The organism is Staphylococcus sp. GDX8P80P (assembly GCF_017893095.1).
GTDB classification, from domain to species: Bacteria; Bacillota; Bacilli; order Staphylococcales; family Staphylococcaceae; genus Staphylococcus; species Staphylococcus borealis.
This window is the reverse complement of the sequence record NZ_JAESMI010000037.1, coordinates 1-40,418: the sequence shown is the minus strand read 5'-3', so window position 1 is coordinate 40,418 and position 40,418 is coordinate 1. Positions and strand designations below refer to the sequence as shown.

40 protein-coding genes and 1 pseudogene are annotated in these 40,418 nt (G+C 31.8%); 9 read left to right on the top strand and 32 right to left on the bottom strand.

The genetic code is table 11. The features are described 5' to 3' along the window. Window positions 1-77: 77 nt before the first annotated feature. From menI to KA858_RS04835, 3 genes are all read right to left on the bottom strand, one after another. Complete coding sequence (gene menI, locus KA858_RS04845; RefSeq protein WP_075108739.1) at window positions 78-548, bottom strand: 1,4-dihydroxy-2-naphthoyl-CoA hydrolase MenI; 471 nt, start codon at window positions 546-548, stop codon at window positions 78-80. 91 nt (window positions 549-639) lie between these two features. Next, complete coding sequence (acnA, locus tag KA858_RS04840; RefSeq protein ID WP_193839376.1) at window positions 640-3,345, bottom strand: aconitate hydratase AcnA; 2,706 nt, start codon at window positions 3,343-3,345, stop codon at window positions 640-642. 299 nt (window positions 3,346-3,644) lie between these two features. Next, complete coding sequence (locus KA858_RS04835; RefSeq protein WP_210135154.1) at window positions 3,645-5,282, bottom strand: BCCT family transporter; 1,638 nt, start codon at window positions 5,280-5,282, stop codon at window positions 3,645-3,647. A gap of 190 nt (window positions 5,283-5,472) precedes the next feature. Here KA858_RS04835 and mscL point away from each other — a divergent pair, with 190 nt between their 5' ends. Further along, on the top strand, window positions 5,473-5,826 hold the full coding sequence (gene mscL, locus KA858_RS04830) for a large conductance mechanosensitive channel protein MscL (RefSeq protein WP_033080045.1): 354 nt from the start codon (window positions 5,473-5,475) through the stop codon (window positions 5,824-5,826). Between the two features lie 61 nt (window positions 5,827-5,887). Here the strand turns inward: mscL and sbcC are convergent, their stop codons facing one another. From sbcC to sosA, 7 genes are all read right to left on the bottom strand, one after another. After that, window positions 5,888-8,923, bottom strand: a complete 3,036-nt coding sequence (gene sbcC / locus KA858_RS04825; RefSeq protein ID WP_210135153.1) for an exonuclease subunit SbcC — start codon at window positions 8,921-8,923, stop codon at window positions 5,888-5,890. A gap of 4 nt (window positions 8,924-8,927) precedes the next feature. Then, window positions 8,928-10,052, bottom strand: a complete 1,125-nt coding sequence (sbcD, locus tag KA858_RS04820) for an exonuclease subunit SbcD (protein ID WP_075108744.1) — start codon at window positions 10,050-10,052, stop codon at window positions 8,928-8,930. A 161-nt stretch (window positions 10,053-10,213) separates the two neighbouring features. Next, window positions 10,214-10,681: a CcdC family protein gene (locus KA858_RS04815; RefSeq protein WP_053029400.1), complete on the bottom strand. Its 468-nt coding sequence runs from the start codon at window positions 10,679-10,681 to the stop codon at window positions 10,214-10,216. 160 nt (window positions 10,682-10,841) lie between these two features. Next, on the bottom strand, window positions 10,842-11,084 hold the full coding sequence (locus KA858_RS04810) for a YneF family protein (protein WP_011275855.1): 243 nt from the start codon (window positions 11,082-11,084) through the stop codon (window positions 10,842-10,844). A 335-nt stretch (window positions 11,085-11,419) separates the two neighbouring features. Then, on the bottom strand, window positions 11,420-13,408 hold the full coding sequence (gene tkt / locus KA858_RS04805; RefSeq protein ID WP_210135152.1) for a transketolase: 1,989 nt from the start codon (window positions 13,406-13,408) through the stop codon (window positions 11,420-11,422). A gap of 102 nt (window positions 13,409-13,510) precedes the next feature. After that, on the bottom strand, window positions 13,511-13,744 hold the full coding sequence (locus tag KA858_RS04800; RefSeq protein WP_053029398.1) for a DUF896 domain-containing protein: 234 nt from the start codon (window positions 13,742-13,744) through the stop codon (window positions 13,511-13,513). Between the two features lie 123 nt (window positions 13,745-13,867). After that, complete coding sequence (gene sosA, locus KA858_RS12985; protein WP_281058911.1) at window positions 13,868-14,101, bottom strand: DNA damage-induced cell division inhibitor SosA; 234 nt, start codon at window positions 14,099-14,101, stop codon at window positions 13,868-13,870. A gap of 142 nt (window positions 14,102-14,243) precedes the next feature. Between sosA and lexA the strand changes: the two genes are divergently transcribed. Beyond that, on the top strand, window positions 14,244-14,867 hold the full coding sequence (gene lexA, locus KA858_RS04795; RefSeq protein WP_053029396.1) for a transcriptional repressor LexA: 624 nt from the start codon (window positions 14,244-14,246) through the stop codon (window positions 14,865-14,867). Between the two features lie 229 nt (window positions 14,868-15,096). Here lexA and KA858_RS04790 read toward each other — a convergent pair whose 3' ends face one another. From KA858_RS04790 to KA858_RS04770, 5 genes are all read right to left on the bottom strand, one after another. Beyond that, window positions 15,097-16,122: a CAP domain-containing protein gene (locus KA858_RS04790; protein WP_210135151.1), complete on the bottom strand. Its 1,026-nt coding sequence runs from the start codon at window positions 16,120-16,122 to the stop codon at window positions 15,097-15,099. A gap of 14 nt (window positions 16,123-16,136) precedes the next feature. Then, window positions 16,137-17,114 carry a GMP reductase gene (gene guaC, locus KA858_RS04785; RefSeq protein ID WP_210135150.1) on the bottom strand — a complete coding sequence of 326 codons (978 nt, stop codon included), beginning with the start codon at window positions 17,112-17,114 and terminating at the stop codon, window positions 16,137-16,139. Between the two features lie 146 nt (window positions 17,115-17,260). Next, complete coding sequence (gene rpsN, locus KA858_RS04780) at window positions 17,261-17,530, bottom strand: 30S ribosomal protein S14 (RefSeq protein WP_210135149.1); 270 nt, start codon at window positions 17,528-17,530, stop codon at window positions 17,261-17,263. 484 nt (window positions 17,531-18,014) lie between these two features. Further along, window positions 18,015-18,164 (bottom strand): 50S ribosomal protein L33, encoded by a 150-nt coding sequence (gene rpmG / locus KA858_RS04775; RefSeq protein ID WP_210135148.1) that lies wholly within the window; start codon window positions 18,162-18,164, stop codon window positions 18,015-18,017. A gap of 90 nt (window positions 18,165-18,254) precedes the next feature. Further along, window positions 18,255-19,769, bottom strand: a complete 1,515-nt coding sequence (locus KA858_RS04770) for a catalase (RefSeq protein ID WP_053029391.1) — start codon at window positions 19,767-19,769, stop codon at window positions 18,255-18,257. 214 nt (window positions 19,770-19,983) lie between these two features. Between KA858_RS04770 and KA858_RS04765 the strand changes: the two genes are divergently transcribed. Together KA858_RS04765 and KA858_RS04760 are read left to right on the top strand one after the other, a co-directional pair. Further along, entirely contained in the window at window positions 19,984-21,435 is a 1,452-nt protein-coding gene (locus KA858_RS04765; protein WP_070855570.1) for an amino acid permease, read from the top strand. A gap of 148 nt (window positions 21,436-21,583) precedes the next feature. Beyond that, window positions 21,584-21,898, top strand: a complete 315-nt coding sequence (locus KA858_RS04760) for a hypothetical protein (protein WP_053029389.1) — start codon at window positions 21,584-21,586, stop codon at window positions 21,896-21,898. A 91-nt stretch (window positions 21,899-21,989) separates the two neighbouring features. Here KA858_RS04760 and KA858_RS04755 read toward each other — a convergent pair whose 3' ends face one another. The 4 genes from KA858_RS04755 to KA858_RS04740 are packed head-to-tail and all read right to left on the bottom strand — an operon-like array spanning window position 21,990 to window position 26,110. Beyond that, window positions 21,990-22,793: a Cof-type HAD-IIB family hydrolase gene (locus KA858_RS04755; RefSeq protein ID WP_075108752.1), complete on the bottom strand. Its 804-nt coding sequence runs from the start codon at window positions 22,791-22,793 to the stop codon at window positions 21,990-21,992. A 53-nt stretch (window positions 22,794-22,846) separates the two neighbouring features. Next, on the bottom strand, window positions 22,847-23,764 hold the full coding sequence (gene thrB / locus KA858_RS04750; RefSeq protein ID WP_210135147.1) for a homoserine kinase: 918 nt from the start codon (window positions 23,762-23,764) through the stop codon (window positions 22,847-22,849). Window position 23,765: 1 nt separating this feature from the next. Further along, entirely contained in the window at window positions 23,766-24,827 is a 1,062-nt protein-coding gene (thrC, locus tag KA858_RS04745) for a threonine synthase (RefSeq protein ID WP_210135146.1), read from the bottom strand. Between the two features lie 5 nt (window positions 24,828-24,832). Then, window positions 24,833-26,110, bottom strand: coding sequence for a homoserine dehydrogenase (locus KA858_RS04740; RefSeq protein WP_053029385.1), 1,278 nt, complete (start codon window positions 26,108-26,110; stop codon window positions 24,833-24,835). Window positions 26,111-26,308: 198 nt separating this feature from the next. On the opposite strand from KA858_RS04740, the gene KA858_RS04735 reads away from it, so the two are divergent. Further along, window positions 26,309-27,691 carry an aspartate kinase gene (locus KA858_RS04735; protein ID WP_053029384.1) on the top strand — a complete coding sequence of 461 codons (1,383 nt, stop codon included), beginning with the start codon at window positions 26,309-26,311 and terminating at the stop codon, window positions 27,689-27,691. A 64-nt stretch (window positions 27,692-27,755) separates the two neighbouring features. Here KA858_RS04735 and KA858_RS04730 read toward each other — a convergent pair whose 3' ends face one another. After that, window positions 27,756-28,337, bottom strand: coding sequence for a hypothetical protein (locus KA858_RS04730; protein ID WP_075108756.1), 582 nt, complete (start codon window positions 28,335-28,337; stop codon window positions 27,756-27,758). Window positions 28,338-28,625: 288 nt separating this feature from the next. On the opposite strand from KA858_RS04730, the gene KA858_RS04725 reads away from it, so the two are divergent. Beyond that, a complete protein-coding gene (locus tag KA858_RS04725; protein ID WP_210135145.1) occupies window positions 28,626-29,483 on the top strand; it encodes a hypothetical protein in 858 nt (285 codons plus the stop codon). A 63-nt stretch (window positions 29,484-29,546) separates the two neighbouring features. Here KA858_RS04725 and nucI read toward each other — a convergent pair whose 3' ends face one another. After that, on the bottom strand, window positions 29,547-30,086 hold the full coding sequence (gene nucI / locus KA858_RS04720; protein WP_193839389.1) for a thermonuclease NucI: 540 nt from the start codon (window positions 30,084-30,086) through the stop codon (window positions 29,547-29,549). 167 nt (window positions 30,087-30,253) lie between these two features. Here nucI and KA858_RS04715 point away from each other — a divergent pair, with 167 nt between their 5' ends. Together KA858_RS04715 and KA858_RS04710 are read left to right on the top strand one after the other, a co-directional pair. Further along, window positions 30,254-30,445: a hypothetical protein gene (locus tag KA858_RS04715; RefSeq protein ID WP_053029380.1), complete on the top strand. Its 192-nt coding sequence runs from the start codon at window positions 30,254-30,256 to the stop codon at window positions 30,443-30,445. Between the two features lie 350 nt (window positions 30,446-30,795). Further along, on the top strand, window positions 30,796-30,975 hold the full coding sequence (locus KA858_RS04710) for a hypothetical protein (RefSeq protein ID WP_193839390.1): 180 nt from the start codon (window positions 30,796-30,798) through the stop codon (window positions 30,973-30,975). Between the two features lie 160 nt (window positions 30,976-31,135). Here the strand turns inward: KA858_RS04710 and KA858_RS04705 are convergent, their stop codons facing one another. From KA858_RS04705 to KA858_RS04680, 6 genes are all read right to left on the bottom strand, one after another. Then, window positions 31,136-31,738 (bottom strand): response regulator transcription factor, encoded by a 603-nt coding sequence (locus KA858_RS04705; protein ID WP_053029378.1) that lies wholly within the window; start codon window positions 31,736-31,738, stop codon window positions 31,136-31,138. Further along, entirely contained in the window at window positions 31,735-32,832 is a 1,098-nt protein-coding gene (locus KA858_RS04700; RefSeq protein WP_210135144.1) for a sensor histidine kinase, read from the bottom strand. The genes KA858_RS04705 and KA858_RS04700 overlap by 4 nt, the downstream gene beginning before the upstream one ends. Further along, window positions 32,833-33,570 carry an ABC transporter permease gene (locus KA858_RS04695; RefSeq protein WP_075108761.1) on the bottom strand — a complete coding sequence of 246 codons (738 nt, stop codon included), beginning with the start codon at window positions 33,568-33,570 and terminating at the stop codon, window positions 32,833-32,835. Window positions 33,571-33,573: 3 nt separating this feature from the next. Continuing rightward, on the bottom strand, window positions 33,574-34,440 hold the full coding sequence (locus KA858_RS04690) for an ABC transporter ATP-binding protein (protein ID WP_210135143.1): 867 nt from the start codon (window positions 34,438-34,440) through the stop codon (window positions 33,574-33,576). 271 nt (window positions 34,441-34,711) lie between these two features. Beyond that, a complete protein-coding gene (gene cls, locus KA858_RS04685; protein WP_210135142.1) occupies window positions 34,712-36,193 on the bottom strand; it encodes a cardiolipin synthase in 1,482 nt (493 codons plus the stop codon). 55 nt (window positions 36,194-36,248) lie between these two features. Further along, entirely contained in the window at window positions 36,249-36,443 is a 195-nt protein-coding gene (locus KA858_RS04680) for a hypothetical protein (RefSeq protein WP_210135141.1), read from the bottom strand. 209 nt (window positions 36,444-36,652) lie between these two features. Between KA858_RS04680 and KA858_RS04675 the strand changes: the two genes are divergently transcribed. Beyond that, complete coding sequence (locus KA858_RS04675; protein ID WP_210135140.1) at window positions 36,653-37,678, top strand: threonine aldolase family protein; 1,026 nt, start codon at window positions 36,653-36,655, stop codon at window positions 37,676-37,678. A 299-nt stretch (window positions 37,679-37,977) separates the two neighbouring features. Here KA858_RS04675 and KA858_RS04670 read toward each other — a convergent pair whose 3' ends face one another. From KA858_RS04670 to KA858_RS04660, 5 genes and pseudogenes are all read right to left on the bottom strand, one after another. Continuing rightward, window positions 37,978-38,256: a hypothetical protein gene (locus KA858_RS04670; RefSeq protein ID WP_210135139.1), complete on the bottom strand. Its 279-nt coding sequence runs from the start codon at window positions 38,254-38,256 to the stop codon at window positions 37,978-37,980. 375 nt (window positions 38,257-38,631) lie between these two features. Further along, complete coding sequence (locus KA858_RS04665; RefSeq protein WP_245342032.1) at window positions 38,632-38,811, bottom strand: hypothetical protein; 180 nt, start codon at window positions 38,809-38,811, stop codon at window positions 38,632-38,634. 431 nt (window positions 38,812-39,242) lie between these two features. Further along, window positions 39,243-39,336 (bottom strand): annotated as a pseudogene (locus KA858_RS12795) (hypothetical protein); the annotation flags it as partial. A gap of 73 nt (window positions 39,337-39,409) precedes the next feature. Further along, a complete protein-coding gene (locus tag KA858_RS12790; RefSeq protein WP_481906467.1) occupies window positions 39,410-39,523 on the bottom strand; it encodes a hypothetical protein in 114 nt (37 codons plus the stop codon). Between the two features lie 213 nt (window positions 39,524-39,736). Continuing rightward, on the bottom strand, window positions 39,737-40,418 hold a 682-nt coding region (locus KA858_RS04660), incomplete at its 5' end, for a minor capsid protein (RefSeq protein WP_245342030.1).

The following is a 40,418-nucleotide window of genomic DNA, read 5'->3' as shown; positions in this document are numbered from 1 at the left end:
TGTCAGTTCAGTCAGCTACTGCGAATTTGCAAAATAGCACCATCATATTATTTATGTCCTAGGCTCTTTTATTTTATTTACATTTCAAGATCGCTTGGTTGTGTCACTTCAAAATCTTTTTCTTCTTGATTCAATTTATCAACGTGACTATATGTTTTATGCCATTCTGGAAAATAGCGATCTAACCTTATTGGACGAAAATTACTTGATTTCATACAAATTAATTGTGTAGATCCCGTTGTCGCAAGTTCCCCATTTTCATTATAAACTTCATAACAATAAACTGATTTCAGCCTTGAATATTGTTCAACCCATGTTTTAATTGTTACTTTTTCAGGATAAAAAATTGATTTTTTATATTTAATTTGAAGGTCTACAACCGGAGAAATGATACCCTCTCTCTCCATGTCTGCATAACTAAAGCCCAGCTTACGAATATAATCTGTTCGTGCAACTTCAAACCATGTAGCGTAATTCCCATGGTAAATCACACCCATTTTATCTGTTTCTTGATATCTAGCTTCAATTTCAGTCATACTGTATATCATTCATTCGTACCTCTTTCCTATATCATTCACAATTCATATTAACATAAAAAAGCCATGCCAACATAAAGTCAGCATGGCTTCACATATTAATTTATTGTGCTAATTTGTTTCTTAAAACCATTTGTAAAATACCACCATGACGATAGTAATCTAATTCAACTAGAGAATCGAAACGGACGATTGCTTCAAAATCAACAACGTCGCCATTTTCTTTTTTAGCGTGAACTTTAACAATATCATGAGGACGAACAGTTTCATCGATGTCTACTGAAATTGCTTCTCTACCATCTAAACCAAGTGAATCAGCTGAATCACCATCTTTAAATTGTAATGGTAACACGCCCATCATAACTAAATTAGAACGGTGAATACGTTCATAACTTTGAGCGATAACTGTTTTAACGCCTAATAAGTTTGTACCTTTTGCAGCCCAGTCACGAGAAGAACCCATACCGTAATCATTTCCTGCTAAAACAGCTAAACCAGTACCGTCTTCCTTATATTTCATAGCAGCATCATAAATTGGCATTACTTCATCAGTTGGCCAATATGTTGTGAATCCACCTTCAGTACCTGGCGCTAATTGGTTTTTAATACGAATATTCGCAAATGTACCTCTTACCATTACTTCATGGTTACCACGACGAGAACCGTATGAGTTAAAGTTTCTAATAGGTACATCGTGATCTAATAAATATTTACCTGCTGGTGTATCTTTACCGATAGCACCTGCTGGAGAGATGTGGTCAGTCGTTACTGAGTCACCAAATTTACCCATCACTCTTAAGTCTTTAAGCGGTTCAATTGTACCCGGTTCTTTAGATAAACCTTGGAAGAATGATGGATTTTGGATATATGTTGAGTTTGGATCGAAATCATATAAAGGAGCATCTGTTACATCGATTTCATTCCACATTTCATTGTTGTTATATACATTTTTATATTCTTCTAGGAATAGCTCAGGTGTTACAACACTATCTACAGTATCCGCAACTTCTTGAATAGTAGGCCAAATATCATTTAAGTATACATCTTCACCATCTTTACCTTTACCGATAGGTTCATTTTGTAAATCAATATCAACTGTACCAGCTAATGCATAAGCTACTACTAATTGAGGAGAAGCTAAATAGTTTGCTTTAACTAATGGATGAATACGACCTTCAAAGTTACGGTTACCAGATAATACTGATGTTACTAATAAATCTTCTTCAGCCACTGCTTTTTCAATTTCTGGTAATAACGGTCCAGAGTTACCGATACATGTTGTACAACCGTAACCAACTAAGTTGAAACCTAAATCATCAAGGTATTCTTGTAAACCTGAGTCACGTAAGTAACCAGTTACAACTTTTGAACCCGGTGCTAATGAAGTCTTAACAAATTCAGGTACTTTAAGGCCTTTTTCAACAGCTTTTTTAGCAACTAATCCTGCACCTAACATAACATATGGGTTAGATGTATTAGTACATGATGTTATCGCTGCAATAGCTATATCACCTGTTTTCATTGTTGCAGTAGATCCATCTGCAAATTGAATATCTGCTTTTTTATCAAATTCGCTTTGATCTAATCCGTGTCCTTGGTTACCAGCTGGTGCAGTAACAGATTTTTCAAATTCTTTCTTCATATCACTTAAGAAAATTAAATCTTGTGGACGCTTTGGACCTGATAATGAAGCTTCAACAGTTGATAAATCTAAATCGATAACATCTGTGTATTCTGGATCCTCTTTATCTACAGTGAAGAACATATTATTTTGCTCTAAGTATGCTTTTACTAATTCAACATGTTCTTCTTTACGTCCAGTTAATCTCATATATTTAAGTGACTCTTCATCAACCGGGAAGAAACCACAAGTTGCACCATATTCAGGCGCCATGTTGGCAATTGTTGCACGGTCTGCTAAAGGTAGATCCGTTACACCTGGTCCAAAGAATTCAACAAATTTGCCTACTACACCTTTTTTACGTAGTTCTTGTGTTACACGTAAGGCTAAATCAGTAGCTGTTGAACCTTGAGGTAATGAATTAGTTAAACGTACACCAATTACTTCAGGAATTGGGAAGTATGATGGTTGGCCTAACATCCCCGCTTCAGCTTCGATACCACCAACACCCCAACCAAGTACACCAATACCATTAATCATCGTTGTATGAGAGTCAGTTCCTACTAGTGTGTCTGGAAATGCCGTTTGTTCTCCATCAACGTCACGAACGTGTACCACATTTGCAAGATATTCTAGGTTTACTTGGTGAACGATACCTGTAGCAGGGGGAACAGCATTATAGTTATCAAATGCTTTAGTTGCCCAATTTAAAAATTGATAACGTTCATAGTTACGTTCAAATTCTAATTTCATATTTCTTTCTAATGCATCTGGATTAGCATAGCTATCAACTTGAACAGAGTGGTCAATAACTAAGTCTACTGGTACTTCTGGGTTGATTTTATTAATATCCCCACCAACATCGTTCATTGCTTTACGTAATGATGCCAAGTCTACTACTGCAGGAACACCTGTGAAGTCTTGTAAAATAACACGAGATGGTTTAAAAGGTACTTCACCTTCGTTCCCTTCCTTACCAAAGTTACCCAAAGCTTTAATATGTTCATCTGTAATGACAAATTCATCTTCTTGTCTTAAGACAGATTCTAATAAAACACGAATTGAATAAGGTAATTTACTTACTTTCGTTAAGCCTTGGTCTTCTAAACTCTTTAAATCATAATACGTATATGACTGGCCATTCGCTTCAAATGTCTTTTTAGCTTGTTGCTTAATGTTTGAAGTCATTTGTATATCCCCCTTGAATATTAAAAATTCATATTTATATGCCTTTAAATAAATTGTATAATTATATGATTTTCAAAACAACTCTATATACTTATATTTCACGTGATTTAGCTTTCGCATTTTTAATCAGTGTATATAAGTTATTCTTATCATATAAGCAACCTACTATAAGTAAAAATTATTAATTGAGAATGATTTTCATTAATATACAAATTGTTGTAGCTGCTTCAATAAAAAAATTGCCTTCAAGCACTGGTTAAGTGCTTAAAGGCAATAAACTTAATTACGATTACCTAATATTATTTTTCAGCGTTTCTTCTTGATTCACGCTTTTCTAAAATATCAGATTCATAATCTTGTTGCTGAAATTTAACATAATCTTCAAGTCTATGTTTATTTGGTTGTAGTGTTAATCCTAAGAATTTACGTTCTTTATTTGCATCCTTATAGAAACTAATCATCATCATTATTACTACAAAGGAGAATGGGAAGGCACTTATGATTGCCGCACTTTGAATCGCATTTAATGCGTCAGCACCATTTCCTCCACCTGCTAATAATAAGATGAACGCGATTAATGATTGCGCAACACCCCAAGTTACTTTAACAGTACCAGAAGGTTCAAGTGAACCAAATGTTGTTTGCATACCTAGTACGAATGTTGCTGAATCGGCAGATGTAATAAAGAATGAAGCAATTAACACTAATGCTATAAGTGATAATGCCATTCCTAATGGAACGTGGTGGAATACACCAAATAGTTGAGTTTCAGGTGTCATATCAAATAACTCAGGATGTTTTTTACCTGTTTCGATACCTAATACACCAAATACACTGAACCATAAGAAACTTATGATAGCAGGTACAAGTAATACACCTGAAATAAATTCACGAATTGAGCGTCCTTTAGAAACACGTGCGATGAACACACCTACGAATGGACTCCAGCTTAACCACCAACCCCAATAGTAAAGTGTCCAAGAAGACATCCATTCACGTTTTTGGCCATTTAGCGCTGCAGTATCAAAACTGTTGAATAAGAATGTATTGAGTAAGCTACCAGTTGAACTAGTAAACATATTAAAGATGAGTACAGTCGGTCCAATTATTAAAGCAATAATCATTAAAAGTGTACCTAATCCAATATTTAAGTTACTTAAATATTGAATACCTTTACTTAAACCTGACCATGCACTAGCAATAAATAAAACTGTAACTACTACGATAATAATAGATTGAACCCATACATTATTTGGAATGCCAAATAGGTAATTAAGTCCACCATTAATTTGTAGTGCGCCCATACCAAGTGATACAGCTACACCTACAACAGTTGCGAAAACTGAAAGAACGTCAATAACTGTTCCGATAGGTCCTTCAACTTTATCACCTAAAATTGGACGTAATGTTCTTGAAATTAATCCTGGTTCATCTTTTCTAAATTGTGCATAGGCTAATGCTAATGCAACTACGCCATATACTGCCCAAGCATGGAATCCCCAGTGGAAGAATGTTGAACGTAATGCTTCCGTGTATGCTTCAGTAGTTTTAGGATCCGCATTAGGTGGTGAAGCAAAATCTGCCATAGGTTCAGCTGCGCCGTAGAACACTAAACCTATACCCATGCCGGCACTAAATAACATTGCAAACCAAGATACTGTATTAAATTCTGGTTTATCGTTTGGTTTACCTAGCTTAAGTTTACCGATTGGACTAAAGATTAAAAAGATACAAAAGAACACAATTACTGTAGTCAAAATCATGTAATACCAACCAAGCTTTTCAGTAATCCAACTACTGATATTACCTGTAATTGTACCGAATTGCTCCGGTAAAAACGCACCGATTAATACCACAATAGCTACTACTATAGCACTATAGATAAAAACCGATGAAAACTTCTTATTATGCTTTGTTTCTTCTGAAGAAGAATTCATAATTTACTTACTCCTTTCCTTTACTATATTTTAATTTACATATGATAATATTCTATGAAGTAATTTAAGACGCTATATTAAAGGATAACAAAGGCTTTATACAATAGCAAATTTCTTTTAAATTAAACATTTACTAAAATATTTATATGTTGTATAATATATTTTATTCTTATGTGGGGGTATTGAGTTTATGTTTAAAGAATTTAAAGAGTTTGCACTTAAAGGTAACGTGTTGGATTTAGCAATCGCTGTAGTTATGGGTGCAGCGTTCAACAAAATTGTTACATCTTTAGTTACATACATTATTATGCCATTAATTGGTAAAATTTTCGGCTCAGTTGATTTTGCTAAAGATTGGGAATTCTGGGGAATTAAATATGGCCTATTCATTCAATCGATTATTGATTTTATAATTGTAGCAATTGCACTATTTATATTTGTAAAAATAGCAAATACATTAGTGAAAAAAGAAGAGCCTGAAGAAGAAATCGAAGAAAATACTGTTTTATTAACAGAAATTCGCGATTTATTAAGAGCAAAATAATGATAATTAAATACAATATGGCAACGATAGTACTGATATTAAGTTGCCATATTGTATTTTTTTAATTCCATTTAAATCTGGTTTGACTTTGATATTTATTTGACGTTACTTCGAGAATTAATGGTATGCGTTGTTTCAGTTCGCTCACATGAGATATAATTCCAACCATTCTACCTGTCGTTTTTAGTTTAACGATAGTGTCTAGCGCCGTTTCTAATGTTTCTTGGTCTAGCGTACCAAACCCTTCATCAATAAACATTGATTCTAATGTAATACCGCCAGATTCCTGTTGGACCACTTCACTTAAACCTAATGCTAAAGCGAGTGATGCTTGGAATGTTTCACCACCAGATAACGAACTAATGTGTCTGGATTTATTTGAATGAAAATCAAACACTTCAATTTCTAAACCACTATAACCATGAGATATTGATTCTCTTCGTTTTAATTGATATCTTTCTCCACTCATACGCTCTAAACGTATATTTGCTTGATGGATGATACGTTCTAAATAGTAAATAAGTACATAATTTTCTAATGTTAATTTCTTACTATTTTTGCCTGATAATACCTCAGATAATTCAAATATTTCTTGTTGCTCTTTTAATTCTTTGTCTAAATAATTAATATGGTTCGTTATACTATTGAATTTTTCTTTATTACTTTGTACTTTATATTGAACTGTAGCACTCATTTCCATGTAATGATTATACTGTTTTTCAATTTCAGTCTTAGTAGCGTCTAACTGATCAACCGCTTCAGGTACTTGACCTTTCGTAATATTAGATAAACGCTCAATTTCTAATGTGAATTTTTGGTGATCTTGTTCATATTGCTTAATCTTCATTTCAATTTGTTCTTTGCTATTTATCTTAGCAAGTAAAGATGCAACATCTTCATATGAATTTAATCCTATACGTTCCATTTCTTGATTAATCTTGTCGCTATAATCATTTAGTTCTTGTTTAAGTTCCTCGATACCTTGCTGATTATTATTTAAATTGTTAGATTCAATTTCAATTTGTTGCTTTGTTTGGTTTAATTCTGACTCTAAAGTTTCTTTCTTCGTTACATATTCACTAACAATTTGATCATATTCCGTGTAGCATTGTTCAAAATTTGATATGTCTTCGTAGTTGGTATTATCTTTAAAATCCAATATTAATGTTTCGTAATATTGCTTCAATGATTGTAATTTTTCATGTTTAATCTGTAAACTATGATAGATCTCTTTTTGCTTTTCGAGTTCTTTTTTTAATTTCTCAAGTTCTTTTAATTGAAGCTGCAGATTTTCTTTTTCTTTACTTTTTACTGTTAAGTGGGCTTCTATTTCACCAATGTCGTTAATTTCATCATCGTTAAACTCTAATTCATTCATTTGTTTACTAATATGTTCAGAAGTCGTTTCAAGTTTTGTTAACTCATTCACTTTAGAATTCAACTCATTATTCACATTTTTTATTAAACTTTGATTTCTAGCGATTTCATTAAAGTTGATATGCTCATTAAGTGATTCAATCTCATTCCCACATATTGGACATGTGTCTCCAACGTGAAGCGCATTTTGAATCTCTTGAATAAATGTTTGTTTATCATTTAAATCAATATTTGTTTTATCTATTTTCTCTAATTCAACCTTCAAATCTAAGATCTGTTCTTTGACCTCACTAATTTTAATTTCAGTTTCGTTATATTTTTGATTTAATAATTGAAATTTATCTTTACTCTCTTTTAAAGCCATTTTTTTATCATATGTCATTTTTAATTCAAATATAACTTGGTTAAGTTTTTCAATATTTTCACTACTAACATCTATTTGAGCTATTTCATTATTTAAATTATTGATTAAGCCTCTATTTTCTTCTTGCGTTTGATTATTACTTTTAAGATGCGCATCATTTTGTTTAATTTCTTCAAATGCTTTCTGATATTTATTCAAATTCATATAAAATTGTTTTGTTTTTTCAACGTATGCTGCTTTATTAGTAACCATTTCAGACTGTTCATTTAAATTATTCTGTTCTTTTTGGAGTTTGTTCAAATTTGCATTAAGTTCTTCCAAATATTTTAAAATAGTATTTAACTTCTGTTGCGTATCTTTTAGCTTTTGTTCTTTAGCATTTTTTTGATCGTATAAATGACTTAAGGGTTTAACTTCCATTATTTTATGTAATTCACTTTTTAATTCTTCAATATACGCTTTATTTTTTTCAAGTTGAATTTTTTCATTTTTATTACGTTCTAGTTCTTTTAATGAATCAATTAAATTATGATTTGACTCTATCTTGCGTTTGATAGATTCAAGTGATTCGAAATGCTGTGATTTTAGATGTTCATATTCTTCACCTAAACGTTGACCTACTTGTTCAAATTGAGGTATTGCATTAACAATTTCTTTAGTTTGCATACTATTTAAATCTTTAAATTGAATTAATGTATCATCTTCAAATGTTTCAACATCATCCCAAAGCATCTGAATTTGATCATAACGTGTTTCAATGTGCTTTTTCTCATCTTTAACTTGATTCATTAATAAATTCTGCATCTCTTCAAAACGTATACTATTAAATAGCGTTCTTAAAATACTCTGTTTATCAGAACTATTTGAAACTAAAAATTTCTTAAATTCGCCCTGTGGTAATATAAATAATTGTCTAAATTGCTCCGCATTTATACCTAATAGTTCTTTGATATAACTATTACCTGAACTAATTTTACTCTCTCGCAATTCATATGACTGACTATCTTCATCAAATTCAAATACATCAAGTTTCCCTGCTGTTGGCGATGAATTTCCCTCTTTAACGAAACCAGCTTGTCTATATATTTTAAATTTCTTATCATTGATATTAAATTCATACTCTACACTCATTGGTGATTTACCATCAGCGAAATGACTTCGCAACTCACCCTCATTTCTTCCTTCTGTTGATGCCTTTCCAAATAATGCATAAACAATAGCATCAAACAACATCGTCTTTCCCGAACCAGTTTTCCCGCTAATTAAAAATAACTGTTCATTATTTATTTGTTGAAAATCAATCATTTCATGTATAAATGGTCCGAAGTTATTAAGTATTAATTTAGTTGGTCTCAATGATTTAATCCTCCTTATAAATAACTTGGTTTAATAATTGGTGTATCTTTTTCTCTTGATATTCTGTTAAATCTTCATCTGTAATCGTTTTAAAGAAATTTTTAATGATTGTAGGATCATCTGTTGTTTTAAAATTTGCATAAGTGGTATCATTTCGACTTTCAAATGTGATATTACTTAAAGATAATGTATTCGGAAATAGTTGTTTAAGGTGGATAATTGGATCGGTAACATGTGACATATTTTTTAATTTAAAATGGAAATAGTTGTCTTTACTCTTCACAGGAACATTTCCTTGTACGACATCCATATAGTCCCCTTCAATTTCTTCTAATTCTCGCAATGGCTTCAATTGAACAAACTTAGTTTCAATGTTGTTTTTTGATTTGATTGTTAATCTCTTATAACCTTTAGCTTGATTAACCTCTGAAAATGAATATTGTAATAGTGAGCCACTATAATCAATGACATTATCGGTGATGCTAAACGGATGATGCAAATGTCCTAAGAGCACTCTATCGAACATTTTAAAATTAGACTTTTCTACACTCTCAACTGTCCCAATTGTAAGAGGTCTCTCAGACTCTGACGTTTTACCACCTTTAATAGTTAAATGGCCAATTAATATATTGATTTGATTTTGATCTAAATGCGTTGATATATGCTCAATACATTTTTGAGTTGCTTGCTCATAGGTCTTTATCTCATCGTCATTAAAAAAGGCTTTAATTTCACTAATTGTGGCAAATGGGAGTGTGTAAAAGTTGATGTCATTAATCGTTATGGGTGTAGACATTGAATGAAGTTGCGTTCGAATATATAAATGTGAAAACTCAAACCAAGTAGAACCATAGTTTAATCTTTCTCTACCATCATGATTTCCATTCGTTATAATCGTCGGAATCTCCATGATTACATTGATTGTTTTAATCGTTTCTTCAAAAAGTTTAATTGTTTCCTTACTAGGATAAGACGTATCATAAATATCACCTGAAATGATTAAAACATCTGGTTTCTCGTCTTTCAAATTCTCAATAAACTGGTTTAGTATGTATCGTTGATCTTCTAAAAATTGCTTACCATTTAAAATCTTACCTAAATGCCAATCAGCAGTATGAATAATCTTCATTTTAACTCCTCCATCAAGAACATTTGTTCGTATTTATTATATCCTGAATTACTTCATAGTTCAAACTAAAAAAAGGTGGAACGATATCATTAAGAAGTCGTCTTCCACCTAACAAACAATGTGTCTTTATATTCTTTCAAACACGCTATGCTAACCCTAGCTTATTTTACAATTTTACTTTTCAATTTTTTATATTTATACAACATAGCTAATCTCCAAGGTACAATCATGCTAAAGGCTAATAAGAAGAACATACCGCCAATTTCACCTGGATCAATTTGACTACTAATAAATATTTTAATTACAGTTCGTATAATTAACAATGATATTAAAATAATTGGAAATGCTTTAGAACGCTTCATATAAATATCAGTACCATGTATCTCAAAATGACTTGTCCATATTAGGACTGTAGAGAATAAAACGCCGAGTATGATTGATTCTAAGATTTCCATCCCAGTTAATCTAAAGTACGGAATCACATACATCAATGCACCTGTAGCCATAAAAAATGGTGGTAAAATGATTTTCTTTTCATTAACAGGAAAGTTTTGTGCTTTCATGCGAATAAAAATTACCACGATTCCCATAAATAATGCAAATACAATTGAAAAAATTAAATATGCCAACGTTACACCCTCTTATATTCATAAACTCTTACTAGAGATTACTTAATTAAAAGTAATTTGATATTTTAAATCTTTTTAATTTTTTTAAATAACACTAAAGATGTTTTACTATAAAAATAAAGGATTGTAAACCTTAAAGGTCTTACAATCCGCTAGAAGATTATTTTTTTGAACTTTTCATGTTTTGATCCATGTTTTTATTCATCATTGTCATCATTTGATTGATTTTCTTTTGCGATGGTTTTTGACCCATTTGCATCATCATCATACGTAACATTTCTTCATTAATAGGTGGGTTTTTTTTCAGATAATCCATCATGTATTTACGTGCTAAAAAGAAACCACCAACTAGTCCACCGATAAGCGCTACAATGATTAATAAAATTGCTAACCACGTTGCCATTGTTTCACCCACTTTCTATATCCTACTGAATTTTACTAAATTACTATTCTATTTTCAAGAGCTAGTTAGTAAATCTATATCCAAATGTTATCATAACAAATACTTACTCAAATGTAAGTCTTATTTTTAAACTTACACATAAAAATTTAAAATCAATTATATATTTTTATAAATAAATGAAGCGGGACAAAATTCAATTTGAATTCATTGTCCCGCCCCTACAAAGCTATATGACTAAGAAAGCATGTTCAAACGCTGTCTTAGATTAGTTAACTTCTAGGCATTAACTAAATATTTCCACTATCTTTTTGTACCAAGCTTTCATTTTTCTATCATTAAAGTGTACGAATTTGATTTAATACATTTTCTTTTGTGAAACCATATTTTTCGACAACTAAATCACCAGGGGCACTTGCACCAAACTGATCAATACCAATCACTTTACCTTCTGTTCCAACATATTTATGCCATCCTAGTGGTGATGCCATTTCAATTGCCACACGTTTAGTGATTTCTTTAGGAATTACAGATGCTTTATATTCATCTGATTGCTGTTCAAAAGCAAACCAGTTTGGCATTGATACTACACGTACACCTTTACCTTGTTTATCTAAATCTTTAGCCGCTTCAATAGCTAAGCTAACTTCTGAACCAGTTGCTAGTAACAAGTATTCAGGCTTAGTTTCTGTTTCAAAAACAACATAAGCACCTTTACGAACACCTTGTTCAACTGTATCTTCATCAACGTCTAAATATGGTAGATTTTGACGTGTAAGTACTAATGAAGTAGGTGTTTGTTCTGATTCTAGCGCAACTTCCCATGCTACTCTTGTTTCGTTTCCATCCGCGGGACGTATAACATTCATATTTGGAATAGATCTTAATCCAGCTAATTGTTCAATTGGTTCATGAGTAGGACCATCTTCACCTACTGCAATTGAATCATGTGTAAAGATAAATGTTGAATTTAATCCCATAATAGCTGATAAGCGTAACGCAGGTTTTAAGTAGTCACTAAATACAAAGAATGTTGCACCATATGGATGTAAACCACCGTGTGCTGCCATACCATTTACAGCTGCACCCATTGCGAATTCACGCACGCCAAACCATATATTTTTACCTTCAGGTGTATTTCTATCATAATCAGTTGCTTCTTTTACATTTGATTTATTTGAACCAGCTAAGTCAGCTGAGCCACCAAAGAATGAAGGCACAGATTTACTTAACGCTTGGATGATTTCTCCTGAATCAGCACGAGTTGCAGCATTATGATCGCTATCAAAGCGTGGTAATTCATCTCTATAATTTGTTGGTAATTTACCGCTAATAGCCAATTTAAATTCATCAGCTAATTCTGGATATTTATTTGAATACGTTTCTAATAATGCTTTCCATGCGTCTTCATGTTCATTTGCACGTTTTAGCATTGTAGTTTGGAAAATTTCATATACTTCTTCTGGAACGTTGAAACGTTTTTCTGGATCTAAACCATATGCTTCAAATGTTAATTTTCTTTCATCTGAACCTAGTGGTGCACCGTGAACGCCATTCGTTCCGCTAACATTAGGCGCACCATAACCAATAATTGTCTTAACTTCAATCATCGTTGGTCCATGTTGTGATTTAGCTTTCGTAATCGCTTGATCAATAGCCTCAAGATCATTACCATCTTTAACTAAAATGTGATTCCAACCATAACTTTCGAAACGTTCTTTTACATCTTCTGAAAATGCTTTGTTTAATTCCCCGTCTAATGAGATATCATTTGAATCATATAATACGATTAATTTATCTAATTGGTTGTGACCTGCAAATGAAGCAGCTTCATGAGAAATACCTTCCATTAAGTCACCATCAGATGCTAGTACGTAAGTATAGTGATCAACAATATTGAAGTCATCTTTATTAAATTTACCAGCTAAATGATCTTCAGCTAATGCCATACCCACTGACATAGCAAAACCTTGTCCTAGAGGACCAGTAGTAACTTCAACACCATCAGTGTGTCTGAATTCAGGGTGTCCAGGTGTTTTAGAGCCCCATTGTCTAAATTGCTTTAATTCTTCTAATTCAAGACTACCTGAAACATGTAATAAGCTATATAATAGCGCAGAACCATGGCCTGCTGACAAAACAAAGCGGTCTCTATTAAAATAGTCTTTAGATTGAGGGTTAAAATTTAAATGGCGTGTCCATAACGTGTATGCCATTGGTGCAGCGCCCATTGGTAACCCAGGGTGACCTGAATTAGCTTCTTCTATTGCATCGATACTTAAAGCTCTAATAGTATCTATCGCTAGTTGATCTTTCTCGTTAAACATCTCTAATACTTCCCTTCTATTTAAATCATATTTGTTATATTATAACTTAAAAATAGTGTAATTGATAATCGTTTAGTCTCAAAGAACCTTACTTTAAATTTACTACTTTTTATTTTGTGCTTGAATTTTTTTTAATTTTTCAGGCGTAACATCATTACCTTCTGGATCAATTACTTTTGTACTTTCAATTTGTTGTTTAAATCCTTTTCTAAATGCTTCTAAATATTTTTTACGTAATTTTGATTGTTCTTTAGCTTCAGCTTCCGTCAAGCCCTGCTCTTTTTTCTTTTTAGCTAGTTCATTAATTCTATCTATATTTAAATTATCTTTAGGCATCTTTATCACTCTTTCTATATTTTCCTATTTCATTCTCTTTTACTTCATAGAATATAACAAAAAAGAGGCCTAGGCAAAAGCTATAGACATTTCAATAGCTTCGATAGACCTCAAAATTGATACTTATCTGACAAAGGCGAACACTTTGTAGTCATTTTGTTCCCCATTCGTGTTATTTACGTTCTTATTATCATCTTTAATTATTGCCTGTTTAGAAATTGTATGATCAGTGATTTCGTACCTTTGTTCCGTTTGAGCGTTATGATATAAATTCATGAAAAATACTATAAAAACAACACAAGATATTGATACAACAGCTATATTCGTAATTAATTTATTTTTATATTTATTAAACATTACTTCCACCTCTAGAACATTTGTTTGTATACACACTTTAACAGAACATCTGTTCCTAGTCAACACAAAAACGAACAAATGTTTGTTCATTAAATAAATAAATGCTATACTATAGTTAAATAAAACTAGGGAGTGCCTATATATGAGAGAATTAACTAAACGTCAAAGCGAAATATATGATTATATTAAACATGTAGTACAAACGAAAGGATATCCACCTAGTGTTCGAGAAATCGGTGAAGCTGTTGGATTAGCGTCAAGTTCTACTGTCCACGGCCATTTATCACGACTAGAAGAAAAAGGATATATTAAAAGAGACCCTACTAAACCAAGAGCGATTGAAATTGTTAGCGAACAAACGAATGATTCAGTTAACATGGAAGAAACAATTTACGTTCCTGTAATCGGTAAAGTTACTGCTGGCATTCCAATTACTGCAGTAGAAAATATTGAAGAATATTTTCCATTACCAGAGCATTTAACATCTACACACAATAGTGACATTTTCATTTTAAATGTTGTTGGTGAAAGTATGATTGAAGCTGGCATTTTAGACGGCGACAAAGTTATCGTTAGAAGTCAAACCATTGCTGAAAACGGAGACATTATTGTAGCTATGACTGAAGATGATGAGGCAACGGTTAAACGTTTCTATAAAGAGAAAACACGTTATAGATTACAACCTGAAAATAGTACAATGAGCCCAATTTATCTTGATAACGTAACCGTTATTGGTAAAGTGATTGGTTTATATAGAGAATTGTAGTTCTAAATTTTAAAATTTACGTTTACCTCTCTCTTATATATCGAAATAAATAAAGAACTAGCAAAGTTTACAATGTAGACTTTGCTAGTTCTTTTGCTTTTCATTTTCTTTTTTATTCAAAATTTCTTTAACTTTGTCTAGAATATCTAGTTTTTTCACATCTTTAGTTGTCATAATATCAACTTCCTTATCAACTAAAAGATACCCTAAATAAGTTGGTTTAAAACACTTACCCAGTATAATTTTCTGTCCAATATGGCTGACGCTCATCATTAAAATCAACGCCTACCCCTAGTGTTTTAAAATTTGAATTCAATATATTTTTTCTATGACCAAGTGAATTCATTAATCCTTCATGTGCAAATATACTATTTTGTTGACCGTAAGCTAAATTTTCACCTGCAGCGTTAAAGTCAATATTATCAGCTTTTAATCTATCAAATGGGGATGCCCCATCTAAATTGTTATGATCAAAATAATTCTGTTTTACCATATCTTCACTATGCTTTCTCGCAGTATTAGACACATCTTTAGCATAACTTAATGTATTCAGTCCATGTTGTTTTCGCTCTGCATTAACTAAATCATAATTTTGATATTCAAAACTCTGTTCTAACGTTGAGGATGGTGCACCATAGTGTTGAGTCAATCTTTTTTCCATAGCATCACTAACTTGAAGTAATGCGGTAACACCATTGTCATTATGTTTATCATAAAAAACAGTTGTATAAATATTATCCTCATGAAAAACATCATATTCATCACTACTGATATCAATTCGATATCTGCCTTTAACCATTTCTTTTAACGGCTTACCAAGTCGTTCTTTTACGACATCTTTAGGTGTGTTATATTTCACTTTAGATTTAGAAGTAATGACATTCTGATTACTATACAATGCATTGACCTTATTATCAATATAGCTAACCATAACAAAGTTTTCGTAATCATTGTTGTAATAGGTATACCATTTCGTTCCATATTCGTTAGATGTTACTCTTTTAGGTTGACCTAATTGACGCTCAACTTTGTCTTTGGACATATTCATTTGAATATTATTGATTGCAAAGTCTTGATCTTTAGGTGTCTTTAGTGCATTGTTTTTAACACTTGAGTCTTGGTTCATCACTTGTTGAACTTTACTTCTTACGTCATTTTGAATATTTATTAGTATTTGATTTTCTTTTAATGGTATTAATAAAGTTACAGATAACAATACCAATGAAAGTAAAAAGAATTTTTTGATAATGTACACCTGCCACTCAAATTTTAATCTTTGTCCCCATTAAAAATTGAATTTCGTACGATAACATAATCTACAGTTGTTAATGATTTTAAATCTTTTCCACCTGCGTATGAAATTGAACTTTGTAAATCTTGTTGCATTTCAGTCAAAGTATCTTTTAATGACCCTTTGTGTTCAACAAACATTTTTTTGCCTTCTACATTCTTATGTTCGCCTTTTTGGAATTCAGATGCACTACCAAAATATTCTTTATAACGTTTACCGTCTAATTCAACTGTTTCACCTGGTGACTCTTCATGAGCAGCAAATAAAGAGCCAATCATCACCATACTCGCACCAAAACGAATTGATTTGGCTATATCACCATGTGTTCTTAAACCACCATCAGCAATAATAGGTTTACGTGCTGCTTTACTACAAATGTTTAAGGCTGCTAATTGCCAGCCACCAGTACCAAAACCAGTCTTAATCTTAGTAATACAAACTCTACCTGGCCCAATTCCAACTTTAGTGGCGTCAGCGCCTGCATTTTCAAGTTCTCGAACACCTTCTGGCGTACCTACATTCCCAGCAATTACAAATGATGAAGGAATATGCTTTTTAATATGCTTAATCATTTTAATAACTGAATCTGAGTGTCCATGAGCGATATCAATCGTAATATACTCAGGCGTCAATTGTTTGTCAGCTAAATCTTCAATAAATTTAAATTCATTTGCTTTAACACCTACTGATATAGAAGCAAATAAACCTTCTTTTTGCATATTTTGAATAAATGGAATACGAGCTTCTTCATCAAAGCGATGCATTATATAAAAGTAATCATTTTTGGCAAACCAATGCGCTAATTCTTCACTCATTACAGTCTGCATATTTGCAGGAACTACAGGTAACTTGAATTTTTTAGGTCCGAATTGGACAGTTGTATCACATTCAGAACGACTTTCAACGATACATTTATTTGGAATTAATTGAATATCCTCATAATCAAAAATTTTCATACTTTTTAGCCCCTATACAATCATATTTATTAAGTAAAAACGAACGTTTAGTATATCAAAACTAAAAATCATTCATTTTCTCACCCTTATATACTTTACAATGTTTTAATTGTCTTGTAAATGGACTAAAGTACTAGATTTGAATTTTACCAGCTTGATTTTTTAACACCAGGAATTTGTCCTTTATGTGCATGTTCTCTAAATGCGATTCTAGACATTTCGAATTTTCTCATGACACCTCTTGGACGGCCTGTCACTTTACATCTACGAGTTAAACGTGTTGGAGAAGAATCACGTGGTAATTTACGTAATGCTTCATAATCTCCTTTTGCTTTTAATTCTTGACGTAATTCATAATATTGATTTACTAATTTTTCTCTTTTCATTTCTTTAGCAATTTTAGATTTTTTTACCATTTGAGTCACTCCTATTTTTATAAATCGTAATTATTACGTTTTATATAATAACATATGATTTTAAATTTACAAGACGAATAACTCAATTTAATAAATTAATTGCAAACATTCGTGATCATTAAAAACGAGAAAACGTTTATTTTGAATGATCATGACTATTATAAATGGACAGTATTCTTACGATCATTATCATATCAATTATTACGTCAAATTAAGAAAGCAGCCTAATGAGACCCCTCATAAAACTGCCATATTATAAGTATTTGACTAATCGTAGAAAAGAGGCTGAGACAAAATAAAATGTCTCAGCCTCTATTATCATTTTGGCAATAGTTGATGATTTGAAATACGCTTAAACCAAGCTATTTCAAACCTAGTCAACCTAGCCTGGGGAGGACAATGAAATAAATTTGAGAAAATATTGTTTCTGCCCTACTTCCCATTGTTAACTTTATCTTTATTGTCGTATTTAAAAGATAAGATATTATTTAGTTTCACGGTGTAGCGTGTATTTATTTAATCTTGAGCAATATTTTTTCATTTCAATACGCTCAGGATTGTTACGTTTGTTTTTAGTAGTAATATAATTACGATCGCCACATTCTGTGCAAGCTAATGTTACATTAACGCGCATAATTAACATCCTTTCTTGTTTAACTAGGAATACTTACGATTTAAAATTTTACCATAATACAATGTTCAACGCAATTGAATTTTTTCAGTACTATTTAAAATTTTCGTAAGTTTCGTCGTTAGTACCTTCTAAATCAACATCATTGATATCGATTTCTAAGGCTTTGGCAACACCTTTACCATATTCTGGATCAGCTTTATAGCAATGACGGATATGTCTATGTTTAACATCTTCACTCACACCATCCATTGCATTTGCTGTGTTTGTAAAGATTCTTTCTTTCGCATCATCTGATTGTAAACGGAATAATTTACCTGGTTGTTCAAAGTAATTGTCATCGTCTTGTCTTTGATTATATTCGTAGCCATCACCGTCTACAGGGAATGCTGGTTTTTTATATTCAGGTTGTGATTGATACACACCTTTATTATTTGGATAGTAATGTGGGCCTCCACCTTGGTTACCATCAAGGAATCTCATTTGGCCATCACGACTAAATGGACACATGTTTTCAACACCAACACCTTTAGGTTGGTTTACAGGTATTTGCCAGTGGTTAACACCTAATCTATAACGTTGTGCATCACCGTATGAGAATAGTCGACCTTGTAACATTTTATCTGGTGAGAAGTCTAAACCAGGAATAATGTTTGTTGGTGCGAACGCTGCTTGTTCTACATCCATGAAATAGTTTTCAGGGTTTCTGTTAAGTTCAAATTCACCGACTTCAATTAATGGATAATCACCTTTGTACCATACTTTAGTTAAATCAAATGGATTATCTGGGTGATTTTTAGCTTGTTCCTCTGTCATGACTTGGATATACATTTTCCATTTAGGATAATCGCCGTTTTCGATTGCATCATATAAGTCACGTTGAGAAGATTCTCTGTCTTGACCTACAATTTCAGCCGCTTCATCATCAGTATAATTTTCGATACCTTGTTGCGTTCTGAAATGATATTTAACCCATACACGTTCACCTTCATCATTGTACATAGAATATGTGTGCGAACCGAAACCATGCATATGGCGGAAGTCTTTTGGCATACCTCTATCAGACATTAAAATAGTAACTTGGTGTAACGCTTCAGGTAAACCAGTCCAGAAGTCCCAGTTATTTTGTGGACTTCTCATATTAGTACGTGGATCTCTTTTAACGGCACGGTTTAAACTCACAAATAATTTAGGATCTCTAAAGAAGAATACAGGTGTATTGTTACCTACTAAATCCCAGTTACCTTCTTCAGTGTAGAATTTTAGTGCAAATCCTCGGATATCCCTTTCTAAATCGGCAGCGCCACGTTCACCTGCTACTGTTGAGAAACGTGCAAACATTTCTGTTTGTTTCCCTACTTCTGAAAAGATTTTAGCATTTGTATATTTTGTAATATCATTTGTAACAGTAAAGGTACCAAATGCACCTGAACCTTTCGCGTGCATACGACGTTCAGGAATGACCTCACGATCAAAGTGAGACATTTGCTCTAAGAAATAAGCATCTTGCATTAATAGAGGACCTCGCGGACCAGCTGTCATACTGTTTTCTCTATCTGAAACTGGGTGCCCAAACAAACCAGTCAATCTTTTATCATCTTTCGCCATAGTTAATTCCCCTTTCAGTTATTTATAATAATTATAATTTAGAATCTACTATTAATAAACCCATAAGTCCTATAATTGAAACATTTTCAATAATCTGTAAAAAGTCAGAAAATTTAAAATTTTTAAGCTAAATTGTTCAAAAGTTATTGAATACTGTCTTCAAAAGGATTAAAATGGTTTGTATATTTTAAATTTTAGAATTAGGAGTCATCATATGGAAGATAACAATATGAAACGTGGTCTTAACTCAAGACACATATCTATGATTGCTATAGGTGGCGCAATTGGTACAGGGCTTTTTGTAGCAACAGGTAGTGTTGTTGCTCAAGCGGGTCCTGGGGGCGCTATTTTAGCTTATTTATTAATCGGAGTAATGCTTTACTTTTTAATGTCATCAATCGGTGAACTAGCAACTTTTTACCCTGTTTCAGGATCATTCAGTTCTTACGCAACGCGATTTGTAGACCCTTCTCTTGGCTTCACTATGGGATGGTTATATTACATTATGTGGTCATTAGTATCTAGTGTAGATGTAATGGTAGCTTCAAATGTGCTTTATTATTGGGACGTATTCAAATTCTTTAGTCCACTTACTTGGAGCTTAATTTTTATAACTATTGTATTTTTATTAAATATTTTTACGGTTAAAGCCTTTGGAGAAACTGAATTTTGGTTATCACTCATAAAAGTTGTAACTATTATTATATTTATCATTGTTGGCTTCTTGATGATTTTCGGTATTTTAGGTGGTCACACGTATGGTTTTGAAAATTATACAAAAGGTGACGCTCCATTCGTAGGCGGTCTATCTGGTTTCTTAGGCGTACTATTAGTAGCCGGCTTCTCAGTTGGTGGTACTGAAGTTGTAGCAGTAACTGCTGGTGAATCTGACAATCCACAAAAGACAATGCCTAAAGCTGTTAAACAAGTATTCTGGAGAATTTTATTATTCTACGTATTATCTATAGGTGTCATTGCGGCTATTATTCCATATACAGATCCATTATTATTAAATGAGAATGAATCCGTTTCACAAAGTCCTTTTACAATTGTATTTGATAGAATTGGTGTTGCATTTGCCGCTTCAGTTATCAATGCTGTTATTTTGACATCATTATTATCAGCGACAAATTCAGGTGTCTACACTACAAGTAGAATGTTATTCTCTTTAAGTGATGAGAAACAAGCACCTAAATTCTTAAGTAAATTAAATGATAAATCTAAACTACCATTACGTGCATTAGTAACAACATACATTTTAATTGTCGCAATTATCATTATTGCTAATTTCTATTCAAATGCTGTGTTTAGCTTATTAAATATAATAGGTTCATTGGTCATTATTGTATGGGCAGCTAGTTCGTGGGCTCAAGTTAGATTACGTAGGGCAATTAAACGCCAAGGTCAAGATATTAATGAACTATTACCTTACAAATCACCTTTATATCCACTAGGACCAATTTTAGTATTTGCAACTTTAATTTTCTTATATTTTGGTAATTCTATTGGAGATTTATTTGATGGTAATATAGGCAAATTCTTCGTTAATATTCTGCCAATCATTATCTTAGGGCTTATTTTCTTAGCTCATAAAATAATCAGAAAAACAAAATTTGTAAAATTAAATGATATGGATATTACACCACATCATTATCATAACGATTAATTAAATCATTGAGTGCGAGAAACTAAAAGTGGATTAACCGCTTTTTGTTTCTCGTATTTTTTATAGTTACAATATATTGATTATTTTCGAAAAATCAGTTATCTAGTATAATAATAGTAAAGATGATGACTTAGAGGTGAATAGCAAAATGGTTGGTCAAACAAACTTATTTGATGATGTCATTAAAAGTGAAGAACGTTTCGTTATCGTTGTACAATCTCTCGAGGAAAAAAATGGTCAATTGCTAAAACGTACTTTAAGAGAGTACCCTAGCCTTGAACATGACCAAATGGAGAATTTGTTTACGCATTTAAAGGATGTATTTAGTACAGAGCCATTTGGTGAAAATCAGTCTGCGTTTACTATTACAGTCTATACCAATTTAGATTATGCTGCGGACCAAGTTTATGCTTATGTTAAGCGCTATAAAGGTAAACATGAATGGACACATACTGCTAAATAAATATAAAAAGGCATGAGAATAAGCATGGCTTGTTCATCATAGTTTTAATGATGAACATACACCGCACTCATTTCTCATGCCTTATTTTGTACTATAAAAGTTCTTTCAATGCCTCTGGTATGCCATTAGAATCGTTATCTAACGTTATTTTATCCGCAATCGCTTTAAGTTCTTCATTGGCATTTCCCATTGCAATCGCACAACCAACGACTTCAAACATAGATTGATCATTCAAACTATCTCCAAAACAAATCACGTCAGATAATGATATATTCATTTTCTCACATAAAGCTTTTATCGCATTACCTTTAGAAACATCTTTAGCCATAAATTCTAAAAAGAATGGTTTACTTGTTGTCACGTCTATTTCCGAATTAAAACGTCCATGCAGGTCGTCACGTACTTTAGAGATATTCGAAGCATAATCAACACCCATTGCTTTAGGTACATCTTCTTTGATATATGCTTTAATATCTTCGACGCGCTTCATAGGTAGTCCCGTAAGTTCAGATTCAATATCTCTATATTCGTGATCACCATCATGAATGATGTATCCGTCTTGATAAGTCAATATTAAGAAATGGTGTTTACGACAAAAATCTGCAATAAGGTCAAAATTTTTCTTCGATACACTTTGACTCACTTCTACTTCTTCTGTAGACACTTTGATTGTTTTGCCACCATTGTAACTAATGATGTAACTATCATGTACATCTAATTGAAGTTCTTTAGCAATGGGCAACATACCTTCAGTAGGTCTTCCTGAAGCTAGCACTACTTTATACCCTTGGTTCTGAATATCTATTAAATAATCTTTTGTTTCTTGACTTACTTTATTTTCACTATTAATTAATGTATCGTCCATATCCATGACAACCATTTTATAATTATTCATATCTGAAGTGTACTCCTTTCGACATTTCACTCTTTTATATTTTACAATAAAATTTATGAAGGATACACAATTTCTTCTACAACACCTATTTCATTAATTGTAGCTAGTTCAGAATGACATGACGCAACTTGTTGTCTCAATGCTCTGACTAATTGCCCACTTTTCTCTTTACGACTCAATGTCAATATTGTAGGCCCTGCACCACTTATCACTGTCGCATAGGCATCGTATTGTTGAGCCAATGCTTTAACCTCTTTAAATTCAGGTATTAAATGCTGACGAAATGGCTCATGAAAGCCATCCTGAGACATCATTTTTCCAGCAAGTTCATACTTATGTTGAATTAATGCACATAGCATCGTGTTACTAATTGCACTACTTTGAACTGCACGCTTATGAGAAAATTGATCAGGTAATACATTACGAGAATCCTCAGTCTTTAATTCATATGTAGGTATAGTTAAAATGATATCAACGTTTGGTACATCAATATGTGCTACGTTCGTTTCATTAGTTTCGGGATTATAATAACCTGCTAACAAACCACCATATATTGTAGGTGCAACATTATCGGGGTGACCCTCAATTTCTGTTGCTAATTGAAGTAGTTCGTATTTAGATAGTTGTATATTGCCAAAATAGTTAGCAATATATAATGCACCTACTAACGCTGATGCAGAAGATCCTAAGCCTCGTGCTAAAGGAATATCACTTCTCATTGAAATACTTAAGCTAGGCAATTGAACATTATATTTTGATGCAACCTGTTGCGCTACTTTATAAACATAATTCTCCTTATTATTAGGAAGTGACGCTAATTCAGAATTCAGATACGTAAATTCCCAATTATCCCCTTCAATTCGTTCCACATAGAGATGCAAATATTTATCTATAGCCATACCTATGGAATCGAAACCAACGCCTAGATTAGCCGTAGACGCTGGTATCTTTAAGTGCAATTGTTCGCTCATTTTACAAAGCCCCTTTTATGTAATCAATAATACTTGATTTATCGTTAGGAAGCGGTTGAATCGGATTATCTAAAATCGAAATAGCAGTGTCAGGATCTTTTAATCCATTACCAGTTAAAATTGCCACTACTTTTTTACCTTTAGGTAGTCGACCTGCACGATGTAATTTAATTAATCCAGCAATTGAAGCATTACTAGCCGGCTCACTAAACACACCTTCTTTAGATGTCATTAATTGATAAGCTTCTAATATCTCTTCATCTGTAACACTATCAATTAATCCTTTAGACTCATCTAACGCATTAGTAGCTTTAGTCCAACTCGCTGGATTACCAATTCGAATGGCTGTAGCAATTGTTTCAGGGTTTTTAATCACTTTATTTTGTACTATTGGTGAAGCACCTTCTGCTTGGAAACCAAATAATCGCGGTAATTGACTACCTTTTTTCTCATGATATTCTTTAAACCCTTTCCAGTAAGCAGTAATGTTACCAGCATTACCAACTGGAATTGCAAGTATGTCAGGTGCTTGTTCTAATTGCTCAACAATTTCAAATGCACCTGTCTTTTGTCCTTCAATACGATAAGGATTTACAGAATTAACTAGTTCAATCTCTTCGTCATTTTTAGCAATTTCCTTAACTATTTCCAACGCTTCATCAAAGTTTCCTTCAATTGAAACGATTTCAGCACCGTACATTACAGCTTGCGACAATTTACCAAGTGCAATCTTTCCTTCTGGAATAACCACAATTGCTTTTAGTCCAGCTCTTGCTGCATACGCAGCTGCGGAAGCTGAAGTGTTACCAGTAGATGCACAAATGACGACTTTCTTCCCTTGTTCTTTCGCTTTAGTAACAGCCATAACCATTCCTCTATCTTTGAAAGAACCTGTTGGATTTGCACCTTCATATTTTACATATAAATCAATATCTAACATGTCCGATAAATTGTCACAATGAATCAATGGTGTATGACCTTCATTTAAAGTTAACTTTGGTGTGTCGCTATTAACTGGTAAATATGCTTTAAACTCATCTACTAAACCTTGCCATCTTTTCATAAACATTAAACCCCTTCAACTGGATAAATTTTCTCAATATTAAAATCAGCTTTACTTAAAACGTCTTCCGGTGATTGATCTAAACCAACAATAACTACACCATAAGATTGATCATCTCGCTGTTCAACCTGTAGTGATTTGTGAAATGGTAACGTTTCTTTCAATAATGATTCAAATTTTTCTTTTGATAAGTCACTTTTTAGAACGACATAATAATTTAACTTCTCTTGAATGGATACTACATCTTCCGTATCCATCAGTTCTCGTGTTGCATCCGTTTTCAGTTCAAAGTGTGGCGGTAATGTATGTGTATTTGATTCAAAGAATAATGCAACGTTTAATAAGTCACTTACAACGGCACTACCAGTAGCTAGGCTACCTGCGCCTTTCCCATAGAACATTGTGTCACCTACTGCATCTCCTACGACATAAATAGCATTATATTCATCTTCAACTGTAGCTAGTTGGTGGGATTTATGTATTAATGTTGGTTCAACTGATGCGTTCACTTTACTATTTTGATAAGTTCCCTTACCAATTAGTTTGATTTTATAGCCTAATTTATCAGCTACATTGATATCAGATAGCGTTGTTTGGCTGATACCTCGAACCTTAACATCATTTAATTTAATAACTTGGTTAAACGATAAATAAGACGTAATAACAACTTTGCGCGCTGCGTCAATGCCTTCTACATCATCAGTTGGGTCTGCTTCAGCAAATCCTAATCGTTGTGCTTCATCAAGTGCTTCTTCAAACGTTGTTTGTTCGCGCGTCATTTTAGAAAGAATGAAGTTAGAAGTACCATTGAGTATTCCCATAAACTTAGAAATATTATTCGCATTCAATCCATTATTAATTGCATTTACAATAGGAATACCGCCAGCAACACTCGCTTCAAACTTCAACGCAAGTCCTTTCTCTTCTGCTAAATCTTCTAATAATTTTAAATGTACTGCTAATAAATCTTTATTTGCAGTGATGACATGTTTCCCGCTCTTTAACGCATCTCTCAACCAATCTACAGTCGGCTCGATACCACCCATAACTTCAATGACAATATCAATGGAATCATCATTTAAAATTTCATTAACATCTTCAGTTAAATGATATCGGCTAATATTAATAGGTCTTTTCTTAGTTTTATCACGTACTAAAATATGTTTAATAACAATATCTTTGTTTAACGTATCAATGATTTGTTGTCGATTTTCTTCAATTATTTTAACTACGCCTGATCCAACTGTCCCTAGACCAAGTAAAGCAATATTTAATTCTTTCATATTTTTATCTTCCCCCATTTGTATAATTGAGAAATACAATTGTCTTGTTGAAATATACTTTGTTTTAGTATACTATTAAACCATATTAAATTGATAGGACTTTTTAGCATAAAATGTAAATACTTAGCTATATATTATCACGTGATATCAGAAAATTAAATAGAATTTTCTGATTTTTTAGAAAGGTTGATTAGGTATATGAAAGTGGCAAAATTCGGCGGTAGTTCAGTTTCAAATGCAACACAAATTAAAAAAGTCCTAGATATCGTAAATAGTGACCCAGAACGTAAAATTATCATTGTATCTGCACCAGGAAAGCGACACAAAGATGATGTTAAAACGACAGATCTTCTTGTTCGATTATACGAAAAAGTACTAAATAACCTTAATTATCAGGATAAAAAGAAAGAAATTATTCAACGATATGCTGATATCTTACAAGAATTGGATATGGATACGTCGTTATTAACTGTGATTGACGAGACATTAGAAGAAATTATTTCAACTTTAAAAGAAGAACCTTTAAGATTGTATGATGCACTTCTATCTTGTGGCGAAAATTTTAATGCACAATTAATTGCCTCATATAATGATTCACAAGGCTTTAAAACGACTTATCTTTCACCTAAAGATGCAGGTATTCTAGTAACAGATTTACCACAGCAAGCACAAATTTTAGAAGAAGCATATGAACAGATAAGTAAATTAAGAGATATTGAAGGCAAAATTATTATCCCTGGATTCTTTGGTGTATCAAAGAATAACTACGTTGTTACCTTCCCTAGAGGTGGTTCTGACATTACGGGTGCAATTATTGCTAGAGGAATTAGAGCATCTCTTTACGAGAACTTCACTGATGTATCAGGTATTTTCAAAGCGAATCCAAATATTATTCAAAACCCCGATCTTATTGAAGAGATTACCTATCGTGAAATGCGTGAATTGTCTTATGCGGGATTTAGCGTCTTCCATGATGAAGCCTTGCAACCACTTTATAAACATAGAATTCCAGTGGTTATTAAAAATACCAATCGCCCTCAAGATAAAGGAACATTTATTCGTCATGATAGAGATGTAAGTGATAAAAATGTCATTATTGGTATTAGTTGTGATAAAGGATTTACTGTAATTAACATTAAAAAATATTTAATGAACAGACAAGTTGGCTTCACTCGTAAGGTACTTGAAATATTAGAAGACTATAATATTTCATTCGACCATATGCCTTCAGGGATTGACAGCATCAGTATCATTCTCCGTACACATCAATTAAAAGGTAAAGAGAAAGATGTACTCAATGCGATTCGTAAACGTTGTGATGTCGATGAATTAAGTATCGAGCATGATCTAGCCATACTAATGATTGTTGGCGAAGGTATGAATAAAGCGATTGGCACAGCGAACACGATCACGCATGCTTTAGCAGAATCCAATATCAATTTAAAAATGATAAACCAAGGGTCATCAGAAATTTCAATGATGTTTGGTATTTCAATTGAAGATGCAGATAAAGCTGTTTTGTCTACATATGAATATTGTTATCATGGCGTTTGTTTAAAAAACTTAAATAAGCGAGCATAATTAAAAACATCTAGTATTTAAGTAATCATGTTCCTTTACATTTTACTTAAATATTAGATGTTTTTTATGAATGATTATTGGCTAAAGCTTCTTTTATACGTTGCTCACCCACAACTACTTTCAAAATTACAAATTGATAATAGCTTAAAGAGTCTAAAACCATTTTGTAGTTAGGTAATTGATGATAGTTTTGGTTATCTAATAAATCATACATTAATACAATTTCTGGCTTAATATAATCTACGCCCCACGTCAATGAATGAAAGTATATGCTATTCATAGGAATACGAATATTATTATCAAGTCTAAATATCCATTCTTCATTCACCACATCATAAATGAAGATATTTATTAACAATTGTTGGTTAAACGTAATATCTATGTGCGCTATTTCTGGCACACTTAGTTGATTACGATCCATTAACGCATTATTTTTATCATAATAATTTAATTGATATGTGGAAGGAATTACTTTTAGTACTTCGACGAGTTGCTTGCGCTCTACACAAATGTCGACTCTAGAAGGTAGAATAAAATTATCACTTAAAAATAACTGCATTGCGACTTCCCCGTGAAATTTGAATGAAGTACGACATTTATTTTTTAATATTTTAACTAGCTCTTCTACATGTTGTTGATGTTCCATATTACTACCTCCAAAGGAAACGCTTTCATATACTAATTATACATATACTGATTTGAGTTTTCAATTTACGAATTGTGAAGTATTATTAAAAATGATGTTAAAAAAATGATTGATATGACTAATAATTAGATTATTTTTATTAATTTAACAATTTAACTTAATTTATATTTTGTTGAACTACGCAAATATAATAGATATAATTTATATGTTATTTCATATCACTCACATCTTTAAGATTACAATAAATGAGTGATATAAAATGAAAAATTCGAACATAGGTGATGAATTATGACATTAACAATTATCTTGGTTGTTATCATCGTTATTCTTATTTTAGCGTTCATCTTAAATCAACGTTATATGCAAGATAGAGTTGATACAGAAGTTTACGCGAGAAATCAGATGGTAACAAAGAATGCGTCGCTTAGTAATGAAAATTTAGAACTCAAAAATCAAATGCTTAGTTCTAATAATGACGTAAGCTCACATGCTAAACGAAACGCAAAGCACGTTTTAACTGGCATACTTGATAAGTATAAAGACGAAGGAAAGTTAAAATTCTATGATATTATAACGACAAGTAATTTAGCTACTAAGCATCCTTTCTTTGAATATGCTAGAACGTTTGATTATATCGTCGTTTCAGATGTTGGTTTAATCAATATTGATGTCAAAAACTGGAAACAAAAGACATTTTATCACTTTGATGCACCAGTTGACGATGATATGCAAATCGACACAACTGATGTCAATCAAATTGTTGGTCATTATGTTAGCAAACAATATCATAGTCAGTTCGATTCACCACGAAGTGAGATTTATACTTTCATCGAAAAAATCCAAAGTAACCGTGTCATTTATGAATTTTATGATCATGATCCATATGAACAGGCAGCAATTAATTCTAAAATTCTAAAAGACGGTATTGAAAATCACTTTAACCATAAAGTACAAAGTATCGGTGTCGTTGACTTTAGTGATGGTAGTGTCAATATCATTGAAGGTTCAGATGAAAGAGCTCAATATGTGGATACTGTTTCGACTAAGTCATCTCTTGAAGCGGTAATCAAAAATGCAATTGATTTATCTAAGCATCCGCTTTCTGAAGAACAAGTGACTAAAATTGTAAATAGCTTTAATAATTAATGCATTAAACAAGCGATTGACATTCCATCTTTTTACAGATACACGTGTCAATCGCTTAAATTTTTAACTCCATAAATTCACTTTATCTTTTTTAGCTTGTTGTTCGCCTTGTTCGAATATATGACGATATTTGCCATTTGGTGAGAAATACTTTTCACGTGCTAATCCTTTTTTTACTAATTCTTCGTTGTACATCGTGTTATCATTCAACCACACATACGCCAGAGTTCGTCCATAACGATCCTCTTTTTCTTTATCATATTCTAAGTATACATCTTTTCCGTTTAGATGTTGTTTACTATAATTTGACGCTTCTTTACCATAAGGTTGAACTGGTGTGTTAGGTTTTACTGTTTCTGGTGTATCTACACCAATAAGCCTAACTTTAATTTCTTTGCCGTCTTCATTAGTTGCCACAAAGGTATCACCATCTACCACACGTTCTACATGTACTTTTTCTTTATCTTTCATATTAGTAGAATTTGATGAAGATTGCGTGCCACTATTTTTAAATGGACCTGTATGATTAATAAATTGAAAAGCTAAAACGCCTATTACTAAAACTGCTAATACTATGATGCTAAGGGATTTTTTCGAATTCACAGTTGTCACCTACACTTTTAATTTCAATAATAAATATCATATATAAATTAAAATTAATCGTCAATGGCTTCTTAATTTTATTGAACAAAGTTAGACTCAACCTTACACGCAATAAGTGAATTGTTGAGTCATACCATGCTATAATAAATGCGTTAGGAGTGACATAGATGTCTGAGAAAAATGAAAATTTAGTGACAGTTATAGCTGTTATCATAGCTATTATTGTCGGGGTGATTCTTCAAATCGTCTATAAATTACCTATTATTGTATCTGTCGTAGTAGCGATATTATTAGGCGTGTTAGTAGGATTTATTGCTTATATTATTCAATCGATCGTACGTAAAAGAAAAAACAAATAATAACAACAATGACAACACTATTATTTTTAAGGTGACGTATCATATTTGAAATGGCTAATTAAATTGAGAAAGTTGTTATATTCGTTTTTCTCAACTTTAGTTATCATTTCGAGCATGGTACAACAATGAATCGCATAAAACATTTTAGAAGTAAAGCTAATTGGGAGCGAGACTATGAATTAAAATTAAATTCTGTCTAACTCCCACATTTTTTTATATTTAAGGTTAATTTTTAAAATTAGTGGTATGTATAAGAAATACCTTAATTGTATAAAATTAATTATAAAAATGGATGGATTTTTAAGTAGCTACAAAAGCCTCATCATCAAATCAATTAGCGAGGTGTCATTATGGAAATTATAGACGTCATTATAGATCATCACGGTCTAATATATAAAGTTCAAACACAAAATGGCAATGTATTCGAGCATACCTTGTCAAAAGACACCCCTCCAGATAAAGTAGCGCAAGTGTTACGTTTATTAGCTACTCATGTCGACAATTTAGAAAAGCAAGAAAAGAATAAGTAATATATTTAAAATGTCGCGCTCAACTTCAACGTACGCGATTATTTGTAAACAAAATGCAGAACATAAAATCATCTGTTTTCGGTTACTGAAGTATAGTAACCTAAACACAGTTTTATGTTCTGCACTTTTATGCAGTCTATTTGATGAAATTAATCCAATACTATATCCAACCTTTATCGTTCGCTTTTTTCCAAGCATCAAAACGATTCTCCGCTTCGAGCTTATCAATAATGTTAGACATATAATTTCTTACTGTCCCATTTGAAAGATAAAGCTTATCCGCAATTTCTTTATTACTTAACCCTTCTCCAATCTCACGTAGTACTACTTGCTCTTTATGCGTTAGAGGATTGGCCTCTTTAAATAAAGATGTCATTAAAGATGTACTATATTCTTTTTCGCCATTTAAAACTTTGTGAATGGTGGTAACTAAATCGTCGACTGAGCGTTCTTTTAAGACATATGCGTCGACATCGTTCGCAACTGCTCTTTCGAAATAACCAGGCCTTTTGAAAGTCGTAACAATAATTACCTTTGTTTTAACTTTGTGTTCTCTTAATTGCGACAATACCTCTAAGCCTGTCATCCCTGGTATTTCAATATCGAGAATAGCGATGTCGGGCTGATTATGCGTAATGCATTCCAATGCATCAACACCATTATCAAAATCATTGATTACTTTTAAATCATCATGAAATTCAATTAATTGTATCATTGCTTTACGTAACATATTTTGATCTTCTGCAATCACGATTGAAATCATTGTATACCTTCTCTCGGAATCATTATATCGATGGTCGTACCCTGTTTAGAAGTGATATGAATAGTACCGTTTAATAACGCTACCCTATCATTAATACTTTTTAAATTCACTTTATTAGGTTGTTTCAAACCTATACCATTATCACTGATGGTGAATTGAATACCTATGTCATTACTTTCTATTTTCCCGTTAATTTCAGTGGCTTGTGCATGCTTAATCACATTGTTAACTGCTTCTCTAAGTATCATAGATAATATGGTTTGTTTAGTTGGATTAAGAGAACTCGCGCCTCTTTTATTTTCAAAATGAAAGTGAATATTCGTATCCTGTAATATTTGCGCTATTGATTGAATTTCCTCTTCAAAACTTTGTACTTTTAAATTTTCGATAATGTGCCTTACTTTCTCCAATGTTTCTTTCGACATTTCATTTATATTTAAAATTTCTTTCTTAGCGGCTTGAGGATCTTTATCAATCAGTTTCGCTGCTAACTCTGATTTCACACTTAAACTTGCAAATACATGACCTAATGTATCATGCAAATCTTGACCGATTCTGTTGCGTTCTTGCTCAGCAATTAAAATATTAATATATTTATTCTTTTCCTCAATTTGTTGGCGATATTGTCTTTCTTTCACAATTTTAAAATTACCAAACAATATCGCTAAAATGACAATATAATATATAATAATACTCACAACATATAAGTGATTGGAATGTAAAGTTGTGATGATGATACAAGCAATCATTGAACTTATTAATAAAACAAATTCGATTGATTTAACCCCTTTTTTAAATAAAAATGGTATTGCAAAAGCACTGAAGAAGAAAAATAAGCTCAATGACGGATTGTATGCATATACAAAATAGATTATCGCTAAAAAGTGAATAATGAATAAAATTAAGTTCATTCGGCGGCTCAATGTTTCATGAAATAGAATTAACCCTGCATATGCAATCGTAAAAATGATGACTATACAAAGATTAATGAAAAAGCTTTCATGTCTCCACGTTAAATATAAACCATAATAAGGAAATATTAAGTAAATTAAAGATGAAATTTCTCCCATTTTAGCGCCTAAACTACGTTTCATTTAATCCACCTCTTTCTTCTTATTAATTAATAATGCAATACCTAAAAAAATAATGCTATAAATACCTAAAATAAGGAACGATTGAAGATTAAAGCCATGACCTTTACCTAGTTCAAGTGCCAAATGACGTAAATGATACGTTGGTGTTAACTTAGTAATGGTTTGCATCCAATCTGGAAACGTACTTACTGGGAACCATAAACCGCCAATAATCGCTAAAACAATATTAAGTAAATTTGCTATACTACTCGCTTTCTGTGTTTCATTAAATTGCGTAATAATTAAACCTAAAGTTAGAAACATGCTAGCACCTAACCATAGTGTTACACCAGATAAGATCCATTCACTTGGTTTAAGTGATACACCTTTATAGAAATGGGCCACACTATATAAAAGTACAATTGAAATAAAAAATAAAGTCATTGTTTTAAGTATTTTAGCTAAATAATAATTTAGTGCAGTGATGGGTGTAGATATTATTTTTTTATACCATCCATTATTCCTTTCATCTATAATTTCTAATGGAAATTGCATTAAACAGAAGCCCATTAAACTAAATACAGTCATACTATACATATATTCTTTATAAAAAACTTTTTTTGCATCTTCTGGCATATCAATTAAAGATGTAAATAGTAAGTAGAACGCAAGCGGAAAAACAAATGCCATAAATGACGAAAATTTACGTCGCAACAATAATTTATATTCAAAATTGAGTAAAGTCATTGTCTTTAACATAAGCTATTGAACCACACTTTCTTCATTTGAAAACATATGGTCCAGTAAAGATTTCTTATAAATTGTAATTTGGTTTAAATCTATTTGGATTTTAATTAAGTTCATAATGACTGACTCAACATTTTCTGAATGTATTTTTAAATTATTATTCATAATATCTATATGGTATATTTCTGAAAGTTGATGATATTGGTCTTCTGTATATTTCATGACTTCAATAATAGAATTATTTTGACTAAACAAGATATTTTGCGGTGTATCATTAAGTTTAACCTTACCGTGCTCTATATACACAACTTTGTCAGCCATCCTTTCGACTTCTTCAATATAATGAGACGTATACAATATGGTCATTCCATCTTGTTTGAGATAACTAATCAAATTCCAAAAATGTTCCCTCGTTTCAATATCCATTGAAGTGGTTGGTTCATCTAATATTAAGAATTGAGGCTTTCCTATTAAAATGAGTACAAAATCTAATATTCTTCTTTGCCCTCCTGATAATTTATTAGCATATTGATTCATTTGGACATCCGTAAAATGCGTTAATCTTTGAAACGTTTCAAATGTCATGGGATTTGGGTATAATTGTGCATATAAATGATATAACTCTTTCACTTTAATGAGCTTAGGCAAATGTGTAGTTTGAAATAATATCCCCATATTCTTCGACGAAATTAGATTTGATGTATCCTCAATAGATCCACTATTCGCATGTTTATGACCAATTAGTATATCAATTAATGTTGACTTGCCTGCGCCATTTTTTCCGATTAAAGCTGTACATTTTCCTTCTTCGATATTTAAAGTAATGTTATCTAATATAGTCTTCAGGCCAAACGATTTATTCAATTGGTTGATATTTATCATTACGAACTCACATCCTTATCATTTATACATCTATCTTATTCTTTTATCGAAGCTGAAATTAGTTCATAATGTCATGACTTTACTATGACATTTGTCATAGTAAAATGATGACAAAATAGCAAAAAAGATTAAGCAACTCAGTGTCGCTTAATCTCATAAATAGGTTAATCCATTAGATTTAATAGAGAAACAAAATGCCTTCTCCATTTAACCGGCAATAACCGACAAGTAATCTTATTAGATTAGTTTGTGTATGTTCTTATTCTGAATACTATAAAATTGGTGATACTAATTTTGCTATATCTTCTTTTATTTTAATTGAAAGTGGACGTTTATTATATGCGTCTAATGTTAATAATTTAGATTTTTTAATATCTTCTTCATAAGCATTTCTAATTTGTTTGGCGATATTTTCATCATAGATAAATGCATTCACTTCAAAATTTAATGCGAAACTACGATAGTCCATGTTAGCGGAACCAACACTGCATATTTCATCATCAATTATCATAACTTTAGAGTGGATAAAACCATTTTGATACGTATAAATTTTCACACCACTATTTAATAGTTCAGCAGCATTTGAAAACGTCGCCCAATATACGAATGGATGATCTGGTTTACATGGAATCATTAAATGTACATCTACGCCAGCATTCGCCGCCATTTTCAGTGCATTGATATAGGATTGATCTGGAATAAAGTAAGGACTTTGCATATAAATAGATTTTTTGGCGCTCATAATCATTTTAGTATAGCCGTACTCTATTTGATGTAACTCAAAAGCAGGTCCACTTGAAGCAATTTGTATAGCTGATTTACCTTTATGCTGATTCTTTTCAGGGAAATATTTCTCATCATATTCAAATTGTGGACGATGTGCTTGTGAATTCCAATCTAAAATAAAACGTATTTGTAATGCATCGATGGCATTACCTTCAACACGAATATGCGTATCTCTCCAGTACCCTAACTTACCAAGTCCTAAATAATCATCACCAATATTAAATCCTCCGATGTATCCTACTTGTCCATCAATAATTATAATCTTTCTATGATTCCGGTTATTCATTCTAAAATTGACAAGTGGGAACTTAGAGGCAAAAAAGGCTTCAACTTCGCCACCTAGTGATTGGAAATGATGAAATTTTGACATTCTTACTTTCTTAGAACCCACATCATCATATAATATTTTAACTTCCAAACCTTCTTTAAGTTTTGTTTCTAATGCATCTATTATACGATGACCTAAGCCATCAAGTTCAAATGTATAATATTCTAAATGAATGTAGTCTTTCGCATTATAAATATCTTCAATCACTTTGTCGTAAAGCTTGTGGCCATCCGTAAATAAATCAATATGATTATCTTCTGTTAGAAATGCATCTTGCTTGTTTAATAACATTCTAATAAGATCCCTATGTTTCGTTACTTGCTGATTATGAGTTTGATAACGATATGCATCAAATTGTTTAACTTGTTCATCTACTACACCTTTAAATGTATCCAATTCTTTACCATTATTTTTCTCCGTTTTCCTTTTTGAAACTGTTCTTCCAAAAAATAAATAGAGTATAAACCCGATTAATGGTAAAACAAATAATACAAAGAGCCATGCCCATGTTGATGATGCACTACGTCTATTTCTTTCTAAAAAAATAATAATAAACGCTAATATTAGATTTATCACAAATCCTAGTGCTAATATAATCGTAAAAAACGTCCCCAAATCTGGGCCGAACATAAATTTCATAAAATAATACTCCTATTTAATTTTATAATTTGGATTTATCTATTCAATCAATATATTACTTGGCATTTAATATTATAATTGCGTTAAGTACTTCTTCATTATTGGGGAATTTACGTTCTTCTACTTTATCAATCGAAATATTCATAACTTCATATTGGCTACCTTCATCACTTTCAAGATATACATTAATCTCTTTTTCTAGCTCATCCAGAGTTTTTTCTTGAATTTTTTTAAATTTGATTTTGCTCATTTTATAACACTCCATTTCAACTTATTTGTTTAAATCATAGTCTTTTTACATTTAAATCGCAAATAAATTTACACTTCACCTTTTTAATTAAAACGCTTACAATTTTATATTTAAAATATTAAATTCACATAAGTGCTAAATTATTGTATACTAAAGTCATTCTATTAAATTTTCAGAATAATTAAACTATTTAGATTGTGGGGTATTATATGATTTCTTTTGAAAATGACTACCTTGAAGGTGCACATGAAAACGTATTACAACGATTACTTGATACCAATTTAATCCAGGCCTCTGGTTATGGTGATGATCAATTTTCAAAGCAAGCAGCAGAAAAAATTAAATCAGCCATTAAGTGTCCAGAAGCGACTGTACGATTCTTAGTTGGCGGAACGCAAACCAATCAAGTTGTGATTAATTCAGTATTAGAGCCATATGAAGGTGTAATTTCAGCGGATACAGGTCATGTCGCTGTACACGAAGGTGGTGCGATTGAATTTAGTGGTCATAAAGTGTTAGCGATACCATCTCACGAAGGTAAAATTAGATCAAAAGAAGTGAATGAATATTTAGATACATTTTACAATGATTTCAAACGCGAACACATGGTCTTTCCGGGAATGGTTTATATTTCACACCCTACAGAATACGGTACTTTATATAGTAAAGAAGAATTGAAGAATCTTGCTGACGTGTGTAAAGAACATAATGTACCTTTATTTATGGATGGTGCGCGTTTAGGCTATGGTTTAATGAGTGATCAAAGTGATTTAAAATTTGAAGATATTGCTAAATATTGCGACATCTTTTATATAGGTGGTACTAAAATAGGTGCGCTATGTGGTGAAGCCATCGTATTTACTAAAAATAATGAGCCAAAACACTTTACCACTCGTATCAAACAACATGGTGCATTACTTGCTAAAGGTCGCTTAGTAGGCGTACAATTTCTAGAATTATTCACTAATAATTTATACTTAGATATTAGCCGTCATGCTATTAATATGGCTAATAAAATGAAAAAAGGATTCCTTGAAAAAGGCTATCAACTTTACTTCGATTCACCTACCAATCAACAATTTTTTGTACTTAGTGAAGAAAAGATTAAAGAATTGAAACAAAAAGTAAAGTTCGCGATTTGGGAGAAACATGACGATAATCATCGTGTCGTACGATTTGCGACAAGTTGGGCCACTACCGAAGAAAATGTAGATAAGTTATTAGAGTTAATTTGATATCTGAAAAACAGGACTTCCTAAAAGGAAATCCTGTTTTTAATGAAATTTAAAATAAATACCGGCTATAATTAAAATTAATCCAAAGAGTGCTATAACTTTTTCTTTTTTAGATGGTTCTCGTTTTTCTATAGTGACTTTAATATTAAATTCCACTTTTTTATTCTCCTTATAAAAGTTTAAGCAATCAAGTTAATCACATTCACTACCACGTTAATATTGAATTTTAAGTAGTATAATACAATATTATACTTTGTTTTATTATATTAGTCACCTATAGTTTAAAGTACTGCCCTTTATCATACGCCTATTCTATTAATAACTTTTTGATAAGCTTCAAGCACTTGTGGATAAAGATAAATTATTCTAGATCCAACCCAACGAGTTACTTCGTCAATTTTAGGTTCACAGACTATTTTATTTTGAAGCCTTGATTTACTTAATCCAGTCAAAGTTACTAAATTTTTAATACCTACTGAAGCATATTGTCTCTTACAATTTTGCAATATATTATCTAGTTTCTCTTCAATCAATTTATGCATAAAATCTTCGTCAATATGGATTGTTATATTTCTCATACTTTCTCACTCCATCTATTCTAAATTAATAATTATGGTTTTAAATTTAATTTATTAAGCTGGTTATTAAAGTCAGTAATACTAATATAAATATACCTATAGTTAAATATAGAAATATTTGCTCCCTGTTGAATTTCATGTTGTTAAACACTCCTTTTATTTCTTAAAAAAATTAACCATAGCTAACAATAAAGTAACTACATTAATATAAAAAGTTAACTTTCTTCTCAAATCTCTACTCATAAAATTCGTCTCCTTATAAATTATTAACTATTTCATATGTCTTACTTGAGTCGATAGTTCTCATATTTTTAGACCAACTTTTTTATTTAATTATATTATATTAATTTTATAATATAACACACAAGTGTAAATTTAAGTTTTATCGCAAGATATTGAAGCGTATTTTAGTTCAGCAATTAAATTAGTGTTTTCTACAATGTCTATGGTTTGATCATCAAAGTTTTTTACACCTGATTCGCTAAGCATTGAACGCGTTTCATTTCTCATTTGAGATAATGCCTTTTCAGCTTTTAATGCTTCATTCTCTTTCAAAAGTTTTCTATCTCATATTAGCTTTTTTGGTTTTTATTCATCTTTCCCAGTTTTTCAGCTTCTTGAATGGGAGTGGGACAGAATTCTTTTAAATACGTCGTCCACTCCCAGCTTGCTTTGCTTGTAGAATTTCTTGATGAAATTCTCTTTGCTGGGGCCCCGACCCCAACTTGCTTAGCTTGTAAAATCACTTTCGTGATTTTTTGTGTTGGGGCCCCGCCCACCCCCGCAAGGATGGCTAGAACTGAGAAAAGTCTGATTTAAGCGCCTTCTCAGTTCAGTCAGCTACTGCGAATTTGCTAGATAGCATTATTATATTATTTATGTCCCAGACTGCATCAGATTTTCTTCTTTCTTTAGCTAGTGCGATTGTTCATTAGGTGTTTCTAAATTCTCATTGCTTTTTGTTTCTTCAGTAATATTACTTTGGTTGTTTTCCATGAGATATACCTCCGTTTATAGTCTGTCGACTTTTCATTCCATACTTGCTTTTATAACGTCATCAGCACGTTTTGGACATAAAAAATAACCTTCCGTAGAAGGTTAAAAAAGTGTATAAAAATAGCACCACTTTCTATTTATATGGGTAGAAAGGATGCTACTCTTTAGATTTTTGATTTTTAGTTTTAGCTTCTAATTCTTTTGCTAATTCCTTAAAAGATTCACTTAATTCTTTTGCAGATACTTTTCCATCTAACTTTGAAGGTAACATTATTAAAATCATCTCACTTTAAATTTAATCATATTCATATTATAAATTTGCTTCAGCAAATTTTCAATGTGATTTTCAGTATATACATTAAGATTAGAAAAATATTTAGCACATAACTTTCTAACCTCTATATCATTAATATTATCTGTTTTAGTTATAAATTTAATTTGTCCTCTATTAGTGACAATTGTAATCGTTTTTATTGATTGATGCTTAAAAAATGTATATATCATATGCAGAAAAACTAGATTGCCCAGGATGCTTGTGTAGCATAGTTATAGAATTTTCTTTACTGTTTATTAATAAATTATTCGCCTTACTTCCTGGTTCAAATGAAACACTATCTTGATTTCCATATACTTTTATAACTTTGCCATCTTTTAATAAATATGCAACTTCATTGCTATCATTGTTTTCTTTGGCATCTTTGAGAAGTGCTTTATGTTGTTCTTGTATAAATTTATTTTCTTCTGTTGTATGTGTGGGAATATCAATATATCTTACTTTATCAATTGCTTGATCAGTAATATTAATTTTCTTACCTAATATTTTAGCTTGTTTAAGTTCATTTTTTCTTTGTTTTTGTTTTGTCTGATACTTACCTTTACGTTCAGTAAAGAATTTATCCCGCCAGTTTCCCACATGCGGTACTGTAGTACTTCTGCACCAAGGGTGCATTGGTGGAGCATTAATACCAGGTATCATATCTTTAACTTTAAATACTTTACCATTTAATGAGTGACAAATTTCAGATGTTTTCTTGTCTATTTTGGCTACATATTTGTACTCTCCTTCTTCACCTACTTCTTTTAAATAGGTTAGTTTTTGCGACTCTGCTTGTACTCTTGCTGATTCAGTAACTAACAATCTACTAGCATTATAAGTAGTGGAATTT

Excerpts from the sequence above, each read along its gene's own strand:
- menI (WP_075108739.1), bottom strand. The coding sequence starts at position 548 with ATGATATACAGTATGACTGAAATTGAAGCTAGATATCAAGAAACAGAT.
- acnA (WP_193839376.1), bottom strand. The coding sequence starts at position 3,345 with ATGACTTCAAACATTAAGCAACAAGCTAAAAAGACATTTGAAGCGAAT.
- KA858_RS04835 (WP_210135154.1), bottom strand. The coding sequence starts at position 5,282 with ATGAATTCTTCTTCAGAAGAAACAAAGCATAATAAGAAGTTTTCATCG.
- mscL (WP_033080045.1), top strand. The coding sequence starts at position 5,473 with ATGTTTAAAGAATTTAAAGAGTTTGCACTTAAAGGTAACGTGTTGGAT.
- sbcD (WP_075108744.1), bottom strand. The coding sequence starts at position 10,052 with ATGAAGATTATTCATACTGCTGATTGGCATTTAGGTAAGATTTTAAAT.
- KA858_RS04810 (WP_011275855.1), bottom strand. The coding sequence starts at position 11,084 with ATGGCAACGTGGTTAGCAATTTTATTAATCATTGTAGCGCTTATCGGT.
- tkt (WP_210135152.1), bottom strand. The coding sequence starts at position 13,408 with ATGTTTAACGAGAAAGATCAACTAGCGATAGATACTATTAGAGCTTTA.
- KA858_RS04800 (WP_053029398.1), bottom strand. The coding sequence starts at position 13,744 with ATGCCTAAAGATAATTTAAATATAGATAGAATTAATGAACTAGCTAAA.
- sosA (WP_281058911.1), bottom strand. The coding sequence starts at position 14,101 with ATGTTTAATAAATATAAAAATAAATTAATTACGAATATAGCTGTTGTA.
- lexA (WP_053029396.1), top strand. The coding sequence starts at position 14,244 with ATGAGAGAATTAACTAAACGTCAAAGCGAAATATATGATTATATTAAA.
- guaC (WP_210135150.1), bottom strand. The coding sequence starts at position 17,114 with ATGAAAATTTTTGATTATGAGGATATTCAATTAATTCCAAATAAATGT.
- rpsN (WP_210135149.1), bottom strand. The coding sequence starts at position 17,530 with ATGGTAAAAAAATCTAAAATTGCTAAAGAAATGAAAAGAGAAAAATTA.
- rpmG (WP_210135148.1), bottom strand. The coding sequence starts at position 18,164 with ATGCGCGTTAATGTAACATTAGCTTGCACAGAATGTGGCGATCGTAAT.
- KA858_RS04770 (WP_053029391.1), bottom strand. The coding sequence starts at position 19,769 with ATGGCGAAAGATGATAAAAGATTGACTGGTTTGTTTGGGCACCCAGTT.
- KA858_RS04765 (WP_070855570.1), top strand. The coding sequence starts at position 19,984 with ATGGAAGATAACAATATGAAACGTGGTCTTAACTCAAGACACATATCT.
- KA858_RS04760 (WP_053029389.1), top strand. The coding sequence starts at position 21,584 with ATGGTTGGTCAAACAAACTTATTTGATGATGTCATTAAAAGTGAAGAA.
- KA858_RS04755 (WP_075108752.1), bottom strand. The coding sequence starts at position 22,793 with ATGAATAATTATAAAATGGTTGTCATGGATATGGACGATACATTAATT.
- thrB (WP_210135147.1), bottom strand. The coding sequence starts at position 23,764 with ATGAGCGAACAATTGCACTTAAAGATACCAGCGTCTACGGCTAATCTA.
- thrC (WP_210135146.1), bottom strand. The coding sequence starts at position 24,827 with ATGAAAAGATGGCAAGGTTTAGTAGATGAGTTTAAAGCATATTTACCA.
- KA858_RS04740 (WP_053029385.1), bottom strand. The coding sequence starts at position 26,110 with ATGAAAGAATTAAATATTGCTTTACTTGGTCTAGGGACAGTTGGATCA.
- KA858_RS04735 (WP_053029384.1), top strand. The coding sequence starts at position 26,309 with ATGAAAGTGGCAAAATTCGGCGGTAGTTCAGTTTCAAATGCAACACAA.
- KA858_RS04730 (WP_075108756.1), bottom strand. The coding sequence starts at position 28,337 with ATGGAACATCAACAACATGTAGAAGAGCTAGTTAAAATATTAAAAAAT.
- KA858_RS04725 (WP_210135145.1), top strand. The coding sequence starts at position 28,626 with ATGACATTAACAATTATCTTGGTTGTTATCATCGTTATTCTTATTTTA.
- KA858_RS04715 (WP_053029380.1), top strand. The coding sequence starts at position 30,254 with ATGTCTGAGAAAAATGAAAATTTAGTGACAGTTATAGCTGTTATCATA.
- KA858_RS04710 (WP_193839390.1), top strand. The coding sequence starts at position 30,796 with ATGGAAATTATAGACGTCATTATAGATCATCACGGTCTAATATATAAA.
- KA858_RS04705 (WP_053029378.1), bottom strand. The coding sequence starts at position 31,738 with ATGATTTCAATCGTGATTGCAGAAGATCAAAATATGTTACGTAAAGCA.
- KA858_RS04700 (WP_210135144.1), bottom strand. The coding sequence starts at position 32,832 with ATGAAACGTAGTTTAGGCGCTAAAATGGGAGAAATTTCATCTTTAATT.
- KA858_RS04695 (WP_075108761.1), bottom strand. The coding sequence starts at position 33,570 with ATGTTAAAGACAATGACTTTACTCAATTTTGAATATAAATTATTGTTG.
- KA858_RS04690 (WP_210135143.1), bottom strand. The coding sequence starts at position 34,440 with ATGATAAATATCAACCAATTGAATAAATCGTTTGGCCTGAAGACTATA.
- cls (WP_210135142.1), bottom strand. The coding sequence starts at position 36,193 with ATGAAATTTATGTTCGGCCCAGATTTGGGGACGTTTTTTACGATTATA.
- KA858_RS04680 (WP_210135141.1), bottom strand. The coding sequence starts at position 36,443 with ATGAGCAAAATCAAATTTAAAAAAATTCAAGAAAAAACTCTGGATGAG.
- KA858_RS04675 (WP_210135140.1), top strand. The coding sequence starts at position 36,653 with ATGATTTCTTTTGAAAATGACTACCTTGAAGGTGCACATGAAAACGTA.
- KA858_RS04670 (WP_210135139.1), bottom strand. The coding sequence starts at position 38,256 with ATGAGAAATATAACAATCCATATTGACGAAGATTTTATGCATAAATTG.
- KA858_RS12790 (WP_481906467.1), bottom strand. The coding sequence starts at position 39,523 with ATGTTACCTTCAAAGTTAGATGGAAAAGTATCTGCAAAAGAATTAAGT.